The sequence below is a fragment of the Ruegeria sp. C6 genome (assembly GCF_056537625.1).
Genome location: NZ_JBQFRW010000001.1, coordinates 452,237 through 509,533 on the forward strand (window position 1 = coordinate 452,237; position 57,297 = coordinate 509,533).

Annotated in this window: 52 protein-coding genes and 2 pseudogenes (2 of these 54 only partly in view); 31 read left to right on the forward strand and 23 right to left on the reverse strand. The window is 55.3% G+C overall.

Translation table 11 applies throughout. The features are described from left to right. From ACR0MJ_RS02235 to ACR0MJ_RS02265, 7 genes are all read left to right on the forward strand, one after another. A protein-coding gene (locus ACR0MJ_RS02235; RefSeq protein ID WP_170635328.1) for an ABC transporter substrate-binding protein crosses the window boundary here: on the forward strand, positions 1-783 show its 3' portion. 192 nt of this gene lie to the left of the window's left edge; 783 of the gene's 975 nt are visible here — the last part of the coding sequence; the start codon falls outside the window, past its left edge; its stop codon occupies positions 781-783. Positions 784-850: 67 nt separating this feature from the next. After that, entirely contained in the window at positions 851-2,386 is a 1,536-nt protein-coding gene (locus ACR0MJ_RS02240) for a sugar ABC transporter ATP-binding protein (RefSeq protein WP_480453813.1), read from the forward strand. Beyond that, positions 2,371-3,348: an ABC transporter permease gene (locus ACR0MJ_RS02245; RefSeq protein WP_170403552.1), complete on the forward strand. Its 978-nt coding sequence runs from the start codon at positions 2,371-2,373 to the stop codon at positions 3,346-3,348. Before ACR0MJ_RS02240 ends, ACR0MJ_RS02245 begins: the two co-directional genes overlap by 16 nt. A gap of 3 nt (positions 3,349-3,351) precedes the next feature. Beyond that, positions 3,352-4,347 (forward strand): ABC transporter permease, encoded by a 996-nt coding sequence (locus tag ACR0MJ_RS02250; RefSeq protein WP_170403549.1) that lies wholly within the window; start codon positions 3,352-3,354, stop codon positions 4,345-4,347. Further along, a complete protein-coding gene (locus ACR0MJ_RS02255) occupies positions 4,347-5,447 on the forward strand; it encodes a mandelate racemase/muconate lactonizing enzyme family protein (protein WP_480758867.1) in 1,101 nt (366 codons plus the stop codon). The genes ACR0MJ_RS02250 and ACR0MJ_RS02255 overlap by 1 nt, the downstream gene beginning before the upstream one ends. Then, positions 5,444-6,484 carry a zinc-dependent alcohol dehydrogenase gene (locus ACR0MJ_RS02260; protein ID WP_480758870.1) on the forward strand — a complete coding sequence of 347 codons (1,041 nt, stop codon included), beginning with the start codon at positions 5,444-5,446 and terminating at the stop codon, positions 6,482-6,484. Before ACR0MJ_RS02255 ends, ACR0MJ_RS02260 begins: the two co-directional genes overlap by 4 nt. Further along, positions 6,481-7,251, forward strand: a complete 771-nt coding sequence (locus ACR0MJ_RS02265; RefSeq protein WP_480758874.1) for an SDR family oxidoreductase — start codon at positions 6,481-6,483, stop codon at positions 7,249-7,251. Before ACR0MJ_RS02260 ends, ACR0MJ_RS02265 begins: the two co-directional genes overlap by 4 nt. Before the next feature lie 30 nt (positions 7,252-7,281). On the opposite strand, the gene ACR0MJ_RS02270 is transcribed toward ACR0MJ_RS02265, so the two are convergent. The 7 genes from ACR0MJ_RS02270 to ACR0MJ_RS02300 form a co-directional block, all read right to left on the reverse strand. After that, positions 7,282-7,701: a secondary thiamine-phosphate synthase enzyme YjbQ gene (locus tag ACR0MJ_RS02270; protein WP_170403536.1), complete on the reverse strand. Its 420-nt coding sequence runs from the start codon at positions 7,699-7,701 to the stop codon at positions 7,282-7,284. 112 nt (positions 7,702-7,813) lie between these two features. Further along, positions 7,814-8,677 (reverse strand): sugar phosphate isomerase/epimerase family protein, encoded by an 864-nt coding sequence (locus ACR0MJ_RS02275; RefSeq protein WP_480758879.1) that lies wholly within the window; start codon positions 8,675-8,677, stop codon positions 7,814-7,816. 11 nt (positions 8,678-8,688) lie between these two features. After that, positions 8,689-9,579: an NAD(P)-dependent oxidoreductase gene (locus ACR0MJ_RS02280; RefSeq protein WP_480758883.1), complete on the reverse strand. Its 891-nt coding sequence runs from the start codon at positions 9,577-9,579 to the stop codon at positions 8,689-8,691. A 224-nt stretch (positions 9,580-9,803) separates the two neighbouring features. After that, positions 9,804-10,985: a mannonate dehydratase gene (gene uxuA, locus ACR0MJ_RS02285; protein ID WP_170403527.1), complete on the reverse strand. Its 1,182-nt coding sequence runs from the start codon at positions 10,983-10,985 to the stop codon at positions 9,804-9,806. Further along, on the reverse strand, positions 10,982-12,034 hold the full coding sequence (locus ACR0MJ_RS02290; protein ID WP_480758887.1) for a Gfo/Idh/MocA family protein: 1,053 nt from the start codon (positions 12,032-12,034) through the stop codon (positions 10,982-10,984). Before ACR0MJ_RS02290 ends, uxuA begins: the two co-directional genes overlap by 4 nt. Then, the gene (locus tag ACR0MJ_RS02295; protein ID WP_480758891.1) at positions 12,031-13,032 is read right to left on the reverse strand and encodes a Gfo/Idh/MocA family protein; all 1,002 of its coding nucleotides are present in this window, start codon (positions 13,030-13,032) and stop codon (positions 12,031-12,033) included. Before ACR0MJ_RS02295 ends, ACR0MJ_RS02290 begins: the two co-directional genes overlap by 4 nt. Next, a complete protein-coding gene (locus ACR0MJ_RS02300; protein WP_480758894.1) occupies positions 13,029-14,045 on the reverse strand; it encodes a Gfo/Idh/MocA family protein in 1,017 nt (338 codons plus the stop codon). The genes ACR0MJ_RS02295 and ACR0MJ_RS02300 overlap by 4 nt, the downstream gene beginning before the upstream one ends. A gap of 123 nt (positions 14,046-14,168) precedes the next feature. Here ACR0MJ_RS02300 and uxaC point away from each other — a divergent pair, with 123 nt between their 5' ends. Both uxaC and ACR0MJ_RS02310 read left to right on the forward strand, forming a co-directional pair. Then, complete coding sequence (gene uxaC, locus ACR0MJ_RS02305; protein WP_480760269.1) at positions 14,169-15,512, forward strand: glucuronate isomerase; 1,344 nt, start codon at positions 14,169-14,171, stop codon at positions 15,510-15,512. Continuing rightward, positions 15,513-16,709 carry a mannitol dehydrogenase family protein gene (locus ACR0MJ_RS02310; RefSeq protein ID WP_480758897.1) on the forward strand — a complete coding sequence of 399 codons (1,197 nt, stop codon included), beginning with the start codon at positions 15,513-15,515 and terminating at the stop codon, positions 16,707-16,709. Here ACR0MJ_RS02310 and ACR0MJ_RS02315 read toward each other — a convergent pair. The 10 genes and pseudogenes from ACR0MJ_RS02315 to ACR0MJ_RS02360 all read right to left on the reverse strand — a co-directional run bounded on the left by ACR0MJ_RS02315 (position 16,696) and on the right by ACR0MJ_RS02360 (position 27,700). Continuing rightward, entirely contained in the window at positions 16,696-17,559 is an 864-nt protein-coding gene (locus tag ACR0MJ_RS02315; RefSeq protein WP_170403512.1) for a sugar kinase, read from the reverse strand. The two genes, ACR0MJ_RS02310 and ACR0MJ_RS02315, sit on opposite strands and share 14 nt — an antisense overlap. Beyond that, on the reverse strand, positions 17,556-18,437 hold the full coding sequence (locus ACR0MJ_RS02320) for a DMT family transporter (RefSeq protein WP_480758901.1): 882 nt from the start codon (positions 18,435-18,437) through the stop codon (positions 17,556-17,558). The genes ACR0MJ_RS02315 and ACR0MJ_RS02320 overlap by 4 nt, the downstream gene beginning before the upstream one ends. Positions 18,438-18,440: 3 nt before the next feature. Further along, positions 18,441-19,373: pseudogene (locus ACR0MJ_RS02325) on the reverse strand (NAD(P)-dependent oxidoreductase); the annotation flags it as partial. Positions 19,374-19,467: 94 nt separating this feature from the next. Then, a complete protein-coding gene (locus ACR0MJ_RS02330) occupies positions 19,468-20,472 on the reverse strand; it encodes a Gfo/Idh/MocA family protein (protein WP_480758902.1) in 1,005 nt (334 codons plus the stop codon). Further along, positions 20,469-21,971, reverse strand: a complete 1,503-nt coding sequence (locus tag ACR0MJ_RS02335; RefSeq protein ID WP_170396167.1) for an altronate dehydratase family protein — start codon at positions 21,969-21,971, stop codon at positions 20,469-20,471. The genes ACR0MJ_RS02330 and ACR0MJ_RS02335 overlap by 4 nt, the downstream gene beginning before the upstream one ends. A 24-nt stretch (positions 21,972-21,995) precedes the next feature. Continuing rightward, entirely contained in the window at positions 21,996-22,946 is a 951-nt protein-coding gene (locus ACR0MJ_RS02340) for a phytanoyl-CoA dioxygenase family protein (RefSeq protein ID WP_170612548.1), read from the reverse strand. Between the two features lie 10 nt (positions 22,947-22,956). Next, positions 22,957-24,579, reverse strand: a complete 1,623-nt coding sequence (locus ACR0MJ_RS02345; protein ID WP_480613085.1) for a TRAP transporter large permease — start codon at positions 24,577-24,579, stop codon at positions 22,957-22,959. Beyond that, on the reverse strand, positions 24,579-25,421 hold the full coding sequence (locus ACR0MJ_RS02350; protein ID WP_480503398.1) for a TRAP transporter small permease subunit: 843 nt from the start codon (positions 25,419-25,421) through the stop codon (positions 24,579-24,581). Before ACR0MJ_RS02350 ends, ACR0MJ_RS02345 begins: the two co-directional genes overlap by 1 nt. Before the next feature lie 16 nt (positions 25,422-25,437). Next, positions 25,438-26,607, reverse strand: coding sequence for a mandelate racemase/muconate lactonizing enzyme family protein (locus ACR0MJ_RS02355; RefSeq protein WP_480758906.1), 1,170 nt, complete (start codon positions 26,605-26,607; stop codon positions 25,438-25,440). 79 nt (positions 26,608-26,686) lie between these two features. Continuing rightward, positions 26,687-27,700, reverse strand: a complete 1,014-nt coding sequence (locus tag ACR0MJ_RS02360) for a TRAP transporter substrate-binding protein (protein WP_170396175.1) — start codon at positions 27,698-27,700, stop codon at positions 26,687-26,689. A gap of 197 nt (positions 27,701-27,897) precedes the next feature. On the opposite strand from ACR0MJ_RS02360, the gene ACR0MJ_RS02365 reads away from it, so the two are divergent. Then, positions 27,898-28,548 carry a GntR family transcriptional regulator gene (locus tag ACR0MJ_RS02365; RefSeq protein WP_170396177.1) on the forward strand — a complete coding sequence of 217 codons (651 nt, stop codon included), beginning with the start codon at positions 27,898-27,900 and terminating at the stop codon, positions 28,546-28,548. Here ACR0MJ_RS02365 and denD read toward each other — a convergent pair. Then, complete coding sequence (denD, locus tag ACR0MJ_RS02370) at positions 28,545-29,513, reverse strand: D-erythronate dehydrogenase (RefSeq protein ID WP_480758910.1); 969 nt, start codon at positions 29,511-29,513, stop codon at positions 28,545-28,547. The genes ACR0MJ_RS02365 and denD overlap by 4 nt on opposite strands. Continuing rightward, positions 29,510-30,394: an NAD(P)-dependent oxidoreductase gene (locus ACR0MJ_RS02375; protein ID WP_170512736.1), complete on the reverse strand. Its 885-nt coding sequence runs from the start codon at positions 30,392-30,394 to the stop codon at positions 29,510-29,512. The genes denD and ACR0MJ_RS02375 overlap by 4 nt, the downstream gene beginning before the upstream one ends. A gap of 190 nt (positions 30,395-30,584) precedes the next feature. Between ACR0MJ_RS02375 and ACR0MJ_RS02380 the strand changes: the two genes are divergently transcribed. Genes ACR0MJ_RS02380 through ACR0MJ_RS02400 form a run of 5 tightly spaced genes read left to right on the forward strand, consistent with a single transcriptional unit; the run spans position 30,585 to position 35,519 of the window. Further along, positions 30,585-31,343 carry an SDR family oxidoreductase gene (locus tag ACR0MJ_RS02380; protein WP_480758915.1) on the forward strand — a complete coding sequence of 253 codons (759 nt, stop codon included), beginning with the start codon at positions 30,585-30,587 and terminating at the stop codon, positions 31,341-31,343. After that, positions 31,340-33,136 carry an IlvD/Edd family dehydratase gene (locus tag ACR0MJ_RS02385; RefSeq protein WP_480758918.1) on the forward strand — a complete coding sequence of 599 codons (1,797 nt, stop codon included), beginning with the start codon at positions 31,340-31,342 and terminating at the stop codon, positions 33,134-33,136. The genes ACR0MJ_RS02380 and ACR0MJ_RS02385 overlap by 4 nt, the downstream gene beginning before the upstream one ends. A gap of 11 nt (positions 33,137-33,147) precedes the next feature. After that, complete coding sequence (locus tag ACR0MJ_RS02390) at positions 33,148-33,996, forward strand: fumarylacetoacetate hydrolase family protein (protein WP_170512742.1); 849 nt, start codon at positions 33,148-33,150, stop codon at positions 33,994-33,996. Beyond that, the gene (locus ACR0MJ_RS02395) at positions 33,989-34,912 is read left to right on the forward strand and encodes a 2-hydroxyacid dehydrogenase (RefSeq protein ID WP_480758925.1); all 924 of its coding nucleotides are present in this window, start codon (positions 33,989-33,991) and stop codon (positions 34,910-34,912) included. The genes ACR0MJ_RS02390 and ACR0MJ_RS02395 overlap by 8 nt, the downstream gene beginning before the upstream one ends. 16 nt (positions 34,913-34,928) lie before the next feature. Then, positions 34,929-35,519, forward strand: coding sequence for a LysE family transporter (locus ACR0MJ_RS02400; protein ID WP_170403474.1), 591 nt, complete (start codon positions 34,929-34,931; stop codon positions 35,517-35,519). A 47-nt stretch (positions 35,520-35,566) separates the two neighbouring features. Here the strand turns inward: ACR0MJ_RS02400 and ACR0MJ_RS02405 are convergent, their stop codons facing one another. Beyond that, complete coding sequence (locus ACR0MJ_RS02405; protein ID WP_480758929.1) at positions 35,567-36,334, reverse strand: SDR family oxidoreductase; 768 nt, start codon at positions 36,332-36,334, stop codon at positions 35,567-35,569. Between the two features lie 69 nt (positions 36,335-36,403). Between ACR0MJ_RS02405 and ACR0MJ_RS02410 the strand changes: the two genes are divergently transcribed. The 3 genes and pseudogenes from ACR0MJ_RS02410 to ACR0MJ_RS02420 all read left to right on the forward strand — a co-directional run bounded on the left by ACR0MJ_RS02410 (position 36,404) and on the right by ACR0MJ_RS02420 (position 39,118). Then, positions 36,404-37,462, forward strand: coding sequence for an L-idonate 5-dehydrogenase (locus ACR0MJ_RS02410; RefSeq protein WP_480758933.1), 1,059 nt, complete (start codon positions 36,404-36,406; stop codon positions 37,460-37,462). Continuing rightward, positions 37,455-38,276: a phytanoyl-CoA dioxygenase family protein gene (locus ACR0MJ_RS02415; protein WP_480758939.1), complete on the forward strand. Its 822-nt coding sequence runs from the start codon at positions 37,455-37,457 to the stop codon at positions 38,274-38,276. The genes ACR0MJ_RS02410 and ACR0MJ_RS02415 overlap by 8 nt, the downstream gene beginning before the upstream one ends. A gap of 199 nt (positions 38,277-38,475) precedes the next feature. Next, positions 38,476-39,118, forward strand: a pseudogene (locus ACR0MJ_RS02420) (IS6 family transposase). Between the two features lie 104 nt (positions 39,119-39,222). Here the strand turns inward: ACR0MJ_RS02420 and ACR0MJ_RS02425 are convergent. Then, positions 39,223-40,002 (reverse strand): MOSC domain-containing protein, encoded by a 780-nt coding sequence (locus tag ACR0MJ_RS02425; protein ID WP_480758942.1) that lies wholly within the window; start codon positions 40,000-40,002, stop codon positions 39,223-39,225. Positions 40,003-40,403: 401 nt separating this feature from the next. Here ACR0MJ_RS02425 and ACR0MJ_RS02430 point away from each other — a divergent pair, with 401 nt between their 5' ends. From ACR0MJ_RS02430 to ACR0MJ_RS02490, 13 genes are all read left to right on the forward strand, one after another. Continuing rightward, positions 40,404-41,723 carry an extracellular solute-binding protein gene (locus tag ACR0MJ_RS02430; protein ID WP_170399683.1) on the forward strand — a complete coding sequence of 440 codons (1,320 nt, stop codon included), beginning with the start codon at positions 40,404-40,406 and terminating at the stop codon, positions 41,721-41,723. 79 nt (positions 41,724-41,802) lie between these two features. After that, a complete protein-coding gene (locus tag ACR0MJ_RS02435) occupies positions 41,803-42,750 on the forward strand; it encodes a carbohydrate ABC transporter permease (RefSeq protein ID WP_170403466.1) in 948 nt (315 codons plus the stop codon). Beyond that, on the forward strand, positions 42,747-43,685 hold the full coding sequence (locus tag ACR0MJ_RS02440; protein WP_010442361.1) for a carbohydrate ABC transporter permease: 939 nt from the start codon (positions 42,747-42,749) through the stop codon (positions 43,683-43,685). Before ACR0MJ_RS02435 ends, ACR0MJ_RS02440 begins: the two co-directional genes overlap by 4 nt. Then, positions 43,682-43,870 (forward strand): hypothetical protein, encoded by a 189-nt coding sequence (locus ACR0MJ_RS02445; RefSeq protein ID WP_170399676.1) that lies wholly within the window; start codon positions 43,682-43,684, stop codon positions 43,868-43,870. The genes ACR0MJ_RS02440 and ACR0MJ_RS02445 overlap by 4 nt, the downstream gene beginning before the upstream one ends. Before the next feature lie 2 nt (positions 43,871-43,872). Beyond that, positions 43,873-44,970 carry an ABC transporter ATP-binding protein gene (locus ACR0MJ_RS02450; RefSeq protein ID WP_480758944.1) on the forward strand — a complete coding sequence of 366 codons (1,098 nt, stop codon included), beginning with the start codon at positions 43,873-43,875 and terminating at the stop codon, positions 44,968-44,970. After that, complete coding sequence (locus tag ACR0MJ_RS02455) at positions 44,963-45,955, forward strand: ABC transporter ATP-binding protein (RefSeq protein ID WP_170403462.1); 993 nt, start codon at positions 44,963-44,965, stop codon at positions 45,953-45,955. Before ACR0MJ_RS02450 ends, ACR0MJ_RS02455 begins: the two co-directional genes overlap by 8 nt. 11 nt (positions 45,956-45,966) lie before the next feature. After that, a complete protein-coding gene (locus tag ACR0MJ_RS02460; protein WP_170403460.1) occupies positions 45,967-47,589 on the forward strand; it encodes a dihydroxyacetone kinase subunit DhaK in 1,623 nt (540 codons plus the stop codon). Positions 47,590-47,596: 7 nt separating this feature from the next. Continuing rightward, positions 47,597-48,655 (forward strand): LacI family DNA-binding transcriptional regulator, encoded by a 1,059-nt coding sequence (locus ACR0MJ_RS02465; RefSeq protein WP_480758950.1) that lies wholly within the window; start codon positions 47,597-47,599, stop codon positions 48,653-48,655. Between the two features lie 28 nt (positions 48,656-48,683). After that, the gene (locus tag ACR0MJ_RS02470) at positions 48,684-49,739 is read left to right on the forward strand and encodes a sugar phosphate isomerase/epimerase family protein (protein ID WP_170734717.1); all 1,056 of its coding nucleotides are present in this window, start codon (positions 48,684-48,686) and stop codon (positions 49,737-49,739) included. Beyond that, on the forward strand, positions 49,739-50,893 hold the full coding sequence (locus tag ACR0MJ_RS02475; protein ID WP_480758957.1) for a Gfo/Idh/MocA family protein: 1,155 nt from the start codon (positions 49,739-49,741) through the stop codon (positions 50,891-50,893). The genes ACR0MJ_RS02470 and ACR0MJ_RS02475 overlap by 1 nt, the downstream gene beginning before the upstream one ends. Before the next feature lie 76 nt (positions 50,894-50,969). Continuing rightward, entirely contained in the window at positions 50,970-52,427 is a 1,458-nt protein-coding gene (xylB, locus tag ACR0MJ_RS02480; protein ID WP_480758961.1) for a xylulokinase, read from the forward strand. An 8-nt stretch (positions 52,428-52,435) separates the two neighbouring features. After that, on the forward strand, positions 52,436-53,383 hold the full coding sequence (locus ACR0MJ_RS02485) for an aldose epimerase family protein (RefSeq protein WP_480758964.1): 948 nt from the start codon (positions 52,436-52,438) through the stop codon (positions 53,381-53,383). Continuing rightward, positions 53,373-54,671, forward strand: a complete 1,299-nt coding sequence (locus ACR0MJ_RS02490; protein ID WP_170511825.1) for a cytochrome c peroxidase — start codon at positions 53,373-53,375, stop codon at positions 54,669-54,671. Before ACR0MJ_RS02485 ends, ACR0MJ_RS02490 begins: the two co-directional genes overlap by 11 nt. On the opposite strand, the gene ACR0MJ_RS02495 is transcribed toward ACR0MJ_RS02490, so the two are convergent. Both ACR0MJ_RS02495 and ACR0MJ_RS02500 read right to left on the reverse strand, forming a co-directional pair. After that, entirely contained in the window at positions 54,672-56,180 is a 1,509-nt protein-coding gene (locus ACR0MJ_RS02495; protein WP_480758967.1) for a CRTAC1 family protein, read from the reverse strand. It lies immediately after the preceding gene. Further along, a protein-coding gene (locus ACR0MJ_RS02500) for an ROK family transcriptional regulator (protein WP_170403445.1) crosses the window boundary here: on the reverse strand, positions 56,170-57,297 show its 3' portion. It continues 90 nt past the right edge of the window; only the last 1,128 of its 1,218 coding nucleotides appear in the window; the start codon falls outside the window, past its right edge; its stop codon occupies positions 56,170-56,172. Before ACR0MJ_RS02500 ends, ACR0MJ_RS02495 begins: the two co-directional genes overlap by 11 nt.

Here is a 57,297-nt window from a genome sequence, read left to right on the forward strand (position 1 = left end):
TGGGACCTTATCGCGACGGATGCAGCCGGATCTGCGGCAAAGCAGGTTGCGGATGTGGACAGCATGATCGCCCAAGGCATCGACGTTCTGTTCCTGCCCCCGCGGGAAGAAAAGCCGTTGATCCCAGCCGTTATGAAGGCCCGTGCAGCGGGAATCCCGACCTTTTTGGTGGACCGCTCGGTTGATCCGGCCGTTGCCAAGCCGGGCGAGCATTTTGTGGCGTTCCTTGGGTCGGATTTCATTGATCAAGGCAACCGGGCCGCACAGTGGCTGATGGAGAATTTCGACGGCGACAATGGCGTCATCGTCCAGTTGGAGGGCACGACTGGTTCTTCACCTGCAAATGACCGCAAAAAAGGTTTCGACGACGCGATTGCAGCGGATGACCGCTTTGAGATCGTGGCTTCTCAGACCGGTGACTTTGCGCGCGACCTGGGTCGTCAGGTGATGGAAACCCTGCTGCAGGCGCACCCCGATGTGAACGTGGTCTACGCCCACAATGACGAGATGGCGATCGGTGCGATCCAGGCTCTGGAACTGGCCGGCCGCAAGCCCGGCGAGGACGTGACCATCGTTTCGATCGACGGGACACGCGATGCACTTCAGGCTATTATCGATGGCAAGATGGGGGTGACGGTGGAAAGCTCGCCCTTCTTCGGCCCTCTGGCTTGTGAAGTCATGAATAAATACGCAGCTGGCGAGACGATCCCGGAATGGGTGAAAGTCGAAGATCGCATCTTTACCAAGGACAATGCGGCCGATCACATCGACGAAGCCTATTGATTCTCCCTGGTGGGTGGTGCTGGCCTGTGGTCGGCGCCGCCTGCAAGTAATCGGAGGAAGACATCTCATGAATGCGCTCGTCTCGATGTCGGGAATTGAAAAGTCGTTTGCCGGCGTACCGGCACTTAGCCAGGCCAACCTGGAAATCGCGCCCGGCGAGGTTCATGCGCTGATCGGCCAGAACGGTGCCGGAAAATCGACGATGATCAAGGTTCTGACCGGAGTTTACGATCGGGATGCCGGCGACGTTCATCTGGCGGGTGTGCCGAGCCGCATCTCCACTCCGCGCGAAGCGCAGGAATCCGGAATTGCCACCATCTATCAAGAGCTCAACCTGGTACCGCTGCGGTCAGTGACTGAAAACATCATCATGGGGTACGAGCCCAAACGTCTCGGCTTTCTGGTCGACTGGCGCGAGGGCAACAGGCGCGCACGCGAGGTGCTTACGCGCTTTGGCATAGATATCGACGTGACCGAGCCGCTAGGAAATTTCTCGACAGCGATCCAGCAGTTGGTTGCAATTGCGCGGGCTGTTTCGCTGGATGCGAAACTTGTCATCATGGACGAACCTACGTCGTCGCTGGATGCCAGCGAAGTCGAGGTGCTGTTCGGTGTTGTGCGCGAGTTGAAGAAACAGGGCGTGTCTGTTCTTTATGTTTCGCATTTCCTCGATGAGCTGTTCCAAATATGCGATCGAGTCACAACGATGCGAGATGGGCGCACCGTCAGCACGCGTAACGTCCAGGACACGACCAAACTGGAAATGATCGCGGACATGCTGGGCCGCAACAAGGATGAGATCGCGGCAGACGGTTTGACGGACTTCGCAGGTGCCAAGGCCAAGAAAGGCGATATCGTTTTGCGGGCGGACTCTGTTTCAACAGGCCCGCGGCTGACGCATTTCGACCTCACGCTCCACCGTGGGGAAATCGTCGGGTTGGGCGGATTGCTGGGCTCTGGCCGGACCGAGGCGGCGCGCGCGTTGTTCGGAGTGGACGGGAAACGCAGCGGCGCAATCGAGTTGCATGGCACGGTCGGTCAACCGTCCGGACCGGGTGACGCGATCGCAAACGGCGTCGGCTTTCTGACCGAAGATCGCAAGGCCGAAGGGATCATTCCAGACATGTCCGTGCGCGAGAACATGACGCTGGCCCTGCTGCCGAAACTGGCCAGCCGTGGTCAAATCGACTTTGCCCGCGAGCGCGAGATCGTTCAGGCCTTTATCGACGATCTGGGCATCAAGGCGGCGCATATGGACCAGCCCATTCGCGAGTTGTCCGGCGGCAACCAGCAGAAGGTGCTGCTTGCCCGTTGGCTGGCGACGCAGCCCGACATCCTGATACTCGACGAGCCGACCCGAGGCGTGGATGTTGGTGCCAAGCGAGAGATCCAATCGTTCATTCGGTCTTATGTCGAGAAGGGGTTTGGTGTCGTCCTCATCAGTTCGGAATTCGAAGAGCTGGTGGAAGGCGCCGATCGCATCGTGGTCATGCACGAGGGACGCTCGGTCAAGGAATTGACCAACCCCGGAGTCACCGAGAACATACTGGTGCGCGCGCTTGCGCATCATGAAGAAGGAACTGGTTCATGGACCGCGCAATGAAGTTGCCGCAACGGGTCGCATCAATGCCCTTCCGCTTTCACGGCGGCATCGCCGCGTTGGTCGCCCTATTAGTATTCAACGCGTTTTTCACACCTAATTTCCTGCAACTGCAAACCCTGTTCGTAAATATCAGCCAGGTCGCTACGATCGCCATCGTGGCCATGGGGATGACGCTGGTAATCGCCACGGGTGGGATCGATCTGTCGGTTGGGGCGGTCATGGCGCTGGCGGGGGCGCTTGCTCCGCTGATCTTTCTGTCGGATCTGGGCGCCGCCAATCCGATGCTAGGCGTCACTTTGGCCATTGTCCTGCCGCTGTTCATTGCGGGGCTATGCGGGGTATTCAACGGCGTGATGGTTGCCGTGTTGAACGTGCAGCCCATCGTTGCGACGCTCATTCTCTTCATCTCTGGTCGCGGTATTGCCCAAGTCTTGACGAACGGGAACCTGCAGACGTTTTCAAACCCTTCATTCAGTTATCTTGGAACTGGTAAAGTGCTTGGTTTGCCGTTCCAGGGCTGGCTGGCGCTGGCCATTGCCTGTGTGCTGTTTTGGGTGATCACCAGAACCACATGGGGCCGTTACCTGTTGGCCATAGGGGGCAATGAACGTGCGGCCTATCTGTCGGGTGGTCCCGTCCGACGGGTCAAGATCGGGGCCTATGTCATCTGCGCGGTGCTTGCGGGCCTAGCCGGTTTGATCGTGGTTGCAATCAACTCGGCCTCGGACGCCGCGCGCAACGGCAATCTGATGGAGCTTGATGCCATCGCGGCCGCGGTTGTTGGCGGGGCTCTTTTGCAAGGCGGGCGAGCGCCGATCTTTGGTGCCATACTGGGTGCCGTCATCATCCAGTTGGTCAAATATACATTGTTGGCCAACGGGGTAGAGGACGAAGTTGCACTGATCGCCAAGGCCGTCATCATTATCCTGGCCGTTTGGGTCCAGCAGTTTCGGAGGGTTTAATCGATGTTGGATGAAACGGCTTTTGACCTGCGAAAATACCTTCGACGTAATTCGGCCTCGGTGACGGTGTGGATCGCACTGCTGGCTTTGATTCTGTTCGGGCTGATGCGCTATGACAACTTTGGCAGCGCCTACAATTTCTCGTCTTTCCTGAATTACAACGCGATGTTCATCGCGATTGCGCTGGGCATGTGTTTTGTGATCATGACCGGCGGGATTGATCTGTCGGTCGGATCCGTGGCGGCGTTTACCTCGGTTGTTGCGGCCTATCTCAGCCCGTATGGGATTCAGGTTGCGTTGCCGGGGGCCGTTCTTGCCGGGGTTGGTTTCGGGGCGATCAACGCCTTTTGCATAATCATCCTTCGGATCCCGCCCTTCATCGCCACGCTGGCCACCATGCTGGCCGCAAAAGGCGGCGCATTGGTGATTTCGGGCGCCCAGACAATTTCGGTCGATTGGGGGTCGAACTTCACCAAGCTTGGCATGGGGCAGGCCTTTGGTCTGTTTCCATGGGCGATCGTCATCGTGGCCGGACTGACTCTGGCACTTTGGCTGGTGCTGGAAAGAACAACCATCGGGCGGACCGTCTTGGCGATCGGTGGCAGCGAGGATGCCTCAAACCTCATGGGTCTGAAGGTCAATCGCGCCAAGGCTTTTGTCTACCTGCTGTCGGGTGGCTGTGCGGGGCTAGCTGGAGTCTTTCTGGCCTCGGGTTTTGGAGCTGGGCAACCCCTTGAAGGCATCGGATGGGAATTGTCAGCCATCGCTTCTGTGGTTGTAGGCGGCACTTTGTTGACGGGTGGGATGGGATCGATCCCTGCGACGGTCGCTGGCGCGCTGTTGCTGGGGCTGGTCTTCAACGTTCTAAACTTTGAAAACGGTCAGGGCACCATCAGTTTCAGTGCCTATTGGCAAATGGTCATACGTGGAGGCTTTCTATTTGCGGTCATCCTTCTACAGTCTCGGGTTATTGCCAGGCAGCAGAAGGTCTTAGGTTAATGAATCGCATAGAAAGTGTATCAGCGCGGCTGTTCAACGTTCCGCTCGCCGAAGTCCTAGTCGATGCCAAACATGGGGATCACACGTTTTTTCAATTGATCACTGTCACCATTCAAACCTCGGATGGTGTCGAGGGGGTCGGGTATACCTATACCGGGGGCAAGGGTGGCCATGCTATCTTGGCGATGATCCAGCATGACCTGGCACCGTTCCTTGTTGGACAAGACGCCGAACAGATCGAAAGCCTGTACGATGCCATGCAGTGGCACGTGCACTACGTCGCACGGGGCGGGATCGCCTCGTTTGCCATCTCGGCCGTGGATATTGCACTGTGGGATATTCGCGGCAGAACGCAGAATGCGCCATTGTGGCAGATGGCCGGTGGAGCGTCCAAACGGTGCAAGGCCTATGCCGGCGGGATCGACCTGAATTTCTCGTTGGAGAAACTGCTGCGTCAGACCGAAGGTTACCTTGCGCGTGGGTTCAACGCAGTCAAGATCAAGGTCGGTCAACCAGACCTGGCCGACGATCTTGCACGTGCCCGGGCGGTGCGCGAGATGCTGGGGCCGGACCGGTTCTTCATGGTCGATGCGAATTACTCTATGAGCGTTGAACAGTCCATCGTGGCTGCCAGAGGGTTCGCCGATTGCGATATTCTGTGGTTCGAGGAACCGACTATTCCAGACGATTACAAAGGTTATGGTCGGATTGTCGAAGCGACGGGTATTCCCCTTGCCATGGGTGAAAACCTGCACACCATACACGAATTTGAATACGCCTTTGATGACGCGAAACTGAGTTTTATCCAGCCCGATGCCTCAAACTGCGGTGGAATCACCGGCTGGCTGCGCGTGGCCGCGCTAAGCGCACAGCACGACATTCCGGTTTGCAGTCATGGGATGCAGGAGCTGCACGTCAGCCTTGTTTCTGCGCAACCCAACGCAGGCTGGCTAGAAGTACACTCATTCCCGATAGACCAGTACACGACCCGTCCACTAGTTGTCGAAGACTGTCTGGCCGTGGCCCCGGACACCCCGGGAACAGGAGTGGAATTCGACTGGGACAAATTGAATGCGGAACACAAGGAGATGCATATATGACGACCCAGACGATCACTGCCGCATACTACAGGGGCGGTAAGAGCTTTGCAGTAGAGCAAGCCCAAGCGACAGATCCGGGTCCCGGCGAGGCTGCCATTCGTGTTGCCTATTGTGGGATTTGTGGGACGGATATGCACGTCTACCACGGCAACATGGATGCCCGCGTCGGCCTGAACCGGGTTATTGGGCATGAGATGTCAGGTGTGGTCGAAGCGGTGGGCGAGGGCGTCGATACGGTCGAACCCGGCCAGAAGGTCGTTGTCCGACCGCTTGATCACTGCGGAGAATGCCCAGCTTGCAAGCGGGGGCATCAGCATATCTGTCAGAATCTCAAGTTTCTCGGCCTCGACACCGATGGCGCGATGCAAGAGATCTGGACTGTTCCGGCCCACACGTTGCACGTTCTGCCGGATGACTTGCGCATGGATCACGCGGCGCTGATCGAGCCGGTTGCCGTTGCCTGCCACGATGTGCGGCTGTCTGACCTGCAACCTGGAGAGGACGTTGTCGTTATCGGCGGCGGCCCGATTGGCATCCTGGTTGCCATGGTTGCGCGGGACGCGGGTGGAAATGTCGTGATTTCCGAAGTGAATCCGAACCGTCTTGCGATTGCTGAAAAACTTGGCTTTGACACGATCAACCCAATCGAAACCGATCTGGTGTCCACAATCAACGCGCGCACGGGCGACAAAGGGGCAGATGTGGTTTTCGAGGTGTCAGGAACGCAGCCCGGTGTCGATGCAATGACCGCCGTTGCCGCGACTCGGGCCCGGATCGTAATGGTCGCGATCCATGCTCAAAAGCCCCAGATCGACCTGTTCCAGTTCTTCTGGCGAGAGCTGCGACTGATCGGTGCTCGGGTCTATGAGCCAGAGGATTACGAGAAAGCCATTGCAGTTGTCGCTTCGGGCGGAGTGGACGCGGATGTTGTGATCACGGACGTCAGCCCTCTGGCAGACATCCAGGCCGCGTTCGAAGCACTGGATCGCAGCCCAACCGCAATGAAAAGCCTGATCGAAGTAGGACCGCGTTCATGAGTGTTTTGCAAAGTTTCGACCTGACGGGAAAGACGGCCCTTGTGACCGGGTGCAAACGCGGTATCGGGCGCGGTATGGCCGAAGCATTGGCATCGGCCGGAGCCAATATCATCGGAGTGTCCGCCTCGCTCGAGCTGTCTGGCTCGGATGTCGAAAAAGCCGTGACGGCGATGGGACGCAATTTCCGGGCCTACCAATGCGACTTTTCGGATCGCGCCGCGCTGCATGGGTTCATTGATCAGTTGAGGACCGACGGACAAACCCCTGATATACTTGTCAACAATGCCGGCACGATCAAACGCAAACCCGCCGCCGAACACCCGGACGACTGGTGGGACGAAGTGATGGAGGTGAACCTGTCCTCGCAGTTCGTTCTGTCACGCGAGATCGGCAAGGACATGCTGGCGCGCGGCTCGGGGAAGATCATTTTCACGGCATCGCTGCTTACTTTTCAGGGCGGCATCACCGTTCCGGGCTATGCGGCCTCGAAAGGCGGGATTGGACAGCTGACCAAAGCCTTGGCCAACGAATGGGCCGGGCAGGGCGTAAACGTGAATGCGATCGCGCCTGGCTACATCGCGACCGACAACACCCAAGCCCTGCGGGATGATCCGGTCCGGTCGAAGTCGATCCTGGAACGAACACCCCAAGGCCGTTGGGGTACGCCTGTTGATTTTGCGGGACCGGTGGTCTTTCTGGCCTCCGCTGCGTCGGACTTCGTCAACGGTGAAATCGTTGTAGTCGACGGGGGCTGGATGGGGCGTTAGCACTGCCAACGCTCCATGTGATCCAAGGCATCACGTCCCGATGTAGTGCACCTTCAATCGGCGTGCCTTGGGTGCTTCCCGATGTTCGAACAGGTACAGGCTTTGTACGCGACCCAGCGGAAGCTGCCCGTGTTCGACCGGGATCGATACCTGAGTTTGCGTCAACAGCGCCCGCAGATGCGATGGAGCGTTGTCGTCCTCGGTCGGGCGGTGGTGATACTTGCCTGGTGACTTGGGTACGAGTTTCTCGAAGAACGTCTCGATATCCTTGAGCACATCGGGATCGGCATTGGCCTGCACCAATAGCGCGGCACCGGTGTGGACGCACCAAAGGGTCAGCAGGCCCGAGACAAATTCGTGTTCGGACACCGCACGCTGAACGATCCCGCTGATGTCGATGAGGGATTTGCCCGGCGTTTCAATGGACAGGTCAAAAAACTGTTGTTTCATCCAGCAGGCCCTTTCCTTGATTTCACGCGAGCGCGCCCAGCTTTCTACATCTCACTTGGCATTCAGCAATGGGGGTCAAGATTTTGATTTTGAACGCATATTGACTACATTTTTATGCAAACAGGCTTTTGAACTGGTCCACACACAGACGAAAACCATCTTCGAAATTCCCGTTGTCGGGGTGATAAACGCTTTCGAAAGAAATGACGCCATCATAGCCGTCGGATCTAAGCGCGTCCGCGATGGGTTGGAACAAAGGCGCAAGCTGACCTTCCCCCATGCGGCGCACTTCCAGCGTTGCCCGTGGCGTGTCGACCTTCACGTCCTTGATGTGAATGTGACCCAGATAGCCGCCGCGCAGTTCTTCATAACCGTCCGGATATGCCAGTTCATGGCACCAGCAGTTGTTTCCGGGGTCCCACAGCACTTTCAAAGAGTCTTTTGCGTCCAACTCGTCAATCAGCTTGCGGGCTGTATAGTTGGAATTGACCAGCGTGCCGTTTCCGGTTTCCACGACAAGCGTCACGCCCTCAGCTCTTGCCAGTTCAACCGCCGGCGCGATCAGCGGCGGCATCGAGTCCCATACCCCATGCGCTACGTTCCACTTCTCGGCGCCGTTTTTTCCCCACAGTATCTGCTCTTTTCGTTGGGTCATGATCCGAACCAGCGGAGACCCAACAACATGCGCCATGTCGATTACGCGTTTCAAGGCGTCCATATGCCGAGTGTGGAGGTCGTCGCCGGGCCTATTGGCAGCTGTCATCCCCGCAAAGATATGGCGCGACAGACATGACACAGGTTTGCCCCGGTCGCGCAAAAGCGCGTCGATCTCGGCAATTTGCTGCGGGGAATGATCCCCGACCTCCGCATCGCTAACGAATTGAAGCTCTGCATAGTCCAGACCGAATTCGTCCATCACGTCAACGGCATGCAGCAAATCGCGGGAAATGCCGTCGCAAATCACACCTAGTTTCATGTCCGGTCCCCTCAGCGATGCAATTCTGCGTCAACGATTTCTTCGATGACGCGAGTACACACCCAGTTGTCACCATTCGGGTATTTGGTTTTTCCTGCGTGAAAGATCTGCATAGCGGATGATGCTGTGTGCATTGGAACGCCCAACGCACCGGCCAGTGCCAGCGAGATCGTCAGGTCCTTGTGCATGGTTGCGATATGGCTGCCGGTGGCCTCGAACTTGCGATCAATGATGTTTTCAAGGGCGGAATTCACGACGCCGCACCCCGCGCTGGATGAGGAGAACACATCAAGTAATGCCTGACCGCTGACACCGGCTTTGGCCGCCAGGGCTGCAGCCTCGAATGTGGCGGAAAAGATCGATCCGATCAGGGATTGCAGGCAGGCTTTCACGGTTTGCCCGTCGCCGACGTTTTCGCCGACCCGATGAATTGTTGCCGACACTGCCTGCATGACTTCTGCATTTCGGTCCAGCACATCCGCAGCACCGGCAGCCATCATCGTCAATGTGCCGTTCTGCGCGCCGGGAAACCCACCTGAGACCGGCGTGTCGATTAAGTTAATCCCCGAGCCTTCCATATCCTGCCCGATGGCGCGGGCTTCGGCCGGGGTAATGGTCGCCGACAGGATGACCGTTCCGCCTTTGGCCATGTTCGCAACCAGCCCGTTTTCACCCAGAATGACATCGCGGGCCTGATCTCCGTTCATCACCATGACAAACACACTGGAGGCGTGTCGACCGACCTGTCCCACGCTGTCCTTGGGCCGGCCGCCCATGTCAGCAAATGCCGTCATGCGCGTCTCGCTCAGGTCGAAACCTGATGTTTCGAAGCCATTCTCGATCAGGTTCTTGGCAAGGCCGCTGCCCATGTCGCCAAGACCTATTACGCCTGCAGTATTCATTTGGGCTCCTCCCGATATTTCGCCGTTGCCGTATGGCAGGCGTTTCGAAAAATGATGCCTAATCGCATCGGTTTTCGCGGGAGTTTCACGCGTCTTGAACAGACGTCGGGCGAGTCCGGAAGACACCCCGCTGCCCGTTTACGTGACGTAAGTAAACGAAGAATGCGGCGCTCAGGCAAGCAAAGAAGTGTTGCGGGCGAAAAGAAACCGCCTGATCCGACGCGTTACGAGAACGCCGCCATGATGCCGCGCAGTTCCGCAAGCCCGCGCATACGCCCGATCAACGGATAGCCGGGAGTACTGTGTCCGCCCAGATCGCTCAGCAGTTCTTGTCCGTGGTCGGGCCGCATCGGAATTTGCCAGTCGCGACGCCCTTGGGATTTGCGGCGGCGCTGTTCGTTCATCAGTTCGCGAATTGTGCCGACCATGTCGGTGTCGCCCTCCAGATGCGAGGCCTCAAAGAAGTCCGGCTTCTGGCTGTCTGACCCGGCGATGCGTTGGGTATTCCGCAGATGGACAAAGTGAATTCGGTCGCCATGCCTGCGCACGAAGTCCGGCCCATCAAATTCGGGAGACACTCCCAGCGATCCGGTACACAACGTTGCGCCGTTCGCCAACAAATCAACCGCATCCAGAACGGCGCCGTAGTCATCGGTACTGGACATGATCCGCGGCAGACCAAGCAACGAGAACGGCGGATCATCTGGATGACAGCACAAGCGTAGTTCCAGTTCTTGGGCGACTGGGGCGACTTCTGACAGGAAGTCGATCAGGTTTGCGCGAAGCCGGTCACGGTCGATATGTGCATAGGTCTGCAACAAAGCGCGCACGTCCTGCACGCTCCACTGATCGTTGGCGCCGGGCAACCCCGCAGTGACATTGTGTTGCAACTGGGCCTTGGATTCATCCGACATGCGCAAGAAGCGATCCTTGGCCGTTTGCTGGACGACGCTGGAATAGTCTTCGGACGCGCCCGGACGTTCAAGAATATGTATGTCGAAAGCAGCAAAATCGGTCAGGTCGAACAGCATGGCCGTTCCGCCGTGCGGCTGCGGTGCGCGAAGGGCGGTGCGCGTCCAATCCAGGATTGGCATGAAGTTGTAGCAAACGATTTTGATGCCACGGGCGGACAGGGACCTGAGGCTGGACTTATACGCCTGCAGATGTTCAGCCATGTCTGCGGACTGTGTTTTGATCGCCTCGGAAACGGGCAGGCTTTCGACAACGTCCCAACTGTACCCGGCAGTAGCCAGAACTGCTTGCCGATCGGCGATGCTTGGTTCGTCCCAGGGCTGTCCCGGCGGGATGTGATGCAGCGCGGTGACGATGCCCTGAACCCCGACTTGATGGAGAGCGGCAAGGGCGATCGGATCATCGGGTCCGAACCAACGCCAGCATTGTTTCATGGCAGCCATCCTTCATACAGCGGGTGATCGGAGCTGATGGGAAGAGCAACGCGCTGCCCGGTGCGCGCCGCGTGATAAATCGCTGTCACAAGGCCGATGGATGCAGCGCCATCCTTCAGCGTAACGGCCGAATTTGCCTCGGACCGCAGCGCCCTGCCGACTTCGGTAAAGAACCCTTCGAAACCTGTTGGCTCGTCAGTGGCGGCTGCAAGGGCCTCGTCGATAGCGGCTTGATTCACAGGGTCTCGCGCGACGAATGTCCAGGGCGTTTGACCCGGGGCATAGGGTTCGGAGCCAGAGGTGGCGGTCACCTTTTCAAAGACTAGCCGCAGGCGGGTTTCGTCCGTGGCGGCGCCCAGGGTGATATTGCTTGTACACAAAGCTCCGGAAGTCATGCCAAAGCAGATCGCGGCGCAGTCTTCGGTCTCGATCGGGTTGACCCGCGTTGTGGCCATTGCAGACACCCAGGCGATATCACCCGCGATATGAGTCAGCAGATCATGGTTGTGGATGGCATGGCCCAGCACTGCGCCGCCGCGTTCACCAGCCCATGTTCCCCGCCACGGCACCGCGTAATAGTCTGCCCCGCGGGACCAATGGGTCTCAAGCGCGGCAGTTTGGACCGCTCCGGTCAGGCCTGCGCGTTGCAGGTGGCGCAGTTGGGCCAGTGACGGCCCCCACCGGTATTGAAACACCGGAAACACCTGCTTGCCCGCGCTGCGTGTGGCTGCCGTGATCCGATCCACATCTTGCATCGAGGTCGCAAGAGGCTTTTCGCAGACAACGTGTTTTCCTGCGGCCAGTGCTGCAAGGGTGGTCGGTACATGCAGATGGGGCGGCAGGCAGATGTCGATGACATCAATCGCCGGATCATCAAGAGCGTCCTGAATGTTGGTTAGTGCCCGAAAATCCGAGTTCTGCCGTATCTGTTCGATCCGGTCCGTATTCTGGTCGACCACGGCGGCTACGCGAAAGGTGCGGTCAAGCCGTTCCAGAGCGTCCAGATGTTGCGCACCGATACCTGCGCCAAGGATCGCAACGTTGATCATCTGCGTTCCGCCACTTCCTGCGCGTGCAGTGCCAGTTCCATGACCGTAAAGCAGTGGGTCTGTGTCATCGCGGTTTCGGTCCGGTTGCGGATGTCATCGGCCAGGCGCGCGAAGTAGGGAAGGCCGGCGTCGGCTGCGTCGATCTTTTGGCAGGTTTCACCATTGACGAGGATCAGATGGTCTGTCCCTAAGGCCCCACCCACATCGACGTATTTCCGCAACTCGATATATCCTTCGGTTCCGAGGATCGTCAGACGACCATCCCCCCAGTTTGGCAAGGCATCCGGCGTGAACCAGTCAACCCGGATGTACCCGGTGCCATTCTCGCTTCTTAGATTGAGTTCTCCGAAATCCTGCAATCCGGGATCTTTGGGGTTTGCGTAGTTCGCCACATAAGCGTTCGTGATTTCTGCGGTTTTCGAACCTGTGTAATGCAAGAATTGATCGATTTGATGCGAGGCGATGTCGGTCAGAATGCCGCCATAGCGGTCACGCTGAGAAAACCAATCCGGCCGGGTTGCCCGGTTCAATCGGTGCGGGCCAAGCCCAACCGTCTGGATCACGCGCCCGATGGCACCGGACTCGACCAACTCGGTCGCCCGGGTGCTGACGGGCGTTTCAAATCGTTCGGAAAAATTCACCGACCAGATTCGACCGGTGTCGGCGACCGCTCGCTTGATCTGGTCGAGTTGCTCGAACGTCGTGCAGCCCGGCTTGTCGCTCATGACATCCATGCCGTTTTGCATGGCGCGGATCGTCAACGCGGCCCTATCTGCCGGTATCGCCGAAATCAGCGCCAGATCCGCCCCACTGGTTAGGGCGTCTTCCAGTCGGGCCAGCCGCGGAATATCGGGAAACCTTTTGACGTAGCCCGGAAGCGTTTCCGGATCGCCTTGTGTCCAGTAGCCAACGCAGTCCACGCCGATTTTACGCATGTTTTCCGTCATGCCATAGATATGGCGGTGGTCCAGGCCAAGGGCGACGCAGGTCAGGCTCATGAGATGACTCGTGTTTTCTGGCCGGTTCGATTGGCGATCTGCATCGCGTCTATGACGGCGTGGGTCAAAAGGGCACTGCGCCCGGTGGCCATGGGCAGCGTGTCATCGGCAACCGCCATGGCGAAATCCTCGATGACCGCCTGATGCCAAGCATGGGTGAACGCCATGGGATCGGCCCCTCCGCCTGTGGCGGACGTTTCGCCAACCGTTGATTTATGACCATCGAACGTCGTTAAGGTCAGGACACCTGACTCCAAATGCGCTTTGGCGCGTGTGCCTTGGATGGTAATGGACTCAGCGGCCCCGGGATATTCGGCAGTAGTCGCCATCATAGTGCCCACGGCGCCTCTATCCGTTTCAAAGACTGCACCTGCCCAATCCTCAGCTTCGAGATCGTGTAACGGAGTTTTTCTCATCATGGCTTGAATGTCCGAGATCGGCCCCAGCAGCCACATCGCAAGATCAAGCGTGTGGATTGCCTGCGAGATCATGACACCGCCTCCGTCGCGCGCATAAGTGCCGCGACCCGGCTCGTCATAGTAGCTCTGATCGCGCCACCAAGGGACACGGATCTCCACCGTGGCGATCGCGCCCAGCTCACCCTGTTCAATGGCTGATTTCAGCGCCTGCGAGGCGGCGCGGGCGCGGTGCTGAAAGACGATGCCCAGCGGCACACCGGATACCTCGCACTGCTCGACGATGGCTGTCGCGGCGCCCAGCGTTCTCTCGATGGGCTTTTCCATTAGGATCGGTTTCGAAGCGCTCGAAAGAACCCGAACCAACTCTGAGCGCTGATCGGGCGGTGTTGCGATGATCGCAAAGTCGACGTTTGGGTCGTTTGCGATTTCCTCGATCGAGCCGAATGCGCGGGTGCCGTTTCGCTGCGCGAACTCAGCTGCTTTTTCAGAGTTGCGCCCGAGGACGCCGGCAAGACTGAGGCCTTGATCCGATGCTTGAATGGCAGCGACATGCGTGCCCGAAACCATCCCCAAACCAATCAGCGCAATATTCATTCATTCCCCCGGATCACACGGTCAGTCTGCGGGTTCGAACGGGAAAGATGCAACCATTAAAAACTGTGTTAACAATTGCGGGCAGCAGTATCGGAGGCAGAATTGACAGGCAATTTGAATGGCATGGCAGAAAACCTGTACTTGGGCATCAAGGACCTGCCAATCGTGTCTCCGCATGGTCACTGCGATCCGGGGTGGTTTGCAACCGATGAGCCGTTTCCCAACCCGGCAGAGCTGCTTGTGGTTCCCGACCATTACGTATTCCGTATGCTCTATTCGCAGGGCGTTCCTTTGTCCGAACTTGGCGTTGGGGAAGAGGGGCGAAAGAAGGATCCACGCGCCGTTTTTCGCACCTTTGCCGAACACTGGCATCTGTTTCTGGGAACGCCATCCCGGATCTGGATTAGCTACGTGCTGCACGAAACGCTGGGCGTGTCTGAAGAGTTGTCTTTGCGCACGGCTGACCTGATTTATGATAAGATCTCAGAAAAGCTGGCGCGACCCGAATTTCGTCCGAGGGCTTTGTTCGACAGGTTTGGGATCGAGGTTCTGGCCACCACAGATTCGGCTCTCGACGGCCTGGCTGAGCATCGGGAGATTCGAACAAGCGGTTGGGGCGGGCGGGTTGTTCCGACGTTCCGCCCAGACGGGGTTTTGGATGGGGCGGACCCGGAGTTCGTACAGAACCTGAACAAGTTGGCCGAGCTGACAGGCTGCGATCTGGACAGCTATGATGGCTACCTCAACGCGCTGCGAATGCGGCGGGCTTATTTCATCCAGTTGGGATGTACTGCCACCGACCACGGTATCGAACGCGTACAGACCGAGTGGCTGGACGACCCGGAAGCGCTGTACCAGCGGCTGAGACGGCGGGAAGGTACCGAACAGGATGCTCGCCGGTTCTATGGGCATATGCTGATCGAAATGGCGCAGATGTCTGTCGATGATGGTCTGACAATGCAGATACATGCTGGCAGCAAGCGCAACACGAACCACGCGGTACTGCGGGACTTCGGACGGGACAAGGGGGCCGACATTCCAATCGCGATGGATTGGGTCACGGGCCTTGAGGCGCTGTTGAACCGGGTCGGTAACTCGGCGGAACTGCGCATCATTCTGTTCACACTGGACGAAAGCACCTATGCCCGCGAACTGGCCCCGATGGCGGGACATTGGCCGTGCCTTCGGATCGGGCCGCCTTGGTGGTTCCACGACAGCCCAGCCGGGATTGCGCGGTATTTCGATCAGGTCGTTGAAACGGCCGGATATTACAATCTGGCCGGATTCAATGACGACACGCGGGCTTTCCTGTCCATTCCTGCACGTCACGACCTGTGGCGACGGGGTGTGGCGATTCATCTGGCCGAGCAGGTTGCGCGCGGCTATTTCGATCGGGACAGTGCCGAGCATCTGGCGCGATTGCTGGCGGTCGATCTGGCGAAACAGGTTTACAGGTTGCAAAGCTAGATGGGTACAATTCTTCATTTCGGCCTTGGAAACTTTGCCCGGGCGCACTTGCTGGATTACACCGATCAAGCGGGCGAATGGGACGTTGTCGGCGTCAGCCTGCGTTCATCCTCGGTTCGGGATGGATTGGCCCGACAGGGTTTCGAGTACGATTTGTGCTTGCAGGGGCAGGGCGTCAAGCGCATCAAAGCTCTGCGTGACGTTCTGGTCGCGCCCAAGGATCGCGCAGAGATATTCGATGTGATGGCGGATGCCGAGATCATTTCGGCAACTGTTACCGAGAAAGGTTATCACTTGGACGCCGCGGGCAAGCTGAACCTTCAGGACCCGGCGATTGCCGCCGATCTGGCAGGGCAAGGGCCTGCGACACTGATCGGGTTTTTAGCTTATGACCTTGCGGAACGGCGCAAGCCAGTAACGGTACTAAGTTGTGACAATCGCATGGAAAACGGCAAGACGCTCGAAACGGCAGTTGCCGATTTTGCGGAAGCAGCCGGTCTGGACGTGAATTGGGACTCTGTTCGCTTTCCCAACGCGATGGTCGACCGGATCACCCCGGCTACCACGGACGCCGTTCGCGCAATCAGCGGCGATCCTATGGCTGTTCCGACCGAGGCGTTCTCGGAGTGGGTGATCGAAGACAGTTTCGCCGGTCCGCACCCGGATTGGCCGGGTGTGCAACTGGTCGAAGACGTAGCCCCGCACGAGATGCGAAAGCTGCGCATGCTGAACGGTGCCCATTCCCTGTTGGCTTATGCCGGGTTGGAGCGGGGCCTGACCTACGTCCACGAAGCGGTTCGAGACCCGGTTTTGCGCCCGCTGGTTTCCGAATTGATGAAGGATGCGGGCGCAACGCTGCCCGCTGCACTGCAAGCACAGGTTCCGGATTATGCCGAGGCTTTGTTGCGCCGCTTTGAAAACCCCGAGCTGGCGCACCGTCTGGACCAAATCGCGATGGATGGCAGCCAGAAGCTGCCGTATCGGTTTGTTCCCACACTCCGTGAGACCGGCTCTCAGGCGGTGATTGCAGGGATGCGGGCCTGGATCTCCTATTGCATGTCCGAGATCGCAAAGGGCAGGGCGCTGAACGATCCTTGCGCGTCGGAAATTGCCAAGGCCGTCAAGCAGCCGGACCCGGTAGTGCCGCTTTTGGGTCTCGTTGGTGCTGAGGATCTCGCGCCACTTATCCGGGAATGATCGCGCCGCGGAACTGAACAACGGTGGAAGCCAGATTGTGTCCAGCCATCAGGGCCTCGGCCTGTGATTTTCCCATCAGCAAGGCCGCGAGGTACCCACCGTTGAAACTGTCGCCCGCCGCTGTCGTATCCAGCACGTTTTCGGCAGGTTCATAGGTTTGGTCAGTGTTCTGCCCGATGGATAAAGGGCCATTCTCTCCGCGTTTCAACGCACCAACACCGTGATGATCGGCAAAGCGTGCAGCCACCTGGTCCGCGCTTTCCCCGAACAATGCCATCTCGTCGTCAATGGACGGCAGGGCAATGTCTGCACGTTGCCAAAGCCGTTGGTTAATCTGCCGAGCGTGTTGGACGCTGTCCCAAAGACGCGGACGAAAGTTGCTGTCATATACCAACCGGACGGAAGAGCCTTCGAGCCAGTCCAGAAGCGCAAGCCTGACTGCATGCGGAAGAATGGCCACGGAAATCCCTGACAAGTACAGCACGTCGTAACCGTTCAGCGGGCTGAAGTCGTGATCGGCAAAAAGCTGACGGGCGGCTGCCTCGCTGCGCCAATAGGTAAAGCTGCGTTCACCGTCCGCAGATGTCGTGATCGCGTATAGTCCCGGAGAGGCGTCCGGAATGATACGGATGCCTGATGTTCCGATGCCATGACTGGCGATGAAGTCCACGATACGCCTTGAGAACGGATCGTCGCCTAGACATGTCACATACTCCACCTGCAGGTCAGGCGCGGCACGGTGCATGTAGATGGCAGTGTTCAGCGTATCCCCCGCGACGCCCACCTTCGCGCCGGTTTCCAGCATGGACAATTCGATCATTGCTTCGCCGATGCAGGCAATTCGCGTCATTTCTTTTCTCTTTTCCAGATGATGAGACCGGCAGCCATGATCAGCGCAGCCCCCGCCAACGTGAATGCGTCCGGTACCGTGTCAAAGAACAGATAACCCCAGATTGCCACGTAGATTAGGAACGAATAGGTGAATGGCATCAACTGGTTCGCCGTTCCAAACCGATGCGCGTTCGTCAGCAGTTGATGCCCGCACCAGCCAAACACACCAAGGCCGATCAGTACAATCAGGCTCCACGTGTTTTCTGGCTGGACCCAAAACCAGATGGCGAACGGCAACAGGACCACCGTACCGGTAAGCCCGAGGTAGAACTGCATAGTGTCCACGGCAACGACCCCGGACAGCCTGCGCGTCATGATCGAGTACAAGGCCAAAGCGGTGGCATTATATACGATCAGCAGCATGGTCGGATGAAAGGCCGAACCAAACGGCCGTACGACAACCAACACCCCCATAAAGCCCAGGATGATAGCCGCCCAACGCCATGGGCCCACGCTTTCTTTCAATACAAAGACGGACAGAAAGCACACGATGACCGGGCTTGAGAACATGATTGCCGACACAACGGTCAGTGGCAAAAACCGTAGGGCATAAAAATTGAAAACGGTCGCCGAGATCAGCAGCAAGGCCCGGCTTATCACCTGCCATGGATAGTCAGTCTTGAACCGACCGGCCTCTATCCCGCCCTTGGCGATCACGCCCACTGAGATCACGAAGTGCCCCGCATAGCGCATGAACGCCAACTGAAATGCCGGCACTCCGGCCAACGCCAACCACTTGGCCCCAAGGTCAACCAACGAAAAGAACAGCCACGCCATCAACATCAGCACAATGCCAAGGCGCGGCAGGTCAGCGGTGGGGTTGGCGGAGACAGCCATCGATCAAGTGTTGAAACGCTTAACGTAGTAGTCAACCATCTGGCTTACCATGTCATCCGCCTGACCGTGGTCGCAGGCGTCATTCAGCGCCGAAAGCGCGCCCTGCGACATCACGCTGGTAACGCCCGCCTCGCGCGCCATTCGGTCATAATACCCGAGGTCTTTTGCCGCGTTCCTGATGGCAAAGGCCAGCTGATTTGGGTCGCTCTCAACGCCATAGGCTTTGACGAAATCCATCATTCCGGAATGCAGCGGCCCTGCGGCCATCACATCATACAGCTGCTTGCGGTCAACACCGGTGATGTCAGCCATGGCAAAGGCTTCGGCCATCGCGTTCGCAACGGTCATTCCGAAGAAGTTGTTGATCAGCTTGATCGTGTGCCCGGACCCAACGGGGCCAAGGTAAAAAACGTTTTCGCCCAAATCTTTCAGTGTCGGCTCGGCCTTGTCAAAGGCAGCCTTGTCGCCAGACGTCATAATGTTGAGCTTGCCTTCTAGCGCGTGTGAAGGTGTCCGGCCAAGCGGTGCATCAAGATAGCTTCCGTCGGCTGCGGCAACCTCCTCGGCCAAGGCGCGTGTGCTGCCAGGAAGCGAGGTGCCAAAGTCGATGACAATCGCGCCGGACTTCAATCCCGCAATCACTCCATCTGCACCGTGCATTCGGCTCTCGACCTGTTCGGAGGTGCCCATGCACAGCATCACGATGTCGCTGGCCTGAGCCAGTTCTTGGGCGTTTCGCATCTCGCGGGCGCCTCGGTCAATCGCGGCGTCCAGGTACGTGCGGTCGCGGTTTCCCAATACAGCGACCGAATATCCTTGGTCCAACAGTCGGCTCACCATGGCTCCGCCCATTAATCCCAAGCCGATAAACCCGATTGATGGTTTGCTCATTGGTTTCCCTTTCCGTGAATGTGTCTGGTTTTTATTCTTGTGTTTGTTGCGGGCGGCTTTGCTTTTTTTATGCTCATGTTGCCCGGTGGATAATCATTGGTTTTTGGGTGGTCCGGCATTTGGCCGGGCCGCATGTCCATCAGGCCGGCGCCCGCGCTCGAGTCGTTCGCGCCTTTAGCCCCTGTTCAATCCGTGATGTGACCTCGAGCGTTCGGGCTGCATCCTCGACGTCAATCAGTGGAGGAGCGCCATCGATCACGTCAAGGAAGTGATCCAGCTGCACCTCCAGCGGTGCGCGTTGTTGTTCTGGTCGTGTAAGTTGGTCTTTTTGGGCCGCAGTGCCCCAATCCTGTCCGCGCCACAGGGTCATGGAGGGAAAGCTCACAGCGCCACTGGTTCCCGTGATCCAGATCATGTCCTGATGGGTCGTGCCGATGTTCGGGTTTTCGCCGGTTCCGGCCTCAAACCCCCAGGGGCTGGGTGCGGTATCGGCAAAGCTGATAGTGCCCGTCGCGCCGTTTTCGAATGCGATCGCGACAGCCCCGCTTTCTATCCGTTCCGATCCGCGGATGGGCGCTCCGGGCAGGGCGACGACATCCGAGATTTCTCCGATCACAAAGCGCAGGACATCGATATCATGCACCAGATTGATCATGACTGGGCTGCCATCGGAAGTCCGCCAGTTCTGTTCAAAATAGCTGTCGGGTTTGCGCATGGCCCACAGCAACGAGACATTGATGACTTGTCCGATCGTACCTTGCGCGATCACCTCCCTCAGGTGTTGCAAGATTGTATGATACCGCCGATGGTGGCCTACAAGACTGCGGACATTGGCCTGGCGAACGGCCGTCTTCAGGCGCAGTGCATCATCGACCGACGCGGCAACCGGCTTTTCGATCAGCATGTGCCAACCGCGGGATGCGGCCAGAATGCCATGTTCGGCATGCAGGCGGGTCGGAGTGGCGATGATGACGCCATCTACCGGGTCCTGCACCTCGTCCATACTAGCAAAACGCGGCGCGTCGATCTGGATCGAGCCATCTGGATCGGCCAACCCGACCAACATGCAGCCGGGATGCTCAATCACGGCGCGGACGTGGCGGATACCGATTAATCCGCCGCCGGCTACAAGGATCCGTTTCACATCACCGCTCCGATTTGCCAGGGAACAAATTCGTAGTCACCCAAGCCCTGCGCCTCGGACTTGGTCCGCGCGCCAGAGGCGACTTGGAGCAGCCGTCGGTATATTTCCTGTCCTTTTTCTTCGACGCTGGCGCCTTTGGTCAGAATGTCGCCCGCATCCACGTCCATGTCTTCGGGCATGCGTGCTGCCAATTCAGAGTTGGTAGCGATTTTCAGCGTGGGTGCCGGTTTGGACCCAAATGCAGAGCCGCGTCCCGTGGTGAAGCACACAAGGTTGCACCCAGCCGCGATCTGCCCGGTCACCGAGGCCGGGTCATATCCGGGGCTGTCCATGAAGGTGAAGCCTTTGGCGGTGATGGGTTCGGCGTATTTGAATACACCGGTCAAAGGGGTGGTGCCGCCCTTCGCCGCTGCCCCCAGCGACTTCTCTAGGATGGTCGTCAGACCCCCTTGCTTGTTGCCGGGGCTTGGGTTGTTGTCCATCGAACCGTGATTGCGAGCGGTATAGTCCTGCCACCAATCGATCAGTCCGATCAGTTTTTCCCCAGTTGTGCGACTAAGGGCGCGGCGGGTCAAAAGGTGTTCGGCTCCGTAAATTTCGGGTGTTTCCGCAAGGACACCTGTGCCGCCTTGCGCAACCAACAGGTCGCAGGCATGTCCGAGCGCCGGGTTCGCGGTCACGCCGGACCAAGCGTCCGAGCCACCGCATTGCAGCGCAACCATCAGTTCGGACGCCGGGGCTTCGCTGCGCCTCGCCTCATTGGCAATGGGAAGCATCTTTTTGATCTTGTTGATGCCCATTTCCACGGTCCGACGCAATCCGGCGACGTTCTGGATGTTCATCGTCTGGAAGGTGGGACTTTGCTTCAGCCCATACGCGTCCAGCAGCCAGTCGATCTGGTTCATCTCGCAGCCTAGACCGACCATCAGAACGGCAGCGTGGTTGGGGTGTTTTGCAAACCCCCACATGACCCGTTGAAGGGCTTCAAAACCGTCGCCGGAATCGGCCATTCCGCAGCCCGTTCCGTGGACAAAGGCCACCACGCCGTCGACGTTCGGAAACTCGGCCAGCTTGTCCGGCGTGAAGTGATTGGCGATCATGCGGGCCGCAGTTGCCGAACAGTTCACGGTGGTCAGAACCGCGATGTAGTTGCGCGTGCCGACCCGACCGCTATCCCGGTGGTAGCCCATAAACGTATCGACCGAGTTGGCGGGTTTCGTGGGTCTGTGATCCGTCGCAAACTCGTAGTTCACGCTGGTGTTGCGGAACTCGACATTGTGGGTGTGCACATGGTCGCCGGGTTCAATCGGTTGGGTGGCGTAGCCGATGATCTGGGCGTACTTTCTGACCGGATCGCCGAGTGCAAGATTCCGCGTGGCGACCTTGTGCCCCGAGGGGATGCGCGCATTGGTCGTGACATCCTCGACCATACTGCCGGCCTCCAGGTGCCGAGTTGCAACCACCACGCTATCCGTTCGATCTAAACGTACAAAAGTCATAATCAGCTTTCCTGGCGGCAGCAGCTAGGCGCAGAACGGTGAGTCCGATGACCACCGGTGAATATCTATATGCGGCTTGCCAGACAGTCTTGCTCGTGCCGCCTCCCAATTGGACTTGCAGACGCGCCAATCTCGCAGCTCGGTTTCGGGGCGCGATCTGGACCTCGCGATGAAGCTGGGGAAATGATCTCGACCGGTCGGTTGGCCTGCTGCACTAAAGCGGATGTCGAACGACCAGCGGAACCGGTCCGTTTTATTGATCAGCGAAGCGTGTGGCGTCAAAGGGTGAAACAGGATTATCCCGCCGGCCTTGACAGGAAGGGGTACGGCGCGGCCTTCATCAATGAACCCGTCAGCAATGCCTGTCTGCGTCCGGGCACAATGCGGCAGGATGGTTTGGTCCGGTGCCTTCGGCAGCACTTGCAGGCAGCCGTTTTCGACGGTTGCATCGTTGACGGCAATCCACACCGTGACCATGTCGGTCTGATCAGCATCCTCCAGCGCAACCGCTCGGTCCTGATGCCAGTCCGTTGCGGTGATGTGCGCGCGCACCTCGTCCTTGGACAGCTTCAGGGCAGGTGGCTTCAGCCGAACGTGCTGGATTGGATTGCTCACCAACTCTGGCCCGATCAGCTGCTCGACGATGTCAAGCATGGGACGGGCCGTCAGCAAGTCGAACACTGCGGGCCCAATATGGAACGGTGTGTCCGCCATGATCCGATCGCCGGGCAGCGAGATGTCCAGCGGCTGGAAATAGTCGCATCCGGCCTGATAGGCGGACAGAAGTTTGTCCCAGAAGGTCATTCCGGACGGCTCGTCCTTGACCAGTCCTTTTTTGTACCAACAGTCATAGAGCCGGTTCAGGACATCCGAGTATTCCGCTTGCACCCGACCCAGGACATCGCGGGGAATTACATCCTCAACCACGAGGTATCCATCGGTCTGGAACTTGCCAATCGCATCTTGTGTCAGCATGGGTGCAACCTCACAACAGCAGCGCGATGATACCCGGCCAGATCAGAAGAACGGAAAGCGCCAGCAACTGGATCCCGATGAATGGCAGGAAGCCGCGGAAGATATCCGTCAGGCTGATATGCGGCGGAGCCACTGACTTCAGGTAGAACGCGGCCGGGCCGAAAGGGGGCGAGAGGAAGCTGACCTGCATGTTCATACAGAACACGACGCCGAACCAGATGGCGACATGACTCGGCTCCAACTGGCCAAAGACTCCGATTTCCTCGATAGGAAGGCGCAGGACGATCGGCAGAAAGACCGGAATGATCAACAGTACGATGCCGACCCAATCCATGAATGCGCCCATGAACAGCAAGATCAGCATCATTACCAGAATGACCAACATGGTCGGCAGCTCCTGGCCGACGATCAGGTCGGCCACGTATTGGGGCCCTCCAGCAATGGTATAGGCACCCGCCAGCGCGGCGGCCCCGATCGTAACCCAGATGATGGTGCCTGTGGATTTTAGTGTCCGCATCAAGCTGTCCCAAACCAGCTCGAACGATCCTTCGCCCCTTAGGATGGCGATGATCAGGACTGCGAAGGCGCCCATGCCTGCAGCCTCAGTGATACCTGTGATCCCGCCATAGATCGAGCCGAGCACGACGCCGATTACAACCAGCGGCGCGACGAGACCCTTGCCCATTTCCCAACCGATTTTTGCGCGCTGTCTGCCAAAGACGAAGAAAATCAGCAGAAGGGCGACGATCGTGATACCGGCAAACCAGGGCAGGTAGTCAGCTGTCCCCAATCGCGCTGGTTCGCCCTGGCTGGCAGCGTTGGAGCCTGACAGCTCGAAAAAAGCGGCCCGGATAAACAGAACGGTGGAAAATCCGGCGACGACGATGCTCATGAAGGCACCAAACAGTTTGCGTTTCTCGGCTGGTTCGGGGCCGTTCGGGTCCGGTTCCGGCAGCGGAGCGTGATGAGGATTCAACCGAGTGCGGATGATGATGTACAGGATGATCATCGAGGCCAGCATGAAGCCGGGAATGAAAGACGCGGTGAACAGTGACTTGATCGAGGTTTCGGTGATCAGCCCGTAGATGATCAGCACGATCGAAGGAGGGATCATGGTGCCCAGCGACCCAGAGGCGCAGATGACGCCGATCGCGAGATTCTGATCGTAGCCCAGGCGCAGCATCTGGGGCAGGGCGATAAGGCCCAGCAGGACAACCTCACCGCCGATGATGCCGGACATGGCAGCCATGATCACCGCCATGATCGAGGTCACGATCGCGATGCCGCCGCGTGTTCTGGACAGCCAGACATTCAGTGACGAATACATGTCGCGCGCGATCCCGGACCGCTCTAGCAGCGACGCCATGAAGATAAACAATGGCACGGATATGAGCACGTAGTCCGTTAAGAGCCCGTATATCTTCTGCGCCAGGATATAGAGCGGCCCAGTCCCTGGCCGACCGGTGAGAATCCCGTCGCCGAATGAAAACGGGTTTAAAAGCAGTGTCGGTTCGAACTTGAGCACAAGAACCAGAACCGCAAGCGAAGCCGAGGCCAGACCCAAGGGCATCCCGATCGCCAGAAGCACAATCAGGGCGACCATCAGGATGAGTGAGATTGTTCCAATGTCCATCAGTCTTGTCCCACCGCCCGTTTGATCATTTCAATTTCGTCTTCGTCCGGTTCATCTGTGTGGATTTCCGGTTCTTTGTTCCAATCCGCGACCAGGTTCAAAATTGCTTGCATTGCGACGAGCGTAATCACGATCAGCACCATCGGCTGCAACGTCGCCGGGATCGGCGGATTGAAGGCAGAGCCATAAAGCTCCCATTTGTAGAGCTTGTTGACGAACACCTGTTTGTAGCTGCCGTAGACAAGAAAGAAGGCAAATAGCACGATCAGTATAGTCGAAACCGTATCAAAAACGCGCTGAAGCCAACGTGGAACTGCATCGTACAGCAGGAATATTCGAATGTGACTGCGTTGCTGCATGGCGTAGTAGCCAGACATTAAAAACACAAAGCTGGCGAACCAGAGTGTCATTTCGTTCGCCCACTCGGTTGGCTTCTCCAGTATGTAGCGCATGAAGACTTCGTAGAGCATGACGACAGTCATGATTGCGATCATCATCATCGTCACTCGACCTATGAACAGGGCGAAACGGTCCATTACCGTCGAGCCTTCGAACTCCATCGTCGCCGGGCGCACGGTCTTGGTACCAATCACTGCAAGAAACGGTAGAAGGACGAGCGCGGCCATGTCGATGATGTCGACATACCCCCCGAATACGCCAGACAATTCGGGCGTAACGTCGCTGCGAAGATATATTTCAGTTACCTGACTTTTGAGGGATTCAGAGGTGTAAGGCAGCCAGTCCAATAGGAATGCGGGAAGATGCCAAACAAGCCAGCTGGCTGTTGCGACGAAGGCCAACGGTATGAGCCATTCAATTAGTCCGCCTGAGTTCTTGTGCATCGCGTAACCCTCGTCCCTATCCTTCGATCCTGTAGTGATCGATAAAGTCTCGGTCCGGCTCGACACCCAATCCGGGGCCAGTCGGGATCGTGACACGGCCGTTGTTGGCCTTGACCTGATTTTGAATTTCCAGCGGTTCGGTCAGCAGATCGTCCCGAAACTTGTTGTCCGTTGTGTCGAACTCCAGCATCGGCTCCCATGGATGCAAGCCGCCTGGAGTTGCGGGCATGGCCGCTAGTAAATGCAGATTAGTTGCGACGGCGATGGCGCTACCCCAGACGTGATTTACGACCGGAGTGAAATGTGCGTGGCATAGAGACAGTACCCTGAGATACTCTGAAACACCGCCCAAAGCACAAACCTCTGGCTGCGCGATATCAATGCCACGGTTTTCAAGAAGATTGCGCCATGCCCAGCGATTGAATACCGCCTCTCCGCCCGAGATGTTTACTTTAAGCGAAGTGCGCAGTTCGCGGTATCCGTCAATGTCTTCTGGCGCGACCGGTTCTTCGAACCAATATGCGTCCAGTTCTTCCAGCGCCCGACCGACAAAGAAGGCGTCTGAAGTCGTATAGGCATGGTTTGCATCGACCATAAAAGGAAAGTCGTCACCAACTCCGCGTCGAACTGCTTCGCACAGTTTCACATCAGGCTTCGGGCCAAAGCCCGTTTTCATTTTGGTGGCGGTAAATCCCATTGCCTTGATCTTTGCGGCTTCATCCTCAAAACGGCTTGCAAGACTAGAAATCGGTTCATCCCGGAGCATCATGCCGTAGCCGTAGCAAGGAACGCTTGCGCGATGAGCCCCGCCGACAAGCTTATGGAGGGGGAGGCCAGAGATTTTGCCGGAGATGTCCCAAAGTGCGATGTCCACCCCGGACAAAGCCTGTATTGGCATTCCACTTTGGCCATGGTCTCGCAAAAGATTGTACACCTTGTGCCAGATCACGTCTTTGTCCAAAGGGTCCATGCCAAGGACCATTGGTTGGATTACATTTTCCACGATGGATTTGTTCGCAATGGCTACGTTTCCGGGACCAAAGCACTCCCCCCAACCGGTTACCCCTTCATCTGTCTGAATCTCGACCAGATGGGTTGTACGCTTGTCATAATACTGTTGCGAGTAGCCCAGAACTTCCGGCATGTCGTACTGCAGTACGTGACTTATTATTCTGGTGATTTTCATGAAGTTCTGGATCCCGGCGCCGATCCGGAGAGGCCGCAAGTGCGGCCTTTCCGTGTGTCGTAGTTCGATCGAAGCCTGATTACTGCATTGCGCCCAGGTCACGCAGGAAGTTGATGTGGCTTTCCAAAAGCGCCTGTGCTTCAGGTGTCGTTGCGAACTCCGTCCAACCGACCTGAACGGCCGCGCGATACGCTGCCAGGTCTTCAGGCGACCATTCGTACAACTGAACGCCTTTTGCCTTCAGGTCTTTTGCAGTCTGAGCGTTCTGCACTTCATTGATTGTGGCATTGTGCAATGCCAGGCTATCCATTGCGACTTCCATGATCTTCTTGTGATGCGCGGGCATCGCTTCCCAGACGTCTTTGCGACAAGCTAGGTGATCTGCAGGCATCGAGTGGAAACCGGGATAGTTTGTGTGGCCTGCGATCTCGTACAGACCGAGGCCCACATTGTTCGTCAGGTTCGCAGCATCCGCACCATCAATGATACCGGTTTCCAAAGCCGTGAAGATTTCGTTGAAGTCCATCACGATCGGAGAAGCACCAAGTTCCGCGAACACCTTGGTTGCAAGGCCTGGAGGCGAGCGGAACTTCCAATCCTTGAAGTCTTCCACTTTTGCAATCGGCTTGGTCGAAGACAACGACTCTGGCCCGGGAATCCACCATCCGATGAATTCCATGTCGTAGCCGTTGTATAGATCATTTACAGCTTCTCTTCCGCCGCCATGAAGAAGCCAAGCCATTTGCTGATATGGGTTCTGATATCCGCCGAGCAGGTCGCCCGCAAACTGGAAGGCCGGGTTTTTACCGGTCTGATAGCCGCCGCCCGTCATGTCGCAATCTAGAATTCCGGTAGCTGCGGCATCGAAGGTTTCAACTGATTTGACCACCGAAGAGGAATAGAACATTTCAACTTCGATTTCGCCGTTCGACATTTCCTGAATGTCTTCAACGAATTTTGCAGCCATCTGGCCTGACAGAGTTTCGGGCGAAAAATGGGTTTGAATTCTAAGCTTCGTTGTTTCAGCCATCGCGAAACCGGCTGCCATTGTCGTGGCTACGGCCGCCAGGGCCGCTGTCTTGACTATTTTCATATTGTCCTCCCAGACGTTGAGCGTGCGCGGTGTGGAAGATCTTGCCGCCTCCTTTGCTGTCGCGCAGGTAAACGTTAAGCCGAAGAATCGAATGCAACAAGAAAAAATTGAAATTTCTAAAAATTTCGAGATTCTTGCGATAATTCGAAAATAAGGTTAGGACGCTACTTGGACAAAACTTGAAGGTGCATACTGGAATGAACGACGAAATAGATATTTATCAAGATCTTAAGATGCGCCTGATCTCTAATGGATTCGAGCATGGAGCGAAGGTGCGGGCTGAAGAACTTCGTAAAGTGTATGGCTGTTCTGCGAGCGCCGTTCGTGAAGTCCTTTTTCGTTTGGCGGCTGTTGGTTTGGTGGACTTTCAGGAACAAAAAGGTTTCCGCGTGCCAATGCGTTCGCCGCAGAAGCTTATCGAATTGACGCACGTCCGTGTTCTGTTGGAGGCCGAAGGCACCGCAATGTCGATCCGTAATGGCGGGGTGGATTGGGAAGCAAGATTGACGGCCGCACATCACAAACTCAGCCATATCGAAAAACGCATTCACGCCACAGACGACCCGAGCGGCCTTATCGAGATATGGTTTGCCTCGGAAAAGGAGTTTCACCAAACACTTATTTCTGCCTGTGGCTCGGAAACTTTAAAACAAATGCATAGCCGAGTTTACGCGCAGTTCAGGCAGCAGTTGATGGTTGCAGACCGGAACTTTGAATTCATTTCTCAGAACATAAGACACCATGCCGATATACTTGAAGCAGCATTGTCAGGGGATGAGCAGTTAACACGAGAGAAAATTCACGATCATCTGGAACGCCACCTAACTGGAAAGACGATGGGCGACTAAAGCCGAAAATCGTCTTCCAAATACACGCGAATGATTTCGTCGAAGCTTGATTCCGCCTCGAACCCCAACTCCAGAGCGCGATCTGTCTGAAAGTCTCGCGGCCAATTCTTGACTATTCGTTCGATTGTCTCGTCGGGTTCTTGCCTGATTAGGCCAACCGCTTCTTGGCCGGCCACTTTGCGCAGAGCTTCGATTTGTTCGGCGACGGTGCAACTTACGCCAGGCATGTTCAATGCGCGTCTGTCATTCAAAAGCTGCGTGTCCATTGTTGCTGCGTGGGTCAAAAAAGTCGCAGCGGCGCGGGGGCTGGCGTGCCAGTGACGAACAGTTTCGGCAACTGGCAAGATAGCCTCACCCCCATTCAATGGCTCTCGGATTATACCCGAAAAGAAGGACGAAGCGGCAGCGTTGGCTTTGCCCGGGCGCACACACAAAGTGGGCAAGCGCAAGGAAATACCGTCGATATATCCTTTCCTGCTGAAATCCGTGATCATCAATTCAGCCGCCGCTTTCTGCGCTCCGTAACTTGTCAAAGGTGCCGAGAGGAATTCATCGCTTATCTTTTCGGGGAATGGTGACCCGAAAACTGCTATGGACGAGGCAAAAACCAGGCGAGGTGTGTACTCGCTTTCTGAAGCTTCGTGTTCATCCTTAAGTGCGTTCAGCAGTGCCCACGTTGCCATAAGGTTTACATCCCAACCCAACGCAAAGTCTGTTTCAGCTTGGCCTGAAACGATAGCTGCAAGATGAAAAATGACGTCTGGCCGCTGCGTAGCAAAAGACTTAGCTATGCCTGACGCAGTCAAGTTCCCCACAATTTGATTACCTGCCGCACTGTCGGGCGGGAACGAGAGATCGAACAGTGAGACTTGGGCATCCGCTCCAAAAGTTTCTTGGGTCGACACGCGATGGGCCAGTTTCTGGCCCAGCATTCCTCCGCCGCCTATAATCAGGATCCGCGTCACAGCATTCCGTTCCGTTTTTTGAGTTCTAGATACAAAGCTGAATGATCCAGTTCGGCCCCATCCATTTCGTCTATCAGATATACGAAACGGTCGCGCACAGATCGGGTGCTAGGTAGCTCAACGCCAAGGCTTCCCGCTTCCTCCAGCGTGTTGTCCAAATCCTTTAGTTGAAACTTAGACAAACCCCCGGGTGTAAAATTTCCATCAGACATGCGTTCGCCATGTTGTTGCAAGATAATACTATCCGCAAAGCCCCCCTTCAGTGCGGCCCTCAACGCGGTGGGGTCCGCACCACCTTGCTGAGCCAGTAGAGTCGCCTCGGCGACTGCCGATATTGTTACAGCGACAATTGTTTGATTGGCCAATTTGCACAATTGACCAGAACCACTTGGGCCAACATGTACAGGCCGGCCCATTGCTGTCAGAACCGGTCGCACGCGCTCCATAACGTCCTGATCGCCACCGACCATGATCGCAAGGGTGCCAGCTTCGGCGCCTTTGGTGCCACCGGAAACCGGGGCGTCCAGATGCAGCACCCCCATCGAGGAAAGCTGCGCGGATTGCTCTCTTGCGTGTTCGGGTTTGGCGCTCGACATATCAATCCAGATCATCCCCGGTTTGAGTTGCTCGCGGAAAGCCTCGTCAGCAAGTAGCGCGCCGGTCGCGTATCCATCCGAGAGCATGGTTATTATTACGTCTGCACCCGAAACCGCCAGCGGGGCAGTTTCCACCAATGTCGCGCCTTCTGCTGTCAACGGTTTTGCCTTTTTCAAGCTGCGGTTCCATACAGTGAGCGGAAACTCGGCGCGCAAAATATTCCGCGCCATAGGAGCTCCCATCAGGCCGGTTCCCAACAGAGCCACTTTGAACTGCTTGCTCATCATCTACTGTCCTTCCGAAGGTGCGCCACGCATGGTTATGGCCAAACCAAAATCTCTGTCATACGCTAACGGCTCTGGGCCCACATGCCAGAAGTCGTTGCAAATCCGCCAAGGTTTCTTTGCTTCTCGGTTGATCTGTGGGACGACGTAACACTTGTCCAGTCGCCACTTTTGAGGTCGGAATATTTATATGTCAGAAAGACTTAAGGGAAAAAGCGTCCTGGTCACAGCCGCCGCACAGGGGATCGGACTTGCAAGCGCAATTGCAATGGCAAGAGAGGGTGCAAAAGTCCATGCGACGGATATTAGCCCCAAAAAACTAAATTTGATTCGCGGTCAGAATCTCGAAAATCTCGAAATTTTCGAGATGGATGTGACGAATAATGACAGCATTCATCATGGGGTCGCGCGAGCGAAGCCGGACGTTTTGTTCAACTGCGCAGGGTTCGTGCATCACGGAACTATTCTGGATGCAACCGATGAAGAGTGGGATTTTGCCATGGACCTTAATGTGCGCTCAATGGTGCGCACGACAAAGGCTGTATTGCCGGGAATGCTAGAGCGCGGAGGAGGCTCGATAATCAATATGTCTTCCGCGCTGGGTTCCATAATCGGTGCGCCAAATCGTTTTGTATATGGAACGACAAAAGCCGCTGTTGTCGGGCTGACGAAATCGGTGGCCGTGGACTTCATAACAAAAGGAATCCGGTGCAATTGCATTTGTCCGGGAACAGTCGACAGTCCCAGTTGGCGTGACCGCGTAGATGCGTTGGGAGAGCAATTGGGCAGCAGAGAAGAGGCCCTTGCACAATTTGTGGCGCGTCAGCCTATGGGGCGTGTAGCGAAAGCAGAAGAGATTGCTGCATTGGTCGTCTATCTGGCGAGCGATGAAAGTGCATTCACCACAGGACACACGCACATAATTGACGGGGGTTGGTCAGGCCAATGACAAAAGTATCAAAAAACGATTTGCGATCTCGCAAGTGGTTCATGAATTCTGAGAACCTTGAGATGACTGCATTGTATCTGGAAAGATACCTGAATTACGGATTGACCCGTGAGGAACTGCAATCAGGCAAACCGATCATTGGCATTGCTCAGACCGGCAGTGATTTGAGCCCCTGTAATCGGCATCATATCGAATTGTCCAAACGTGTTCGCGATGGAATCATCGCCGCCGGGGGAACGTGCATTGAAATACCGGTCCACCCGATACAAGAGACAGGTAAACGGCCAACGGCGTCACTCGACCGCAACCTGGCTTATCTGTCCTTGGTTGAAAGTCTATTCGGGTATCCGATTGATGGCGTTGTTCTGAACATTGGTTGCGACAAGACCACGCCCGCGCTTCTTATGGCCGCTGCGACCGTCAACATCCCAGCGATCGCCCTGTCGGTCGGTCCCATGCTCAACGGCTGGTGGAAAGGTGAGCGCGCCGGATCGGGAACGGTTATTTGGAAAGCGCGCGAAGACCTTGCGGCTGACGAAATCGACACCGATGAGTTTATGGAAATCGCAGCCGCCGCAGCACCTTCGGTGGGTTATTGCAATACGATGGGAACAGCAACGACCATGAATTCGCTTGCTGAGGCCTTGGGTATGCAATTGCCCGGATCAGCCGCCATACCAGCCCCGTACAGAGAGCGCGGTCAAATCAGTTATGAAACGGGTAAACGCATTGTGGACATGGTCTGGGAGGATCTACGCCCCAGCGATGTGATGACACGTCAGGCTTTTGAGAATGCGATTGTTATCAACTCTGCGATTGGTGGATCGACGAATGCGCCGATCCACCTGAATGCAATCGCTCGGCATCTTGGTGTTCCGTTGACCAACGATGACTGGCAGAAACATGGCCACGACGTTCCACTGTTGGTTAACATGCAGCCTGCGGGTGAGTATCTGGGCGAAGATTACCAACAGGCCGGAGGTGTACCCGCCGTTGTCGGAGAGCTTCTTGATGCTGGATTGCTGCCGCATCCCGATGCGATAACGGTGAACGGTAAGACGATGGGCGATAACTGCTCGACGCGCCGGTCTCAGTATAGCGACGTAATCAAGCCTGTCAGTAGCCCGGTTAAGAAACAGGCGGGGTTCATCAATCTCTCGGGCAACCTGTTCGAGAGTGCGATTATGAAAACATCTGTGATCTCAAAGGCATTTCGAGAGACCTACCTGTCGAACCCGGATGATCCTGATGCATTTGAGGGCAGGGCGATTGTGTTTGATGGGCCTGAGGACTTTCACCATCGGATCGATGATCCTGCAGAAAACATCGACGCAAACTGTATTCTGATTATGCGCGGAGCGGGACCAAAAGGATACCCTGGTGCTGCAGAGGTCGTGAACATGCGGCCGCCCGCATATTTGTTGAAACAGGGCATCGAAGCCCTTCCTTGCATCGGTGATGGACGGCAATCCGGTACATCAGGAAGTCCGTCTATCCTGAATGCCTCACCCGAAGCTGCAGAGGGTGGTGGGTTGGCCTTGGTGCGAAATGGCGACCGACTGCGCATCGATCTTGGAAAAGGCACAGCAGATATGCTGGTTTCGCTTGAAGAACTGCATGAACGCGCCCGCGATCTGGAGGCAAAGGGTGGTTATTCAACCCCGCCCAACCAATCCCCCTGGCAGGAATTATTCCGCGAAAAAGTAGATCGGTTGGATCGCGGTATGACGCTAAAGGGTGCAGAAAACTACCGCGATATCGCGCGAGGCTTCATGCCACGCGATAACCACTAAAAGGAACAGAAATGAAACTTGTTCGTTACGGAGCCAAGGGCTCGGAAAAGCCAGCCCTGGTCGACTCTGAGGGTCAATTGCGGGATCTGTCCGCTCATATCAATGATATCACGGGGGATATGTTGGATGACGGAACGCTTGATAACCTGCGGTCATTGGATCCGAACAACCTGCCAATTGTAGAGGGTGACCCTCGTATCGCGCCGTGTGTCGGTGACATCGGTAAATTTCTTTGCATCGGTTTGAACTACTCGGACCATGCTGCAGAAACCGGCGCAGATATTCCCGAGCATCCGATACTTTTTTTCAAGGCGAACTCGGCTGTCATAGGTGCCTATGATGATGTTGTTATGCCGCGGGGGTCTACACATACCGACTGGGAATGCGAACTGGGGGTCGTCATTGGTAAGACGGCCAAATACGTTTCCAAGGCCGACGCACTCGAATATGTTGCGGGCTATTGCATCGTAAACGACGTGTCGGAAAGGCATTTTCAAACGCAACTGACAGGTCAATGGACCAAAGGAAAATCCTGCGACACATTTGGCCCTACCGGCCCGTGGCTAGTGACCCGGGATGAGGTGCCGGATCCTCAGAGTCTTGGTATGTCGCTGGATGTAAACGGTCAGCGCATGCAAACCGGGAATACTGCCACGATGATCTTTTCCGTTGCCGAGATCATTGAGCATCTAAGCCAACTTTTCACACTGCATCCCGGTGATGTCATTTCTACTGGAACACCGCCCGGTGTTGGAATGGGGATCAAACCGGAACCAGTTTATCTGAAAAAAGGCGACGTCATGGAGCTTCGTATCGATGGGCTTGGTGTTCAGCGGCAAAAGGTCGGCCAAGATGACTGACTTGTTGCAAATCGGAGGGATCACTGAACGGATGAGAGAACGCCTGTCTTCAGTGTTCAATATTCAACAATTGGACGATTTCAACGCGGAAAGCATTACGCATATCGTAACGAACGGGCATGATGGCGTTCCGCATGACCTAATGATTTCACTCAGTAATCTGAAGATGATCAGCGTCTATGGAGTCGGTTACGACGCCGTCGACGCAAGTGCTGCGGCTGAGCGCGGGATTGTTGTGACGCACACGCCCAATGTGTTGAACAAAGAAGTCGCAACCACCGCCGTTCTGCTGTTGCTGTCATGTTATCGAGAGCTCATACGTGACGATGATTACGTCCGGTCCGGGCGATGGGAAGTTGAAGGTAATGCCCCTTTGACGCGATCAGCGGACAATCAAAAAATAGGCATTCTTGGTCTTGGTCGCATTGGTCAGGCGATTGTTAATAAGTTGGAGCCGTGGGCACCCGAAATCTCATATCACACCCGCAATCAAAAGGATGTCCCGTACCGATATTTCGACAATTTGGTTGAAATGGCAGAGCATGTGAACGTTCTCATATGCATCACGCCTGGCGGCCCGTCGACCAATAGGCTGGTCAACGCTGAGGTGTTGCGCGCGTTGGGGGCAGGCGGCACTCTGATAAACGTTAGTCGAGGTTCGGTTGTCGACGAAACTGCCTTAATTACTGCATTGCAAAATGGTGAGCTCGGGTGGGCAGGGCTTGATGTTTTTGAGGACGAACCGCGCGTTCCAAAAGCATTGCGCGAGTTGTCCAATGTCGTTCTGCTCCCTCACGCTGGTAGCGCGACTTTTGAGACGCGTGCAGCAATGGGTGACCTGACTGTCGACAATCTGCTGCAACACCATAAGGACGGATCGGTGATCACAGCTGTGCCGGAATGCAGAGATCTGTAATAGGCCAATCTGAAAAGTGTTTGAGTTTGCTGTCGCGGTTTTCTTTCTGCTGATTACGCCGGGCCCGGGTGTTCTAACAACTGCGGGTATCGGATCAGCATTTGGTTTTCGAGCTGGACTCGCCTTTGTGGCTGGTCTGATGCTGGGCGGGTTCATCAACATGATGTTAGTTGTCTCTGGAGTCGCTGCGGTTGCTTTGGCTGTACCGGTGCTTAGAACTTTGTTGCTATTCGCCTCTGTCGGGTATCTGGTATTTCTCGCCTGGCGTATTGCCAGCGCCGGCTCAAAGGTCGGATTTTCTCCTGCGGTTTCGCCGCTTGGTTTTGCGAACGGTCTGACGCTTCAGTTCATTAATCCCAAGGCTTACGTGGTCGGCACAGCATTGTTTTCAGGGTTTGCCTTTTTACCCGATGCGCCCGTTTGGGAGGTCGTCATAAAAATCGTAGTATTCAATATGATTTGGGTGCCAGTGCACATGATCTGGCTGGGTGCTGGCGCAAAGCTGGGTAGCCTTGATTTAAGCGAGAGATCGCATCAAAGGATCAATATTGCGATGGCCGCTTCATTAATGGTGGTTGTGGTGATTGCCTTGGGGTCGGCGCTATGAAAGATATCTAAGTCGGTCTTACTTAGCAGGCGATTGGAAGCTGCAGATCAAAGTGACGCCGTTATTCCACCATCGACATAGAGAGTATGACCATTGACGAAACTGGATGCAGGGGAAGCAAGGAAAATGGCGGCGCCTACAAGTTCTTCTACATTGCCCCAGCGGCCGGCCGGGGTGCGTTTCTCAAGCCATGAGCTAAACTCTGGGTCGGCAACCAAGGCGGCGTTCAAAGGTGTATCGAAATATCCAGGCGCAATGGCATTGCAGTTTAGACCATACTTAGCCCAATCAGTTGCCATTCCTTTTGTAAGATTGGTCACGGCGCCTTTTGTCGCCGTGTAAGGCGCAATACCCGGTCTTGCTAATGCGGATTGAACCGACGCAATGTTAATGATCTTACCAGACTTTCTTTCAATCATGTGCCGTGCCACAGCCTGACCGACGTGAAAGACGGACGCTACATTTGTCTGTAGCAGGTGCTCGAAGGCATCAGCGGGGAAATCCTGTAACTCCGTCCTGTGTTGCATTCCGGCGTTGTTTATCAGGATGTCTATTGGGCCGACTTTTTCTTCAAAGTCGTCCACAGCAGATCGGACACCTTCATGATCGGTTGCATCGAACGAAAGTTCGCGTACCGAGGCGCCTGTTTCGCTCAGCTCGGATGCTGCTGCCGCTAGTTTAGTGGCATCGCGACCGTTCAAAACGACCTCCGCACTGGCAGCAGCCAAACCACGAGCCAACGCAAATCCAATGCCTTGGCTAGAGCCTGTTACGAGCGCGCGTGTTCCCTCTAGGCTAAACATTTCAAGCGTCATGCAAAAATCCCTTGGTTGTCAGCACCGACTATCCGTATCTTTTGGCAATCTGTATAGGGAGTCCGTGCAATGTCTTCGGCCAGTGTTGCTGTTGTTATCCATGCCGCAAAAGATCTGAGGTTGGAAAACCGGGATGTGCACGACGTGGGGCCAGACGAAGTCTTGATTGCCATGCGCGCGGGAGGGATTTGCGGCTCTGACCTGCATTATTATAACCACGGTGGTTTCGGCGCTATCAAGTTGCGTCAACCGATGGTGCTTGGACACGAAATCGCCGGGGAAATAGTGAGAGTTGGGTCAAGTGTGCAGGGGTTGCATTTAGGTCAACTGGTTGCAGTTTCTCCATCCCGACCTTGCCAATCCTGCCTTTATTGTCTGAACGGGCAGCAAAACCACTGCCTTGATATGAAGTTCTATGGCAGCGCGATGCCGTTCCCGCATATCCAAGGCGCTTTTCAAAGCAAACTCGTAGCGAAAGCCAGTCAATGCGTTCCAGCAGATGGGTTGAGTCCTGCGCAGGCCGCTATGGCCGAACCTTTGGCGGTCTGTTTGCACGCGATTAAACAAGCTGGGAGCCTCTTAGGTAAAACGGTTCTTATCACGGGATGCGGTCCAATCGGCTGCCTCACGATCTTGGCGGCGCGTCGTTCTGGGGCGGCCAGAATAGTGGCGACGGATATCTCGGACCAGACCCTCGCTCTGGCGCGTGAATGCGGGGCAGACGATGTCATCAACACCTACACCGATCCGCAAAAACTGGAGCAGTTTGAAAACGACAAGGGTCAGGTTGATGTACAACTGGAGTGTTCCGGGGCTCAATCGGCTCTGGCTTCTGGCGTCGCATGCTTGCGACCGGGTGGAACATTGGTTCAGCTTGGTCTGGGCGGAGATATGACTGTGCCGATGCAGGCGTTGACTGCAAAAGAGATTGTACTTCGCGGGTCTTTCCGTTTCCATTCCGAGTTCTCAGTCGCGGTCGAGATGATGCGAAGCGGACTAATAAATGTAGACCAGTTGGTGACGCATTCCTTCGAGGTTAGCGAGGCCATCACAGCTTTCGAGGTTGCGTCCGATCGAAGCCGATCAATGAAGGTGCAGTTAACTTTTCCGGATAATGACAATGGATAGACGAACGCGTGATATTGCAAAGACTTATGAAAGAGATGGTTTCGTAGCTCCGCTGGATATCCTGACAGCTTTTGAGGTCCAAGCGCTGCGCAATGATTTTGAGAAAGCTGAGCGCATTCTCAGAGACGACCCAGATAAACTTAAGCTTCTATATTCTTATCCGGACAGGCTGATACCATCATTCGATGCACTACTTCGCCATCCGAAGCTGATTGAGGCTGCTTCAACGGTGTTAGGGCCGGACCTCATGGTTTGGAGCGGTGCACTTTTCGTAAAAGAAGCGCGATCATCGAAGATAGTCTCGTGGCACCAAGACTTGACCTATTGGGGATTGGATGATGCTGAAGAGGTTACCTGTTGGGTTGCGATTTCAGAAGCGTCTGAGCAAAGCGGGTGTATGAAGTTTATTCCTGGCAGCCACAAAAGCCGTATCGTGCCTCACGTGGACACTTTCGGCGAAAACAATCTGTTATCACGTGGGCAGGAAATCGCAGTCGATGTGAACGAAAAAGATGCAGTTGCTGCCGAATTGCGTGCGGGGCAGGCATCCATGCATCACGGGCATCTCTTTCACGCATCCGGGCCCAATAACACAGACGATAGACGCATTGGTGCGGCGTTGCGTTTCATAAAGCCTTCAATGAAACAGCAGAATGGCGTGAAAACTTTGGTTGCGCTAGTCGCAGGGCGAGATGATTTTGGGCATTTCTTACTTGCGTCCTCCCCTCAGGGCTTTTTGCATGAGAACGATTTCGTTTTGTGTCAAAGGGATGCAGACCGCAAGAAACAAATACTCTTCGCCGGAGTGAAGTGACGCCCTTGGCATGCCAAGAACCATTGCTACATCGACCCGGAAGCAGACCTGAATCGCGAAAACCAATGAACATTCAAAAGGGTCTTGTCATAAGAACTTGGGGTGAGCGGGCAGGGGTGTTGCCTAGCTTGTGGCCATGACTAGTCCTGCCTCTTAAAAGTATTTCAAAACCAGCCCCGAGATCATCCGCCTTGCGGTGATGTTGTACATCCGCTTCTCGCCTTCACTTCGGAATGTCGAAGTTCTGCTGCGCGAGCGAGGCATCGACGTGAGCCATGAAACTGTCCGATATGGGTGGAACAGGTTCGGTCCGATGATTGCCTCTGAGATCCGAAGTAAGCGGGTGCAACAACTGCGCGCATTCTCGAAATGGAAGTGGCATGTGGATGAGGTTTTTGTGAAGGTCAATGGCGAGATACATTATCTTTGGCGGGCCGTCGATCATGAGGGCGAAGTGCTGGAAATAATCGTTACCAAACGTCGAAACAGGCAGGCGGCATTGAAATTCCTCAGGAAATGATGAAGCGCCATGGTTGTGCCGATGAGATTGTGACCGACCGTTTTGCATCCTACAAAGCAGCGCTCAGAGAATTGGGCGCGCTCGAAAACAACAGACGGGAAGGTGGCTCAACAACCGTGTTGAGAATTCGCACCTGCCGTTTCGACGACGCGAACGCGCGACCCTACGTTTAAGGCGAATGCGAAGTTTACAGAAATTCGCTTCCGACCATTCCTCCGTATACAACCACTTTAACCAGGAAAGATCCCTCACCAGCCGAGACTCCTTCAAGCTGACGCGAACCGCCGCTCTTGACGAGTGGCGTCAACTTTGTTCCGGATAGGTTCACGATGTTGAGTCAAATAGAGACTGGTTAAAATTCGTCTGACAGCACCTGCATCCAAATCAATGGGTCCAGAGCCTAGCTGAGACTGGTTCATATTTGTTCTACTGCGTTATCTTTCCATGTTGGCCCACGTTTAGGGTTCCCTTCTCCTGCACCTCTGCGTACACGCCCATATCCATGTGGCCCAAGTGTTTTCGAATGAGGAACGGGATTTTCAGGTCTCGTTCGGCTGTTTGTGGGTTAACTTCGGTAGCGGCACATCTTTTTGTTCGCGAAATTATCTTTAGCTTCACATCGCCAAAGGCCAAGATTGAGCCGACAGAGTCCAACTCGGAAAATGGAGGTGGTCCGTCCAATTCAATATTCGCACGAAACCTTGCCGGGTGTATTTCCACATTGAGCTCTCTACTAAGTGCATCAACAGACGCTAGGTTGAGAACGGAAATTGCGTTCATCATTTTTGGCGACACGACCGAAACGTCTGTGAATCGATGCGGATGGGAAGAGACAAACACCGGCGGTTCGGGGTCTCTTAATTCGAGTGTGGTATTGAGGAAACTCGCCGCGTCCAATTGCCCGTTTGGCTCACTCATATCGAAGTGGAGAGTTTTCCTTCCGTGCTCAATTTCCAGCAATTGAGTTTGAGCGTCGAATTTGGTTTGCAGTCCAGCCAGTCTTGCTTCGTTCAAAAGCACAACAAAGCGGTCTTTTCTCAATGGTTTTGGATATCGAGGGTCGAAACCGGAGTTGTAGCGGGCAAAGCCGAATAGGCGGTCACCAGGAATGCCTTCACCCGCTCGCAGGTTTATGGTGCTTAGTGGTTCCGGGCTCAAACCTTTGATCGGGTAGCGGTTCATCCGGACAATGGTGAGTTTACTCATAATTGGGGTCCTGGCTTGTCGAGATATCCGTGTGGTGAGGCTAGCTAGCGCCCTCCTAGCGATCCTACATTGGAATCTTGGTTGAACGGCAAGAATTGGGCTTCGGCATAATCATGGATAAGCTCGGGTTGGAAATGCAATACCGTCGGTGCCTTGATTTGAAGAATCAGCGCGTTTGATTTCGAATTCCTTCTTCCTTTGCGCTTGATGAACCTGAGTGATCGAGAAGAAGAAATATATAGTAAAAGCATATTATTACTGGGAGATATCGATGTGTCGGCGGTGATTTTGAGGTACGAACCTCAAAATTTTCTGGACTTGAGGTGCGTACCTCAAATAGCCTTATAGACATGCCGCGATTCGCACATCCTCGAATGACGGCGCAAAAAAGGGAGGAATGGATGACTTACACAAAACTGGCTTCGGCCAGCGCAATAGTCCTTGCCGCTACTACTCTTTCTACCAAGGCAAATGCTGAAGACCTGACGCTCTGTTGGGCTGCATGGGACCCGGCCAACGCGCTTGTTGAGCTATCAAAAGAATTCGAAGCAGAATCCGGCCACACGATGAACTTCGAATTTGTTCCCTGGCCAAACTTTGCCGACCGGATGCTGAACGAGCTGAACTCCGGCGGGAAGCTCTGCGACCTGTTGATCGGAGATAGTCAGTGGATCGGCGGGGGCGCTGAAAACGGTCATTATGTAAAACTGAATGATTTCTTCGATGCCGAGAGCATCAGCATGGACGATTTCGCGCCGGCAACGGTTTACGCCTATTCGACATGGCCTAAAGGTACTCCGAACTACTACGCATTGCCCGCAATGGGGGATGCAAACGGCTGGTTCTATCGCAAGGACTGGTTCGAGAATCCGGACATCCAAGCTGCGTACAAGGAAGCAACAGGGCAAGATTTGCGTGAACCTCAGTCTCAGAAAGAATTGCTGCAAATTGCGCAGTTTTTCCAGGGTCGTGAGATCGATGGAAAGACGGTTTACGGTGCGGCGATCTTTACTGAGCGTGGTTCCGAAGGGATCACCATGGGTGTGACCGGAGCACTCTATCCGTGGGGCTTCAAATATGAAAACACACCAGGATCCTACGATATGGAGGGTGCCGTAAACTCGCCCGAAGCAGTCGAAGCGCTAGAGTTTTACAAAGAATTCTACAAAACAGCGACACCCCCAGGATACACAAACTCCTACATGGGAGAGAGCTTGGACGCCTTTAAGTCCGGTCAGGTCGCCATGGCTATGAACTGGTTCGCGTTCTTCCCAGGTCTCTATGCCGATCCCAATACCGGTGGTGACAAGATCGACTTCTTCGTGAACCCACCACAAAATCAGGCAGGCTCGACACTGGGCGGACAAGGTATCTCTGTTGTCAGCTACTCTGACAAACAGGACGCCGCGCTTGAGTACATTAAGTGGTTCGCGCAGCCAGAAGTTCAGGCCAAATGGTGGGAACTAGGCGGCTACTCAGCACATAATTCAGTGCTGGAAGATCCTGGTTTCGTAGACAGCCAACCGTTCGCCGGTGACTTCCTGGAAGCAATGGCCGGGGTGCAGGATTTCTGGCAAGAGCCTGCCTACGCGGAACTGCTGCTGGCAATGCAGAAGCGCATCCACGACTACGTGGTTGCCGACCAAGGCACAGCTCAAGAAGCGCTTGATCTTCTGATCGAAGATTGGACGGAAGTCTTCGAAGACGAAGGCAAGCTTTAGTCCGGACACAGGCAGGAGCGGGTGCAAACCCGCTCTACCTTCACCCGTGAGTCCTAAACCAACAAGAACTGGCAAAGAGATGTCTGACAGGACCGTAGATCGCGTTGCGCAGGCAACGCCCGAGCGAGTTGCGCGAAAAATTCGGGGGTTATCCGACCGCGCGATCGCCTGGATATTCATCTCCCCAACGATATTTCTACTGCTGGCGATCAATATCTTCCCTTTGATCTGGACCATCCAACTGAGCTTTACCAACTACAAGGCCAACCGGATCGGGCGCGAGGTCAAAGATGTCGGGTTCAGGAATTACGAGCGCATCCTGACAGACTCGGACACATGGCTGAACATGCAGGCCACCGCACATTTCCTGTTCTGGACGATTTTTTTTCAAGTCCTGATCGGATTTACTCTGGCGTGGTTGATCAACAAGAAATTCAAGGGCAATGATCTTTGGACCACGATCATCGTGCTGCCGATGATGCTGTCCCCGGCCGTTGTCGGAAACTTCTGGAAGTTTCTCTATCAGCCTCAGATCGGCCTGTTTAACTACATCGTATCGTGGTTTACCGGCAAAGACCCGTCGAGCTTTGAGATGCTCGGGTCCGTAACGCTGGCGCCCTGGTCCATCGTGATTGTCGACACCTGGATGTGGACCCCCTTCGTGATGCTCATCTGTCTGGCCGGGCTGCGCAGTATTCCCGATTACATCTACGAGGCAGCTGAGATCGACAGGGCCAGCAAGCTGCGCCAGTTCTTTACGATTACCATCCCGATGGTCCTGCCATTCCTCATGTTGGCGGTGCTGTTTAGAGGGATCGAGAACTTCAAGATGTTCGATCTGGTGGTGCAACTGACGGGCGGCGGGCCAGGGTCTGTTACGGAGCTGACCTCCATCAATTTGAAGCGCGAAGCCTTTGAGAAATGGCGCACGGGTTATGCCTCGGCCTATGCGATCATCCTTTTCGTCACCGTGTTCGGCCTTGCGTCGATCTACGTCAAAGCCCTGAACAAGGTGAAACAGAGATGAGCAGTTTTTCCGTCACCGAACCTTCGAACCGTTCAAAGTGGATCGCCGGGTTTCTGGTTATCACCTATGCGCTGATCACGATGATCCCGCTGGTTTGGATTTTGCTAACTGGCTTCAAGTCTCCAGCCGACGCGATCAGCTATCCGCCCAAGGTTGTCTTTGACCCAACACTTGAAGGCTATGTCAATCTCTTCACCACTCGCACACGGCAGACGCAGGAGTTCCTGGAAGCCAACCCGCCACAGAACTGGGCCGATGAGATCGTCCGGCAATATGACATGGTTATTGTCGGGCCATCCAAGTTTGGCGAGCGTTTTATGAATTCGGTGATCATCGGGTTTGGATCGACGTTCCTAAGCATCTTCCTTGGCACCTTGGCTGCTTATGCATTCAGCCGTTTCAAGGTGCCGCTCAAGGATGACCTTCTGTTCTTCATCCTCAGTACGAGAATGATGCCCCCGGTTGCCGTTGCGATCCCAATCTTCCTGATGTTCAGAAACCTCGGTCTAAGCGACACGCATTTGGGGATGATCCTTCTCTATACGGGTGTGAACATCTCGTTGGCTGTTTGGCTGCTGAAAGGGTTCATCGACGAAATCCCGCGAGAGTACGAGGAAGCGGCACTAATAGACGGCTACACCCGGTTTCAGGCGTTTTACAAAGTTGTACTGCCGCAGGCTGCGACGGGTATCGCTTCGACAGCGATCTTCTGCCTTATATTTGCATGGAACGAGTATGCGTTTGCCGTGTTGCTGACATCCGCGAATGCGCAGACCGCGCCGCCCTTTATTCCAACCATCATCGGGATCGGTGGGCTGGATTGGCCTGCAGTTGCGGCTGGTGCCACGATCTTCCTGATTCCGGTCATGATTTTTACCATCCTGATGCGCAAACACCTGCTGCGCGGGATCACATTCGGAGCGGTGCGCAAATGAGCGAGTTTCTATCAGGATTAATGCGTTTTCGCCGAGGCCCATGGGAGATGGTCGCGACCATCCTCATCGCGGTCGGCGTATTTATGCTGATGCAACCGTTCGTCCTTTGGGCGTTCACTTATTCCTTCATCGTTACGCTGATCGGAACTGTCATGTTCATCATCGTCAGCCATTTTCCGGAGTAGAAATGGCCCAGATCGTTGTCAAAAACGTAAAGAAGATGTTCGGTGATTTCACCGCTGTGCGGGAAAGCTCGTTCACGATTGAAGATGGTGAATTCTTCATGCTGCTTGGTCCATCGGGCTGCGGCAAAACAACGACGCTGAGGATGATCGCAGGCTTGGAGCTTCCAACATCGGGTGAGATCTATCTCGACGGCGAAGAAATCAGCCAGCGACCCCCATCAGAGCGAGACATTGCATTCGTGTTCCAGATGTTTGCGCTGTATCCCCACATGAACGTGCGCAAAAATATCAGCTACCCCCTGATATCGCAGGGCATGCCGCGTGCTGCTGTAAAAGCCAAAGTAGAAGAAGTCGCGGGAATTCTGGGGATCAACGACATCCTCGATAGCCCGGTAGGTGGACTGTCAGGTGGCGACCGGCAGCGCGTGGCGCTGGGCCGCGCGATCGTTCGCGAACCCAAGGCATTCATGATGGACGAACCGTTGGGTGCCTTAGATGCCGAGTTTCGAGAACACATGGCCGAAGAGTTACGCGCGCTTCATGACCGTATGGGCGCAACCACTGTTTACGTGACACACGACCAGTTGGAAGCCATGCAAATGGGCGACAAGATCGTAGTGATGAACAACGCTGTGATTGAGCAATTCGGCACACCTCAGGAAATCTACGACAAACCAGCCACAATGTTCGTTGCAGATTTTATCGGGTCCCCTTCCATGAACTTCCTGCCGTTTCAAGGAAAGGTCGCGCCTGACTCGGAAATGGTTCGACTAAATGGCCATGACGAAGCCGTGCCCAAACTGATGGAGGGGGCGGAAGGTGACTTAGTTTTTGGGGTTCGCCCTGAGCATGTTTTTCTATCGGATGCGAGCGCCTACAGAGCCAAGGTTCTGGCGACAGAATATTTGGGAACCACCCAGATCGTGACGCTGCAAAGCCCGAACGGAGAGCTGAAAGCCCGGATTGATGCGCGCGAAGTCGTAAATCCCGGCGAGACGGTGGGGTTAGAGTTCCGCTCACCCTCAGTAACACTGTTTGAAAAGGCCACCGGACGCGCGTTGAGGTCCGCTCTGAACGACGAGGTACCAAGTAATGGCTGAAGTCGTTTTAGAGAATATCTCGAAGTCATTCGGCAATCTAAAGGCGGTGGATGATATCTCAATGACGATCCCCAACGGCGCCTTTGTGGTGCTATTGGGTCCAACGGGCGCGGGAAAGACAACGACGCTGAGATTGATATCCGGACTTGAGAAACTGGATTCTGGAACCGTTCGCATTGCTGGACGGGATGTTGGAATAGAAACGCCAGCCCAGCGCGATGTGGCTATGGTTTTCCAGCAATACTCACTGTACCCGCATATGACAGTGCGGGAGAACCTGTCTTTTCCTCTGAGGTCGCCGATCCTGAAGACGCCAGAGGATGAGATCAAGAGGAAGGTTAACGAAGTTGCGGACATCCTCCAGATTCCGCACAAGTTGAACAACAAAGCGACTGAACTGTCTGGCGGTGAAATGCAGCGCGTTTCAATTGGACGAGCGCTGGTGCGAGACCCCCAGATATTTCTGATGGATGAACCCCTCAGCTCTTTGGACGCCAAGCTTCGGGCGGATTTGCGGGTCGAATTAAAAAGAATTCAGGCGGATCTGGGATCGACCTTGCTATACGTGACCCATGATCAAGTCGAAGCCATGACAATGGCGACGCATATCGGCGTTTTGGAAAACGGCAGGCTGGTTCAGTACGGAACACCCCGGGACATCTATGAAAACCCCGGTAGCGTTTATGTCGCCAGCCGGTTGGGACTGCCGCGGATCAACATTCTGCCTTCCGAGCTGTTCGGAGGCAATCACAAAGGTCCGCAAATAGGTCTTCGCCCGGAAAACATCATCGAAGGAGAAGGCAGCGAAGCGCGGGTAATACGCGCAGAGCATCTGGGGGATCAAACGCGGCTACACCTGGACCTGAACGGTCACCCGGTTGTGACCTTGATTGATGTACATCAGGATTATCCATCTGGAAAACTTATAAAAATCCGCCCACACAACCCGTTGTATTTTGACGCGTCCGGCGCGCGCGTGAATTAAGGAGCAAAAGCATGGCCCAGTTCCTCAACACAAAAGAAACCCTTGTAACAGAGGCGATTGACGGTCTTTTGGCCGCTTCTGGCGGCGCATTGACCCGATTGGACGGCTACCCGCATATCAAGGTGGTTTACCGTTCGGATTGGGACAAATCCAAGGTGGCATTGGTGTCTGGTGGCGGGTCTGGTCACGAACCTGCTCATGCTGGGTTTGTCGGGGCTGGCATGCTGACTGCGGCTGTGTGTGGAGAGGTGTTTGCATCGCCTTCGGTTGAGGCGGTTCTTGCGGGCATTCTGGCCGTGACCGGTGAGGCGGGGTGTTTGCTAATTGTGAAAAATTACACTGGTGATCGGTTGAACTTTGGGCTTGCGGCGGAACGCGCCCGCGCCTTGGGGCGCAAGGTTGAGATGGTGGTAGTCGATGATGACATCGCCTTGCCGGATCTGCCGCAGCCGCGTGGTGTGGCCGGGACCTTGTTCGTACACAAAATTGCAGGCGCGCTTGCGGAAGATGGCGCTGACCTGGACACAGTGACCAAGGCTGCAAAAAGCGTCATCGGTAAAGTGGTCAGTATCGGGATGAGCCTCGATACCTGCACCGTTCCGGGATCTCCGAAAGAGGACAGGATTGCACCGGGCAAAGCCGAGTTGGGCTTGGGAATCCATGGCGAACCGGGTGTTGAGCAGGTGGATTTTGCCAACGCGGTCACGGCTATGTCCACCGTCGTAGGAAAGTTAAAACAACGGATTAGCTCGGGGGAATGTGTTGCGTTGGTTAACAACCTCGGGTCTACAACCCCGCTGGAAATGTCCGTGTTGACGCACGCGTTATCCGAAACAGGGATGGCGCGTCACATTATCGGTCCTTCGCCAATGATGACATCTCTGGACATGCACGGATTCTCTGTTTCTGTCTTGCCCGTGAGCGAAGGCGAACTGTCGGCGCTTGAAGCTCCGGTCGCTCTCGTGGCATGGCCAGGCGTCAATTCTATTGATCCAATTCAAGTCGCGCCTTTGCCTGATGGCTTGACACCGATTGATCCTATTCCATCCAACAATCCCGCGACGAAGGAAACGATCACGCGATTGTCCGAATTGATGATAAATGCTGAGAAGGACCTGAATGAGTTAGATGCCAAGTCCGGCGATGGAGATACCGGCAGCACATTGGCAACTGCGGCCAGGGCTCTGCAGGGTAGTCTCGACCGAATGCCACTTGCGGATCTGACGCAACTTTTTCCGGCTTTGGGCAACGAACTCAGCCAAACAATGGGTGGTTCTTCAGGGGTCATTCTTGCCATCTTTTTCAATGCAGCAGGAGACGCCTGCGCCAGTGGCGCATCGATCCCGAAGTCTTTGGCGGAAGGTTTGAACCGCGTCAGCCAGGTTGGGGGCGCGAAGGTCGGCGACAGGACAATGATCGACGCGTTGGCACCCGCTTTGGACGCTCTGCCTTTGGGATTGGTCCAAGCTGCACATGCAGCGCGCGAAGGCGCGGACAGCACTGCAAATATTCACCGTGCCAAGGCCGGTCGGGCCGCTTATGTTCCCGAGGAAAACCTGATGGGAAACAACGACCCTGGCGCTGAAGCCGTCGCCTTGCTGTTCGAGGGGTTGGCGCGGGAGATTAAAGGCTGAACGACACGTGAAAGAGCAAAAACACAAACTAGAATTGGTGAACAAACCAACTGTGAATGACATTGCGCGTGTTGCGGGTGTCAGTCTGGCAACCGTTGATCGTGTTCTGAACAGACGGCCGGGCGTTCGTGCAGTGACTGTACAAAAGGTTCAACAGGCAATTAATGAGCTTGGCTATGTCCGCGACACCGCTGCAGCCAACCTTGCGAGAAAGCGTGTCTATAACTTCTTGTTTGTGCTGCCCGATAGCGACAACGAGTTTGTCGAAGCGCTCAGCAAGCAAATCGTAGACCAGTCGCGCGATCAGTTCATCGAGCGGACTCGTATGAAAATCCAACGTGTCGCTCCATTTGATCCCCAGGAAATTGTCGAAATCCTAGACGCCTTGGACATTCGGGAAGTCGATGGCGTCGCTGTCTTCGGTCCGGAAACACCGTCGGTACGTGATGCAGTGAAACGGGTCCGGGACAAAGGCGTTCCAGTCGTCGCGTTGGTGTCCGACCTCCCCAGCTCGGAGCGCGACCACTTCGTCGGAGTTGACAACGTATCGGCTGGTCGGACTGCGGCACAGTTGATGGGGCGCTTTGTGCATCGCAAGGGAAAGTTGTTGGTCTTGACAGGCTCGCGCTTGGCACGGGATCATTTGGAACGACGGCAGGGTTTTGATCTGGTGATTGCCGAAGATTTTCCGCATCTCGAAGTTGTGGCGTCGGTCGAAGGTCGCGATGACCCTGAACTGATTTACAAGATGATGCCCGAGATTTTTGAGACCTATCCAGATCTTGTCGGTATCTATTCTTCCGCTGCTGGCAACGCCGGTTTGATCCAGTTTCTGTCCGACAGCAAAATCAGCAAAGATCTGGTGATCATAGCCCATGAACTCACGCCGCTCAGCCGTGACGCACTGAGCCGTGGAACATTTGATGCGTTAATCTCGCAGGATTCAGGTCACTTGGTCCGATCCGCGGTCCGTCTGTTGCGCGCAACATCAGACAAGGTTCCGTTCAACAAGGCACAAGAACGTATTCGCATCGATATCTATCTGAAGGAAAATTTACCGCCATAGAGGCATCGGTTTTTGGGGAGGAGACATTATGGAAACGATCAAAGGCCCGGCGTTGTTTCTGGCACAGTTCGCCGGAGATGAAGCGCCTTTCAACTCGTGGGACACCATTACCAAATGGGCGGCGGATTGTGGGTACAGAGGCGTTCAGGTGCCCAGTTGGGACGGCCGGTTGTTTGATCTTGAAACCGCTGCCTCAAGCACGGATTACTGCGATGAATTCAAGGGCAAGGCCAAAGAGAACGGCGTGGAAGTGACGGAGTTGTCCACGCATCTTCAGGGCCAACTTGTTGCCGTGCATCCCGCATACGACGCAGCATTCGACGGCTTTGCTGCCGAAAGCGTCAGGGGAAACGCAAAAGCCCGGCAGGAGTGGGCCGTTGATCAGGTTAAGAAGGCGCTGTCAGCTTCCAAAAATTTAGGGATATCTGCGCACGCGACATTCTCTGGCGCGCTCGCATGGCCTTATGTTTACCCTTGGCCGCAACGTCCTGCTGGCCTTATCGAAACAGCATTTGATGAGCTTGCCAGCCGTTGGGTCCCGATCCTGGATCACGCAGAAGATTGTGGAGTCGATGTTTGTTATGAAATCCATCCAGGCGAGGATCTGCATGATGGCGTGACCTATGAGATGTTCCTCGAACGGGCGGGCAATCATACTCGGGCTTGTATGCTGTACGACCCGTCGCATTACGTTCTGCAGTGTCTCGACTACCTTGATAATATCGACATCTACAAAGACCGAATCCGGATGTTCCATGTCAAAGACGCCGAGTTCAACCCGACCGGTCGGCAGGGCGTCTATTCTGGTTATCAAAGCTGGGTTAACCGGGCAGGGCGTTTCCGCTCGCTTGGTGATGGTCAGGTCGACTTTGGGGCCGTTTTTTCGAAGATGGCTGCAAACGATTTTGACGGCTGGGCCGTGGTCGAGTGGGAGTGCTGCTTGAAACACCCAGAAGACGGAGCGCGCGAAGGTGCGCAATTCGTTTCTGACCACATTATCCGTGTCACAGAGAAAGCATTCGACGACTTTGCGGATGGCGGCAGCGATATGGCGGCCAATCGAAAAATGCTGGGGATAGACTGATGGTAACTGGACGCAGTGAAGTAAAATCAGGCCGCATTCGCCTTGGCATGGTTGGTGGCGGCACTGATGCTTTCATAGGAGGTGTGCATCGAATTGCGGCGCGCTTGGATGACAAGTTCGAGTTGGTCGCAGGTGCCTTGTCTTCAACGCCAGAAAAATCTCGAGAAAGCGGAGAAGCGTTGGGGCTCGAACGGGTCTATGACGACTTTAAGCAGATGGCGATCAGAGAAGCGCGTTTGAAATCGGGGATCGAAGCAGTCTCGATCGTCACGCCTAATCACGTTCATTACGCCGCAGCGCGAGAGTTCTTGAAGCGCGGTATTCACGTGATTTGCGACAAGCCCCTCACTTCGACCCTTGCGGATGCCAAGAAGCTCGTGAAGGCGGCGAAGAGTTCAGGCGCGCTGTTCATTCTAACCCATAACTACACCGGTTATCCAATGGTCAGGCAGGCGCGTGAGATGGTCGCCAACGGAGAGATTGGCAATATCCGCGTGGTTCAGGTTGAATATCCGCAGGACTGGTTGACCGAGCAGCAAGACTTTAAGCAAGCCGAATGGCGAACCGATCCTGAGCGTTCCGGAGCAGGGGGATCGACGGGTGACATCGGAACCCACGCCTACAATATCGCCTGCTTTGTGACAGGCTTGAAGGCGGAAAGCCTTGCGGCTGACTTGCAGGCCTTTGTGCCGGGGCGCAGGGTCGACGATAACGCACATGTCCTGCTGCGGTTCGACGGTGGCGCGCGCGGGATGCTGTGGTCGTCCCAAGTTGCCCCCGGCAACGAAAACGCACTGCGATTGCGTGTCTATGGTGAAAAAGGTGGGATCGAGTGGGCGCAGGAAGATCCAAACTATCTTTGGTTTACGCCCTATGGTGAGCCGAAACGACTGATCACCCGCAATGGGGCCGGAGCCGGGGACGCCGCCAACCGTCTGAGCAGGGTGCCTCCGGGCCATCCGGAAGGGTATCTGGAAGGTTTTGCAAATGTCTATAGTGAAGCTGCGGACGCCATAACAGCGTTTCGAAGTGGCAATTCAGCTGATCCATCGGTGATCTATCCCACTGTTCAGGATGGATTGAATGGTGTCAGGTTCGTTGCAGCTTGCGTGCAAAGTTCTGCAAGAAATGCGGCTTGGGTAAAGTTGGAGTAGCGCGACAGTCGCCTTGACACTGCGTCTTCCATGATTAATTTTATCAACTAAAATAAAACTCAAAGGATGGCGCCGAATGTATCTTGGATTGGATTTGGGAACGTCGGGACTCAGAGGCATTCTGATCGATGAATCCGGTCTCGTCGTCAGCGACGCAGAAGCTGGCATTTCTACATCGACGCCAAAACCCGGCTGGTCCGAGCAGAATCCGTCAGATTGGATTAGCGCTTGCTTAGAAGTCGTCGCGAATCTCCGTGCGGACAACGAACCGGCATTCGCAAAACTTCGCGGCATTGGTCTGAGCGGACACATGCATGGTGCCACTTTATTGGATACCAGTGGAAGGGTTCTTAGGCCCTGCATTCTATGGAATGATACACGCTCGGCGGACGAGGCAAGTACACTCGACCAGATTCCACAGATGCGCACCATATCAGGAAACATCGTTTTTCCTGGCTTCACGGCCCCGAAACTGGAATGGGTGCGATCACACGAGCCCGAGGTGTTCTCAAAAACAGCCAAGGTTCTATTGCCTAAAGACTATCTGCGGTTTTGGCTGACGGGTGAGTACATATCGGACATGTCAGACAGTGCCGGCACATCATGGTTGGACGTAGACAATCGTCAGTGGTCGGAAACGGCTTTGGGTTTGGGTCACATGCATGCCTCGCAGATGCCGCGTCTTGTCGAAGGGAACGAACCGGCTGGTGAGTTGAAAACTGAGCTGCGGCGGGCGTGGGGGCTTTCCAATCCTGTCGTTGTGGCAGGTGGCGCAGGTGACAATGCGGCCGCCGCGTGTGGCATCGGGAGCATTCGGGACGGCGCGGGTTTTGTATCTTTGGGAACGTCTGGAGTTCTTCTTGTTGCTCGGGAAGCATATGCTCCGGCACCTGAAACTGCAGTACATTGCTTTTGCCACGCTGTTCCCGAAATGTGGATACAAATGGGGGTCATACTCTCGGCAACAAACAGTATGAATTGGTTGTCTCGCAATCTAAGTCAATCTGTGGAAAAACTGGCGTCGATGGTACCCGACAGTATAACCGGACCCTCCTCGATTGCGTTCCTACCGTACCTTTCAGGCGAGCGAACGCCGCATAACAATAGCCGTATCCGAGCAGCTTTCTTAGGCATAGATGTCGCGTCGGGCCCCGCTGAACTGACACAATCTGTGATGGAAGGCGTTGCCTTCGCGATGCGTGACTGTCTTGAAGCCTTAAAAAGCACAGGAACCGTACCGACCAACTTGATGGCTGTTGGAGGAGGCGCACGATCCAGGTTCTGGTTGGAAACAATGGCGACCGTTTTGCAAGTGCCGTTGGGCTTGCCAAAAGGCAGTGATTTCGGAGCGGCGATGGGCGCAGCGCGCCTCGCTATCTGCGCGGCCAACAACGCAAACCTTGGGGACATCATGACACCACCCAAAATTCAGGAAGTTATCGATCCACGTAACGATCTGGCCGAACACTATGAAAGGGAATATGGGCGATATCGACAGTATTACATGGCACTGGCGCCCTTGGCGGCAGGATGACGCCTGCAATGGAATATTCTTCTCGGGTCGAGACGGTTATGCTGACCGATGGCGATATGCGGGCATCGGTACTGAACTACGGGGCAATCACTCAAAGTTGGTGGTTCAAGGATATTCCGCTTATTTTGGGGTTTGATGATCCAATCAAGTACTTACTCGATACAAGTTATGTGGGCGCAGTTGTAGGTCGTGTTGCGAACCGGATCGGTGGTGCGCGGTTCGAGTTGGCAGGCACACGTTTTGGGCTTAGCGCCAATGAGGGCAAGAATACTCTGCATGGCGGGGCTGAGGGGCTTTCCAAACAATTCTGGAACCTTAGACAGACCGCACCAAACGAAGTGGTATTGCGCTACCTTTCACACGACGGGGAAAGCGGTTTTCCTGCGAATGTCCGGTTCGAGGTCAGCGTCACGCTGCGGTACCCACGGTTGACCTATATATTAAGAGGTTATCCTGACCGTCCTACGCCGATCAGCCTAACGCAGCATAACTATTATTCCTTGGGCAGCTCAAAAGGTGTCGACGCACACAAACTGGAACTGGCCTCTGTCCGCTACTTGGAACTAGACGAACAAGGAGTTCCGTCCGGTGCGATGTGTTCGACCAAGAACGGCGAACTTGATTTCTCTGCGCCCAGATCGATCGGGCATGTTCCAAAGGCCATCGACCACTATTTCTGCTTTGACCTGAATCGCGATCCAACTGGTCCGGTCGCGAAGTTCACCGCACCGTCCGGTCTTTCTCTGACTGCTTATTCTGACCAACCCGGAGTACAGGTCTATTCGGGTGCCCAATTGGCGAAGCCGCTAAGCGGTTCGGCTGGTTTGTGCATCGAACCCTCTGGATATCCGAACGCGCCCAACATACCCTCGTTTCCTTCGATCATATGCACCTACGAGAAACCGTACAGGCAGGTGCTCACGCTCGAGATTTCGGAAGATGGCAATGAGAGCTAGGTTAGTCATTTCCACCATTGGCTTTTTGATTGCCGGCAATGGCGCCAATGCTCAGGAGCTTGGGCCACCTCCAACTTTCCTAGAACCTGATTTCGACCGCGTTGAACTAGGACAGTTGCTATTCTACGACCCGATTTTGTCCGGCAACAAGAACATCAGTTGCGCGACATGCCATCACCCGAGGTTTGGCACTTCGGACGGCCTTTCGTTAGGAATCGGGGAAGGCGGGATTGGCCTGGCTGCTGAACGCAGGCTGGATCCCCAGAATACGCCGGAGCAACGCATCCCCCGTAATTCACCAGCGCTTTGGAATCTTGGTGCGACAGAGTTTACGACGTTTTTTCATGATGGGCGCCTTGAGGCCGATCCATCACAACCCAACGGGATTAGAACACCTTTGGGGACACATATGCGGTCAGGTTTCCAATCGGCATTAGCGGCGCAGGCGATGTTCCCGGTTCTTTCACCAGACGAAATGGCTGGTCATTACTCGGAAAATGACGTCAGCAAGGCAGTTCGACTCGGGCTTTTGACACAGCAAGGCGGCGCGTGGGATCTGATTGCAGCACGTGTTGCCGCTATCCCAGAATACAAGCAGCGGTTTGAAGCCATTACGCCGGGTGGTGAGATATCTTTCACGGCCATAGCAAATGTAATCGCAGATTTCATCGCGTTCGAATGGCGCGCAGATAACAGTCCTTTTGATCGCGCGATGCGAGGCGAGGGCACACTATCCGAAGACGCCGAACTTGGCATGAACCTGTTTTATGGAGAGGCGGGGTGTAGCGCATGCCACGTGGGATGGTTCCAAACAGATCACAAGTTTCATTCGATCGCCCTTCCGCAAATCGGGCCCGGAAAGGCTGCTCGATTTGAGAACCATGTCAGAGATGATGGTCGTCTTCGCGTCACGGGTAACCCCGAGGACGCGTTTGCCTTTCGTACGCCATCGCTCCGCAATGTGACGCTGACCGCTCCTTACGGGCACAATGGAGCATTTGCACGGCTTGAGGATATCGTACGCCACCATCTGGACTCGGTTTCTTCTTTGCGAAGCTACACTACTGAAATGGCTTATTTGCCAGATTTTCCGGGTTCTGAAGACGAAACTCCGCTGCTGGATCAGCAACATCTAGATGCCATAGCCAAAAGCAATAGTTTACCGAAGGTTGTTCTAACAGATAATGAGGTCGACGCGTTATTGAGCTTTCTGGCAAGCCTTGAAGACCCTGCGCAGAGGTTGGGCGTTCCTGCCTATGTTCCAAGCGGTCTGCCGGTAGATCAATAGTCACCTATGCATTTCAACGATCTGGTTCGGCACGACCTCCTGCCACGCACCGACTTCTCCGTCCGGCCATATTACCCGTAACTGTACTTGAGTTTCAGCCCCCAAGCCGAAATGGTGATAGCCAGCCGTGCCTCCTAAATGTCCGCCGCCAATGGTTATTTCGCGGGTCTGTAAGCCCCGCCTGGTTCGAACCTCGACAAATCCGCCTACCGCTTCCCAATTGAATTTGTCCTGAGTAACTTCTACCAACAGCCAATTGCCACCTGCTGATATATTCTGGTTGACCTCAAGTTTTGATCCACGGTTTACGACCACCAGATCGAGCCGCCCATCGTTGTTCAGATCCGCAAGCGCTGCGCCGCGAGACTTCGCTATCGACGCAACACCAGCCTCTGCCGAAGCTTCGATAAACTGACCTTCCGAATCCTGAACCAAAAGGTTGTTCGGGTCGTTCAGTGCTGCATCGGGCATTTGCTCGACATTGCCTTTGGCGACGAAGATGTCGTCTCTGCCGTCATTGTTGACGTCTCCAAACTGCGCGTGCCAACCGGTCGACGGCCTTCCGTCATTGCCGACATGCGGCCTGTGGGCAGTCGTGCCTTTTTCATAAGTTGCATCGCGCCATGTCGGGCCGCCGGTATCGGGGTCAAAAATTTGGAGTTTTTGGTCACCCATCGAAGTCAAGTAAACCTCAGGAAAGCCGTCTCCGGTCAGATCGCGAGAGGCAATTCCCATGCCCCAGATCGAATAGGGCAGCCATCCGTCTTCGGGCGAATACAATCGGGGCTCTGGCTCCATGGCCCATAGTTGCTCTTGCCCGCCACGAACATAATAGTGGCGGTCGTTGCTGATACGGAGGTCAGCACGTCCGGTTCGCGCCCAGTCTGAAAACAAAATGGAAAGCGAGCAATATCCCGGTTTCAGATGCTGGGGTTGGCCATAACTGTTCCCGTTCGGGCGATAGAGTAGGGTTGGCCCGCAGGATTCAAACGGACCTTCTGGATCGAAGCGATCCACGTAAGTTCCAAACGCCAGAGTCGGCATAGACTGGCCTTCTTCCCAAGTGGCTGAAAACCCTGTGGTCCAGTGATCTTCGGATTGGAACTCGATGTTATCGAAGGGACGAAACTGACAATCCGACTGCCCTTGAAGCAGCACATCTTCGCCAACGCGCAAAATGGCCAGGTCAGTCAAGCCATCGCCGTTAATGTCTAATGGGTAAGCACCGGTTACTCCCGTCAAGAACAGTGGATCCGGCGTTTCAATCCGAAAAGAAATCTCGCCCTGAGAGGTGTTTTTGAACAGCTGAGATCGATTGGATCCGCCCGCGACGAACAATTCGGGAAACGTGTCGCCGTCACAGTCGAAAACTGCTACGCCACCACCCACAAAATGCTCCCAACCGCCGTCGTAGATATGTGCAGGTACATCTATTGCTTTGAATTGCGGTTGAGTGCCCGCTTCGGCAGCCGTGGCAAGAAAGAGTAATGCCGCAAGTTCAGGACGCATTCGCCGCAAGCTCCTTCACCTTCAGGATCGAGACTTGTTCGATCCCATAGGCGGCCGCACCTTTGGCCCACATCAGATCACCCCAGTGATGCACTTTGATTTCAGGCAAGGGCGCGTCGACATTCACAACACCATTTCGAATGCGCGTCATAACTTCGGCTGAGCAAAGGTGTTCAAAACTCATTTGCGCGCCCGATACAATAATGCACTGGGGATCGAACAGATTAATCAGATTGGATACCCCAAGCCCGAACATCTGTCCTGCACGCGCTAGAACCGAGGCGGCTCTATCATCACCGGAATTGGCACGAGCGTGGATATCCGAGACCGTTTGCATATTATCGGCGTGACCTGTGACAGTCATTTCCCGGATCAGGGCGTAGTCCCCCACATAGGCTTCCAGACACCCCCGTTGTCCACATTGGCATAATGCGCCATCGAGTTGCACCTTAGTATGCCCAAATTCGGCCCCGCACCCTCTTTCCCCGCGATAAAGTCGGCCGTCCAGAACGATGCCAAGCCCAACACCATGTTCGATCGTGACGACAAGGAAATTCTTCAACCCGTTGCCTAGCCCAGAAAGCTGTTCAGCCTTTGCGACAAGGTTCGCGTCGTTTTCCACGAATGCAGGGCAGGGGAGTTCTTTCGCAAGTAAAGGGCTGAAGTCAATGTTTCTTTCAGTTACCGAGGATGACCAGTGGACAAAGTTCCTTGCCGCATCAATCTGCCCGGCCAATCCGATTGAAACGCCAGCCAAGTGTCCGATTGAAAGACCGACCCGTTGGCACGTAACTTCAAGGGCTTCGCGAATAGTCGATATAAGGTTCGTCGGCGACATTCGGGCGTCTTCAAGCGGGACGTTGTGCGACGTCACCTCGTTGCCTTCAAAATCCACCAATATGACCGAGATCACCTGACGAGCAATCTTCAGGCCCGCAACAAGAATGGATTGGCCATCCAATTGCAGCAAAACTCTGGGCCGACCTCTTTTTCCAGACTTTGACTGAGCTTCGCCTTCGGTTTCCTTGATCAGCCCTGCCGAGATCAGATCAGCCGTCGCTGAAGTGATCGTGGCAGGACTGGTCTCCAAGGCGGATGCGATATCAATCCGCGATAC

Bases quoted from the DNA above. Each gene is read 5' to 3' on its own strand.
- ACR0MJ_RS02265 (WP_480758874.1), top strand. From the start codon at position 6,481: ATGAGTGTTTTGCAAAGTTTCGACCTGACGGGAAAGACGGCCCTTGTG.
- ACR0MJ_RS02405 (WP_480758929.1), bottom strand. From the start codon at position 36,334: ATGACGCTTGAAATGTTTAGCCTAGAGGGAACACGCGCGCTCGTAACA.
- ACR0MJ_RS02440 (WP_010442361.1), top strand. From the start codon at position 42,747: ATGAGCAGTTTTTCCGTCACCGAACCTTCGAACCGTTCAAAGTGGATC.
- ACR0MJ_RS02270 (WP_170403536.1), bottom strand. From the start codon at position 7,701: ATGAAACAACAGTTTTTTGACCTGTCCATTGAAACGCCGGGCAAATCC.
- ACR0MJ_RS02450 (WP_480758944.1), top strand. From the start codon at position 43,873: ATGGCCCAGATCGTTGTCAAAAACGTAAAGAAGATGTTCGGTGATTTC.
- ACR0MJ_RS02335 (WP_170396167.1), bottom strand. From the start codon at position 21,971: ATGACTTTTGTACGTTTAGATCGAACGGATAGCGTGGTGGTTGCAACT.
- ACR0MJ_RS02425 (WP_480758942.1), bottom strand. From the start codon at position 40,002: ATGAGTAAACTCACCATTGTCCGGATGAACCGCTACCCGATCAAAGGT.
- ACR0MJ_RS02435 (WP_170403466.1), top strand. From the start codon at position 41,803: ATGTCTGACAGGACCGTAGATCGCGTTGCGCAGGCAACGCCCGAGCGA.
- ACR0MJ_RS02490 (WP_170511825.1), top strand. From the start codon at position 53,373: ATGAGAGCTAGGTTAGTCATTTCCACCATTGGCTTTTTGATTGCCGGC.
- xylB (WP_480758961.1), top strand. From the start codon at position 50,970: ATGTATCTTGGATTGGATTTGGGAACGTCGGGACTCAGAGGCATTCTG.
- ACR0MJ_RS02375 (WP_170512736.1), bottom strand. From the start codon at position 30,394: ATGAGCAAGCAGTTCAAAGTGGCTCTGTTGGGAACCGGCCTGATGGGA.
- ACR0MJ_RS02455 (WP_170403462.1), top strand. From the start codon at position 44,963: ATGGCTGAAGTCGTTTTAGAGAATATCTCGAAGTCATTCGGCAATCTA.
- ACR0MJ_RS02415 (WP_480758939.1), top strand. From the start codon at position 37,455: ATGGATAGACGAACGCGTGATATTGCAAAGACTTATGAAAGAGATGGT.
- ACR0MJ_RS02360 (WP_170396175.1), bottom strand. From the start codon at position 27,700: ATGAAAATAGTCAAGACAGCGGCCCTGGCGGCCGTAGCCACGACAATG.
- ACR0MJ_RS02470 (WP_170734717.1), top strand. From the start codon at position 48,684: ATGGAAACGATCAAAGGCCCGGCGTTGTTTCTGGCACAGTTCGCCGGA.
- ACR0MJ_RS02300 (WP_480758894.1), bottom strand. From the start codon at position 14,045: ATGAATATTGCGCTGATTGGTTTGGGGATGGTTTCGGGCACGCATGTC.
- ACR0MJ_RS02320 (WP_480758901.1), bottom strand. From the start codon at position 18,437: ATGGCTGTCTCCGCCAACCCCACCGCTGACCTGCCGCGCCTTGGCATT.
- ACR0MJ_RS02475 (WP_480758957.1), top strand. From the start codon at position 49,739: ATGGTAACTGGACGCAGTGAAGTAAAATCAGGCCGCATTCGCCTTGGC.
- ACR0MJ_RS02355 (WP_480758906.1), bottom strand. From the start codon at position 26,607: ATGAAAATCACCAGAATAATAAGTCACGTACTGCAGTACGACATGCCG.
- ACR0MJ_RS02410 (WP_480758933.1), top strand. From the start codon at position 36,404: ATGTCTTCGGCCAGTGTTGCTGTTGTTATCCATGCCGCAAAAGATCTG.
- ACR0MJ_RS02350 (WP_480503398.1), bottom strand. From the start codon at position 25,421: ATGCACAAGAACTCAGGCGGACTAATTGAATGGCTCATACCGTTGGCC.
- ACR0MJ_RS02310 (WP_480758897.1), top strand. From the start codon at position 15,513: ATGGGTACAATTCTTCATTTCGGCCTTGGAAACTTTGCCCGGGCGCAC.
- ACR0MJ_RS02295 (WP_480758891.1), bottom strand. From the start codon at position 13,032: ATGAGCCTGACCTGCGTCGCCCTTGGCCTGGACCACCGCCATATCTAT.
- ACR0MJ_RS02260 (WP_480758870.1), top strand. From the start codon at position 5,444: ATGACGACCCAGACGATCACTGCCGCATACTACAGGGGCGGTAAGAGC.
- ACR0MJ_RS02255 (WP_480758867.1), top strand. From the start codon at position 4,347: ATGAATCGCATAGAAAGTGTATCAGCGCGGCTGTTCAACGTTCCGCTC.
- ACR0MJ_RS02385 (WP_480758918.1), top strand. From the start codon at position 31,340: ATGACAAAAGTATCAAAAAACGATTTGCGATCTCGCAAGTGGTTCATG.
- ACR0MJ_RS02280 (WP_480758883.1), bottom strand. From the start codon at position 9,579: ATGAATACTGCAGGCGTAATAGGTCTTGGCGACATGGGCAGCGGCCTT.
- ACR0MJ_RS02245 (WP_170403552.1), top strand. From the start codon at position 2,371: ATGGACCGCGCAATGAAGTTGCCGCAACGGGTCGCATCAATGCCCTTC.
- ACR0MJ_RS02315 (WP_170403512.1), bottom strand. From the start codon at position 17,559: ATGACGCGAATTGCCTGCATCGGCGAAGCAATGATCGAATTGTCCATG.
- ACR0MJ_RS02395 (WP_480758925.1), top strand. From the start codon at position 33,989: ATGACTGACTTGTTGCAAATCGGAGGGATCACTGAACGGATGAGAGAA.
- ACR0MJ_RS02430 (WP_170399683.1), top strand. From the start codon at position 40,404: ATGACTTACACAAAACTGGCTTCGGCCAGCGCAATAGTCCTTGCCGCT.
- ACR0MJ_RS02380 (WP_480758915.1), top strand. From the start codon at position 30,585: ATGTCAGAAAGACTTAAGGGAAAAAGCGTCCTGGTCACAGCCGCCGCA.
- ACR0MJ_RS02240 (WP_480453813.1), top strand. From the start codon at position 851: ATGAATGCGCTCGTCTCGATGTCGGGAATTGAAAAGTCGTTTGCCGGC.
- ACR0MJ_RS02275 (WP_480758879.1), bottom strand. From the start codon at position 8,677: ATGAAACTAGGTGTGATTTGCGACGGCATTTCCCGCGATTTGCTGCAT.
- uxuA (WP_170403527.1), bottom strand. From the start codon at position 10,985: ATGAAACAATGCTGGCGTTGGTTCGGACCCGATGATCCGATCGCCCTT.
- ACR0MJ_RS02340 (WP_170612548.1), bottom strand. From the start codon at position 22,946: ATGCTGACACAAGATGCGATTGGCAAGTTCCAGACCGATGGATACCTC.
- ACR0MJ_RS02345 (WP_480613085.1), bottom strand. From the start codon at position 24,579: ATGGACATTGGAACAATCTCACTCATCCTGATGGTCGCCCTGATTGTG.
- ACR0MJ_RS02365 (WP_170396177.1), top strand. From the start codon at position 27,898: ATGAACGACGAAATAGATATTTATCAAGATCTTAAGATGCGCCTGATC.
- ACR0MJ_RS02485 (WP_480758964.1), top strand. From the start codon at position 52,436: ATGGAATATTCTTCTCGGGTCGAGACGGTTATGCTGACCGATGGCGAT.
- ACR0MJ_RS02250 (WP_170403549.1), top strand. From the start codon at position 3,352: ATGTTGGATGAAACGGCTTTTGACCTGCGAAAATACCTTCGACGTAAT.
- uxaC (WP_480760269.1), top strand. From the start codon at position 14,169: ATGGCAGAAAACCTGTACTTGGGCATCAAGGACCTGCCAATCGTGTCT.
- ACR0MJ_RS02445 (WP_170399676.1), top strand. From the start codon at position 43,682: ATGAGCGAGTTTCTATCAGGATTAATGCGTTTTCGCCGAGGCCCATGG.
- ACR0MJ_RS02290 (WP_480758887.1), bottom strand. From the start codon at position 12,034: ATGATCAACGTTGCGATCCTTGGCGCAGGTATCGGTGCGCAACATCTG.
- ACR0MJ_RS02390 (WP_170512742.1), top strand. From the start codon at position 33,148: ATGAAACTTGTTCGTTACGGAGCCAAGGGCTCGGAAAAGCCAGCCCTG.
- ACR0MJ_RS02495 (WP_480758967.1), bottom strand. From the start codon at position 56,180: ATGCGTCCTGAACTTGCGGCATTACTCTTTCTTGCCACGGCTGCCGAA.
- ACR0MJ_RS02460 (WP_170403460.1), top strand. From the start codon at position 45,967: ATGGCCCAGTTCCTCAACACAAAAGAAACCCTTGTAACAGAGGCGATT.